The 51,383-nt window shown below is 38.3% G+C and carries 41 protein-coding genes, 4 tRNA genes and 3 pseudogenes; 21 read left to right on the forward strand and 27 right to left on the reverse strand.

Features of this window, described 5'->3' with window-relative positions; genetic code table 11:
• Window positions 1-502, reverse strand: a pseudogene (locus tag BZK24_RS09855) (CAAX protease); the annotation flags it as partial.
• 220 nt (window positions 503-722) lie between these two features.
• Here BZK24_RS09855 and BZK24_RS02570 point away from each other — a divergent pair.
• Window positions 723-1,736, forward strand: a complete 1,014-nt coding sequence (locus BZK24_RS02570; RefSeq protein ID WP_077656471.1) for a hypothetical protein — start codon at window positions 723-725, stop codon at window positions 1,734-1,736.
• A 4-nt stretch (window positions 1,737-1,740) separates the two neighbouring features.
• Here the strand turns inward: BZK24_RS02570 and BZK24_RS02575 are convergent, their stop codons facing one another.
• From BZK24_RS02575 to metG, 8 genes and pseudogenes are all read right to left on the reverse strand, one after another.
• Window positions 1,741-2,373 carry a hypothetical protein gene (locus tag BZK24_RS02575; RefSeq protein ID WP_077656472.1) on the reverse strand — a complete coding sequence of 211 codons (633 nt, stop codon included), beginning with the start codon at window positions 2,371-2,373 and terminating at the stop codon, window positions 1,741-1,743.
• Window positions 2,327-4,204 (reverse strand): annotated as a pseudogene (locus BZK24_RS02580) (relaxase/mobilization nuclease domain-containing protein); the annotation flags it as partial. The pseudogene BZK24_RS02580 and the gene BZK24_RS02575, both read right to left, overlap by 47 nt.
• Before the next feature lie 990 nt (window positions 4,205-5,194).
• Window positions 5,195-7,042, reverse strand: a complete 1,848-nt coding sequence (gene speA / locus BZK24_RS02590; RefSeq protein ID WP_077656473.1) for an arginine decarboxylase — start codon at window positions 7,040-7,042, stop codon at window positions 5,195-5,197.
• 14 nt (window positions 7,043-7,056) lie between these two features.
• On the reverse strand, window positions 7,057-8,226 hold the full coding sequence (locus BZK24_RS02595) for a glycosyltransferase family 4 protein (RefSeq protein ID WP_077656474.1): 1,170 nt from the start codon (window positions 8,224-8,226) through the stop codon (window positions 7,057-7,059).
• Between the two features lie 4 nt (window positions 8,227-8,230).
• Window positions 8,231-8,659: a hotdog domain-containing protein gene (locus tag BZK24_RS02600; protein ID WP_001158316.1), complete on the reverse strand. Its 429-nt coding sequence runs from the start codon at window positions 8,657-8,659 to the stop codon at window positions 8,231-8,233.
• Window positions 8,660-8,673: 14 nt separating this feature from the next.
• A complete protein-coding gene (cmoB, locus tag BZK24_RS02605; protein ID WP_077656475.1) occupies window positions 8,674-9,459 on the reverse strand; it encodes a tRNA 5-methoxyuridine(34)/uridine 5-oxyacetic acid(34) synthase CmoB in 786 nt (261 codons plus the stop codon).
• A gap of 3 nt (window positions 9,460-9,462) precedes the next feature.
• Complete coding sequence (locus tag BZK24_RS02610; RefSeq protein ID WP_077656476.1) at window positions 9,463-10,470, reverse strand: ferrochelatase; 1,008 nt, start codon at window positions 10,468-10,470, stop codon at window positions 9,463-9,465.
• Window positions 10,471-12,414, reverse strand: coding sequence for a methionine--tRNA ligase (gene metG / locus BZK24_RS02615; protein ID WP_077656477.1), 1,944 nt, complete (start codon window positions 12,412-12,414; stop codon window positions 10,471-10,473).
• 169 nt (window positions 12,415-12,583) lie between these two features.
• Here metG and cfaS point away from each other — a divergent pair, with 169 nt between their 5' ends.
• Window positions 12,584-13,753 (forward strand): cyclopropane fatty acid synthase, encoded by a 1,170-nt coding sequence (cfaS, locus tag BZK24_RS02620; RefSeq protein WP_077656478.1) that lies wholly within the window; start codon window positions 12,584-12,586, stop codon window positions 13,751-13,753.
• Window positions 13,754-13,762: 9 nt separating this feature from the next.
• Here the strand turns inward: cfaS and BZK24_RS02625 are convergent, their stop codons facing one another.
• The 12 genes from BZK24_RS02625 to BZK24_RS02685 form a co-directional block, all read right to left on the reverse strand.
• Window positions 13,763-15,634: a mechanosensitive ion channel family protein gene (locus BZK24_RS02625; protein ID WP_077652246.1), complete on the reverse strand. Its 1,872-nt coding sequence runs from the start codon at window positions 15,632-15,634 to the stop codon at window positions 13,763-13,765.
• Window positions 15,635-16,222: 588 nt separating this feature from the next.
• Window positions 16,223-16,299: transfer RNA gene (locus BZK24_RS02630), tRNA-Arg, on the reverse strand.
• 22 nt (window positions 16,300-16,321) lie between these two features.
• Window positions 16,322-16,398, reverse strand: a tRNA-Arg gene (locus tag BZK24_RS02635).
• Window positions 16,399-16,457: 59 nt separating this feature from the next.
• Window positions 16,458-16,534: transfer RNA gene (locus tag BZK24_RS02640), tRNA-His, on the reverse strand.
• Window positions 16,535-16,601: 67 nt separating this feature from the next.
• A tRNA-Pro gene (locus tag BZK24_RS02645) sits at window positions 16,602-16,679 on the reverse strand.
• 183 nt (window positions 16,680-16,862) lie between these two features.
• Window positions 16,863-17,612: an HpaA2 protein gene (gene hpaA2 / locus BZK24_RS02650; protein ID WP_077656479.1), complete on the reverse strand. Its 750-nt coding sequence runs from the start codon at window positions 17,610-17,612 to the stop codon at window positions 16,863-16,865.
• An 85-nt stretch (window positions 17,613-17,697) separates the two neighbouring features.
• Window positions 17,698-19,224 (reverse strand): glutamine-hydrolyzing GMP synthase, encoded by a 1,527-nt coding sequence (gene guaA / locus BZK24_RS02660; RefSeq protein WP_077656480.1) that lies wholly within the window; start codon window positions 19,222-19,224, stop codon window positions 17,698-17,700.
• A 10-nt stretch (window positions 19,225-19,234) separates the two neighbouring features.
• Window positions 19,235-19,723: a hypothetical protein gene (locus BZK24_RS02665; RefSeq protein ID WP_077656481.1), complete on the reverse strand. Its 489-nt coding sequence runs from the start codon at window positions 19,721-19,723 to the stop codon at window positions 19,235-19,237.
• A gap of 144 nt (window positions 19,724-19,867) precedes the next feature.
• On the reverse strand, window positions 19,868-22,258 hold the full coding sequence (locus BZK24_RS02670; protein ID WP_077656482.1) for a molybdopterin guanine dinucleotide-containing S/N-oxide reductase: 2,391 nt from the start codon (window positions 22,256-22,258) through the stop codon (window positions 19,868-19,870).
• A gap of 105 nt (window positions 22,259-22,363) precedes the next feature.
• Complete coding sequence (locus tag BZK24_RS02675) at window positions 22,364-22,954, reverse strand: DUF3972 domain-containing protein (protein WP_077656483.1); 591 nt, start codon at window positions 22,952-22,954, stop codon at window positions 22,364-22,366.
• A gap of 25 nt (window positions 22,955-22,979) precedes the next feature.
• The gene (locus BZK24_RS02680) at window positions 22,980-24,302 is read right to left on the reverse strand and encodes an aminotransferase class V-fold PLP-dependent enzyme (protein ID WP_077656484.1); all 1,323 of its coding nucleotides are present in this window, start codon (window positions 24,300-24,302) and stop codon (window positions 22,980-22,982) included.
• 18 nt (window positions 24,303-24,320) lie between these two features.
• A complete protein-coding gene (locus BZK24_RS02685; RefSeq protein ID WP_001100349.1) occupies window positions 24,321-24,635 on the reverse strand; it encodes a histidine triad nucleotide-binding protein in 315 nt (104 codons plus the stop codon).
• A gap of 80 nt (window positions 24,636-24,715) precedes the next feature.
• On the opposite strand from BZK24_RS02685, the gene pheS reads away from it, so the two are divergent.
• From pheS to cheW, 13 genes are all read left to right on the forward strand, one after another.
• Window positions 24,716-25,702 carry a phenylalanine--tRNA ligase subunit alpha gene (pheS, locus tag BZK24_RS02690; RefSeq protein WP_077656485.1) on the forward strand — a complete coding sequence of 329 codons (987 nt, stop codon included), beginning with the start codon at window positions 24,716-24,718 and terminating at the stop codon, window positions 25,700-25,702.
• Window positions 25,702-27,996, forward strand: a complete 2,295-nt coding sequence (gene pheT / locus BZK24_RS02695) for a phenylalanine--tRNA ligase subunit beta (protein ID WP_077656486.1) — start codon at window positions 25,702-25,704, stop codon at window positions 27,994-27,996. The genes pheS and pheT overlap by 1 nt, the downstream gene beginning before the upstream one ends.
• A gap of 15 nt (window positions 27,997-28,011) precedes the next feature.
• The gene (gene aroA, locus BZK24_RS02700) at window positions 28,012-29,301 is read left to right on the forward strand and encodes a 3-phosphoshikimate 1-carboxyvinyltransferase (protein WP_077656487.1); all 1,290 of its coding nucleotides are present in this window, start codon (window positions 28,012-28,014) and stop codon (window positions 29,299-29,301) included.
• The gene (locus tag BZK24_RS02705) at window positions 29,291-30,115 is read left to right on the forward strand and encodes a 4-hydroxy-3-methylbut-2-enyl diphosphate reductase (RefSeq protein ID WP_000403562.1); all 825 of its coding nucleotides are present in this window, start codon (window positions 29,291-29,293) and stop codon (window positions 30,113-30,115) included. The genes aroA and BZK24_RS02705 overlap by 11 nt, the downstream gene beginning before the upstream one ends.
• 120 nt (window positions 30,116-30,235) lie before the next feature.
• The gene (locus BZK24_RS02710; RefSeq protein ID WP_077656488.1) at window positions 30,236-31,906 is read left to right on the forward strand and encodes a 30S ribosomal protein S1; all 1,671 of its coding nucleotides are present in this window, start codon (window positions 30,236-30,238) and stop codon (window positions 31,904-31,906) included.
• A gap of 28 nt (window positions 31,907-31,934) precedes the next feature.
• Window positions 31,935-32,465 carry a hypothetical protein gene (locus tag BZK24_RS02715; RefSeq protein WP_077656489.1) on the forward strand — a complete coding sequence of 177 codons (531 nt, stop codon included), beginning with the start codon at window positions 31,935-31,937 and terminating at the stop codon, window positions 32,463-32,465.
• Between the two features lie 15 nt (window positions 32,466-32,480).
• Window positions 32,481-34,055 (forward strand): phosphoglycerate dehydrogenase, encoded by a 1,575-nt coding sequence (gene serA / locus BZK24_RS02720; protein ID WP_077656490.1) that lies wholly within the window; start codon window positions 32,481-32,483, stop codon window positions 34,053-34,055.
• Between the two features lie 9 nt (window positions 34,056-34,064).
• Complete coding sequence (locus BZK24_RS02725; protein ID WP_001204303.1) at window positions 34,065-35,915, forward strand: menaquinone biosynthesis decarboxylase; 1,851 nt, start codon at window positions 34,065-34,067, stop codon at window positions 35,913-35,915.
• Window positions 35,916-35,937: 22 nt separating this feature from the next.
• Window positions 35,938-36,606 (forward strand): YggS family pyridoxal phosphate-dependent enzyme, encoded by a 669-nt coding sequence (locus tag BZK24_RS02730; protein WP_077656491.1) that lies wholly within the window; start codon window positions 35,938-35,940, stop codon window positions 36,604-36,606.
• Between the two features lies 1 nt (window position 36,607).
• The gene (locus BZK24_RS02735; protein ID WP_077656492.1) at window positions 36,608-37,366 is read left to right on the forward strand and encodes a UDP-2,3-diacylglucosamine diphosphatase; all 759 of its coding nucleotides are present in this window, start codon (window positions 36,608-36,610) and stop codon (window positions 37,364-37,366) included.
• Window positions 37,367-37,369: 3 nt separating this feature from the next.
• Window positions 37,370-38,305: a chemotaxis protein CheV3 gene (cheV3, locus tag BZK24_RS02740; protein WP_000818689.1), complete on the forward strand. Its 936-nt coding sequence runs from the start codon at window positions 37,370-37,372 to the stop codon at window positions 38,303-38,305.
• Between the two features lie 55 nt (window positions 38,306-38,360).
• The gene (cheAY2, locus tag BZK24_RS02745) at window positions 38,361-40,805 is read left to right on the forward strand and encodes a chemotaxis histidine kinase/response regulator CheAY2 (protein WP_077656493.1); all 2,445 of its coding nucleotides are present in this window, start codon (window positions 38,361-38,363) and stop codon (window positions 40,803-40,805) included.
• Window positions 40,802-41,299 (forward strand): chemotaxis protein CheW, encoded by a 498-nt coding sequence (gene cheW / locus BZK24_RS02750; RefSeq protein ID WP_000070759.1) that lies wholly within the window; start codon window positions 40,802-40,804, stop codon window positions 41,297-41,299. The genes cheAY2 and cheW overlap by 4 nt, the downstream gene beginning before the upstream one ends.
• Before the next feature lie 255 nt (window positions 41,300-41,554).
• Here cheW and tpx read toward each other — a convergent pair whose 3' ends face one another.
• Window positions 41,555-42,055 carry a thiol peroxidase gene (gene tpx, locus BZK24_RS02755; protein WP_001174691.1) on the reverse strand — a complete coding sequence of 167 codons (501 nt, stop codon included), beginning with the start codon at window positions 42,053-42,055 and terminating at the stop codon, window positions 41,555-41,557.
• 224 nt (window positions 42,056-42,279) lie between these two features.
• Here tpx and sodB point away from each other — a divergent pair, with 224 nt between their 5' ends.
• Both sodB and cmoA read left to right on the forward strand, forming a co-directional pair.
• The gene (gene sodB, locus BZK24_RS02760; protein ID WP_000457804.1) at window positions 42,280-42,921 is read left to right on the forward strand and encodes a superoxide dismutase [Fe]; all 642 of its coding nucleotides are present in this window, start codon (window positions 42,280-42,282) and stop codon (window positions 42,919-42,921) included.
• Window positions 42,922-42,974: 53 nt separating this feature from the next.
• The gene (gene cmoA, locus BZK24_RS02765; RefSeq protein ID WP_000655591.1) at window positions 42,975-43,718 is read left to right on the forward strand and encodes a carboxy-S-adenosyl-L-methionine synthase CmoA; all 744 of its coding nucleotides are present in this window, start codon (window positions 42,975-42,977) and stop codon (window positions 43,716-43,718) included.
• A gap of 27 nt (window positions 43,719-43,745) precedes the next feature.
• On the opposite strand, the gene BZK24_RS02770 is transcribed toward cmoA, so the two are convergent.
• Genes BZK24_RS02770 through zapB form a run of 3 tightly spaced genes read right to left on the reverse strand, consistent with a single transcriptional unit; the run spans window position 43,746 to window position 46,066 of the window.
• Window positions 43,746-45,605, reverse strand: a complete 1,860-nt coding sequence (locus tag BZK24_RS02770; protein WP_077656494.1) for a primosomal protein N' — start codon at window positions 45,603-45,605, stop codon at window positions 43,746-43,748.
• Complete coding sequence (locus BZK24_RS02775; protein ID WP_000051172.1) at window positions 45,590-45,826, reverse strand: hypothetical protein; 237 nt, start codon at window positions 45,824-45,826, stop codon at window positions 45,590-45,592. Before BZK24_RS02775 ends, BZK24_RS02770 begins: the two co-directional genes overlap by 16 nt.
• A gap of 12 nt (window positions 45,827-45,838) precedes the next feature.
• The gene (gene zapB, locus BZK24_RS02780; protein ID WP_001191194.1) at window positions 45,839-46,066 is read right to left on the reverse strand and encodes a cell division protein ZapB; all 228 of its coding nucleotides are present in this window, start codon (window positions 46,064-46,066) and stop codon (window positions 45,839-45,841) included.
• A gap of 200 nt (window positions 46,067-46,266) precedes the next feature.
• Between zapB and BZK24_RS02785 the strand changes: the two genes are divergently transcribed.
• Entirely contained in the window at window positions 46,267-47,013 is a 747-nt protein-coding gene (locus tag BZK24_RS02785; protein ID WP_001172405.1) for an SPOR domain-containing protein, read from the forward strand.
• Between the two features lie 39 nt (window positions 47,014-47,052).
• On the opposite strand, the gene BZK24_RS02790 is transcribed toward BZK24_RS02785, so the two are convergent.
• Complete coding sequence (locus BZK24_RS02790) at window positions 47,053-47,577, reverse strand: hypothetical protein (protein WP_077656495.1); 525 nt, start codon at window positions 47,575-47,577, stop codon at window positions 47,053-47,055.
• Window positions 47,578-47,755: 178 nt separating this feature from the next.
• Between BZK24_RS02790 and BZK24_RS02795 the strand changes: the two genes are divergently transcribed.
• The 3 genes from BZK24_RS02795 to gdhA all read left to right on the forward strand — a co-directional run bounded on the left by BZK24_RS02795 (window position 47,756) and on the right by gdhA (window position 51,218).
• Window positions 47,756-48,979 carry a M48 family metallopeptidase gene (locus BZK24_RS02795; protein WP_077656496.1) on the forward strand — a complete coding sequence of 408 codons (1,224 nt, stop codon included), beginning with the start codon at window positions 47,756-47,758 and terminating at the stop codon, window positions 48,977-48,979.
• On the forward strand, window positions 48,976-49,806 hold the full coding sequence (locus BZK24_RS02800) for a peptide chain release factor N(5)-glutamine methyltransferase (RefSeq protein ID WP_077656497.1): 831 nt from the start codon (window positions 48,976-48,978) through the stop codon (window positions 49,804-49,806). The genes BZK24_RS02795 and BZK24_RS02800 overlap by 4 nt, the downstream gene beginning before the upstream one ends.
• 65 nt (window positions 49,807-49,871) lie before the next feature.
• Window positions 49,872-51,218 (forward strand): NADP-specific glutamate dehydrogenase, encoded by a 1,347-nt coding sequence (gene gdhA, locus BZK24_RS02805; RefSeq protein ID WP_077656498.1) that lies wholly within the window; start codon window positions 49,872-49,874, stop codon window positions 51,216-51,218.
• A 12-nt stretch (window positions 51,219-51,230) separates the two neighbouring features.
• Here gdhA and BZK24_RS09550 read toward each other — a convergent pair.
• Window positions 51,231-51,383 (reverse strand): annotated as a pseudogene (locus tag BZK24_RS09550) (glycosyltransferase family 10 domain-containing protein); the annotation flags it as partial.

Below are 51,383 nucleotides of genomic sequence, written 5' to 3' on the forward strand. Positions count from 1 at the left end.
ATTTTCCCAATGATACGCACGATTTCTAATTGTCCATAGTAAGTTTAAAGCAATATAGGCTTTAGCATAATTAGAAAGATGTTGTTTTCTACCCTTAATAAGCAAAGTATCCTTATTATCTTTGTAATAAGCCTTAAGACTATAGGCTCTCAAATCTAATGCTACCCCCTCTAATTTGTAAAAAAAGATAAGCTTAATCACCGCTTCTAAAGACATTTTAGATAAAATCAAAGAATGCGTGATTTCTTTTTTCTTTTCTTTTAATTCTTCTATGTAAGGGGATTAAAGAAACTTCATCAAACACCCACTCATTCCCTTTAATTTGAGTTAGGCAATAATCTAGTGCGTTGCGTAAATAAATCTCTAAATTAGAGATTTTAGGTGTGATTAGACTAATGAGCTTTAAATTTTCTTTGTATTGCTCTAGGCTGTCATAAGCATCTAATCTTTCTTTGGATAGAATGAGCGTAATATCATTTTTAAAATCTTGTAAATCTTGCATAGTGTCTCTTAAAATAATTGTTAAACCAAATTATAACACAAACAAAATTAGTTATAAAAGATTGTTATTACTTGTTAAGATAATATATAGTGAGTAATTAAAATAACCAAATTCTACTAAATACATACAAAATAACTTAATATTTAATTGTTATTAGTATTTCTTTAAATTTCTATGCTATAATGATTACAATTCAAGTTAAGTTAAAAGGAATAGAAAAATGATTAAATTAAATGGTTTGAATAAAACTTTAAAAACAAGCTTATTAGCTGGGGTTTTACTAGGTGCTACTGCTCCCTTAATGGCAAAGCCTTTATTAAGCGATGAAGACTTATTGAAACGAGTAAAACTACACAATATCAAAGAAGATACGCTGACTAGCTGTAATGCTAAGGTGGACGGCTCTCAATACTTGAATAGTGGTTGGAATTTATCTAAAGAATTTCCGCAAGAATATAGAGAAAAGATTTTTGAATGCGTAGAAGAAGAAAAACATAAACAAGCCCTTAATTTAATCAATAAAGAAGACACTAAAGATAAAGAAGAACTTGCAAAAAAAATCAAAGAAATTAAAGAAAAAGCTAAAGTTTTAAGGCAAAAATTTATGGCTTTTGAAATGAAAGAACACTCTAAAGAATTCCCAAATAAAAAGCAACTTCAAACCATGCTTGAGAACGCTTTTGATAATGGAGCTGAAAGTTTTATTGATGATTGGCACGAACGCTTTGGGGGTATAAGTAGAGAGAATACTTATAAAGCACTTGGCATTAAAGAATATAGTGATGAAGGAAAGATATTAGCCTTTGGCGAAAGAAGTTATATCAGACAATATAAAAAAGATTTTGAAGAAAGCACTTATGATACTAGACAAACCTTATTTGCTATGGCTAATATGAGTGGCGAAAACGATTATAAAATTACTTGGTTAAAACCCAAATATCAGCTCCATAGTTCAAATAATATTAAACCCTTAATGTCAAACACAGAGTTGTTAAATATGATAGAGCTAACCAATATCAAAAAAGAATATGTTATGGGCTGTAATATGGAAATAGATGGTTCTAAATATCCCATTCATAAAGATTGGGGATTTTTTGGTAAGGCAAAAGTCCCAGAAACTTGGAAAAATAAGATTTGGGAATGTATTAAGAATAAAGTAAAGTCCTATGACAACACTACCGCTGAAATAGCAATAGTTTGGAAAAAAAATACTTATTCTATCTCTCATCACTAAACCCTTAATCCCATATACTAAAAATGGGAAAACCAAATTGGTCAAATTTAACATTAGGGTTTTGAAAGTATCTTCCAACTCTTCCTCTTTCGTTTATTCTTTTTTGCGTTAATTGTTTGTCTATATGGTTTTCTTCTTTCCCAAAGCCATCATTATTTTGCCTAAAATAACCATCTGTCATAATCTCGCTTTGCATTGCCATTGTTTGATTTAAAAAGAGCATTTGATTGGTAATTTCTTTTAAATATTTTAGAGTAAGTAATTTAATCCTTTGGTTGAAATTTGCGTAGGCTTGGCTTTGAGCGTCTTTATTAGGGGCTTTGGTTAAATCAAGTGTGAGCGTTTGGATTTCTTGTTCTAATTCGTTATCTAAGCGAGTTGTCCTAAATACATTTTTAATAGGGTCGCATTTACCTGTCTCTTTATTTTCTGTGCAATAATGTATCCCTTGCTTATTATGGTTAGCTGTAGGGTCAGTTACACCAAACTCAGTTTGTAGGACATCAAGTCTTTTTAGAAATGGGTCAAGTTTATCTTTTAACTGCCTATTATCATTAACCTTTTTCTTTACTCTAAGCAAAAATCTTTGTTTTTGCTCTAGCTTGTTCTTTTTTACCAAACTCAATCCAAGGCTCATCGTTATTAGGCTCTTTTGTGATAGCTTGAATTTCTTTTTGCTCTAGCTTAGTATCTTTAGCGTGTTCTAGGACTTTTTCAAGGTTTAAGTTGTCATAGTGGGTTAAAAACCTATTAGCTCCTATGATCTCATTACAAGTATAGAGAATATCCTTAGAAATTTTAGAAAATTGTTTAATTTGTTTGAGAAAGCCTTGTTTTTCTTTTGGAGACAATGAAGTTTCTCTATAATGTTTTGAAGATTTCACATAATGTTCTTTGGCTCTTTCAAACTCTTCTTCTTTTTGTTTTAAATCTTGTTCTAAAAAAAGTAATCTCTCTTTGGCTAATAAAAGCATGGTGTTTTGATAGTCTTGTAGTTGCTTACTCACTAGCTCATAAGTGTTATCATTAAGCTTGTAAGTGGGGTCATTTTGCTTAGTTTTAAAGCTCTCTAGCATGAATTGATATTTTCTAGCACTAAAATAAGCGTTTTTAAAAGTTTTGAGAGTGGGGCGTTTATCTTTAGAAAGTTCTAAGGCTTTGGCTAAAAGAATAGGATTAGTTAGAGTGTTGTATTGGGTGTTTTGCTTGGTTTTAACTTCATTTCTTAGCTGGGCTAATAGTAAGTGTGAGTTTTTATCTAAAAGGCGTTTGTCTAGGCGTTCAAGCTTATTTAAAAGCATTTCTTTTTTCTTTAAAACAGAATAGCCCTTAGTCTCTCTTTCAAAGTTTTTGTCTAAACCATTGAGAATAGCAAAATTCTTAAAGGCTGAATGGTTTTGTTTTTTATCTAATTCTTTTTGATAAAAGCCTAAGAGTTCGTATAGCTCGTGTTTGTTAGTGTTTTTTAAGTGCTCGCTTACTGGTTTTCTCTTATCTATCCTGTCAATATCTAGCTGTTCTTTTTCATCATCGCTTGTGTCTTTGTGATTAAACAGAGCGATTTTAAATTCAGAAATCTTTTGTTTTAAAGGGGTGCTGTGGTTATTTTGAATGTCTAGGGCTTTTGCTTTGTTTTTATATTTGAGTTCTTGTAAATACTCGCTTTGTAAAGCCTTGTTTAAGTCCCACTCATCTTGTGGGGATTTGATTTGTTCTAAGGCTTTTTCTTCTTTTTCCAAGTCTTGTAATTGTTGTTTGATATTGTCTAGCTCTTTAAGTTTTGGCTCATTGACATACAAGTATTCTTCGCTCAATAAGTGGTCATTCAACCTATAAACAAACTCACTTCTTAATTCATTAAAAAATTCTTTACAATCTTCATGCCCCTTAAAACGCAGTCTTCTTCGTGTGAGCTGATTAGTCTTATTGATAAAACAATGGATATGGGCATGGTCTTGATGAGCGTGTGGCACAAGGGCAAACTTGTATTCAGGCAATCTTATTTTTAAGCTCTCCCAAGTAGAATGTAAAAGCCCTTGCATTGTCTCTTCATCTGGCTTATCTTTGATAGAAAAAACTAAGTGCATAGTCTCGTTATAATCTTTAGTCAAATCAAAGTCATTGAGCCAACTCTCTAAGATGAATTGCTTATCGCATTCTAAAAACATTTCATTGTAAGCTGTTTCGCTATTTTCTAAAGCATAATTTAGGGCATTTTCTAAGTGGGAGCGTTTCATTTGCCCTATGTTTTTAATAAGCACAGGACTAGCTGTTTTTGTGCCAACTAGATTAGATTTAATAAACTTTGAGTTAGGGTTAAATTGATTGAACTTAATGAGCAATCTTTTATCTACTTTATCGCTATCACTAAATCTAGGCTTTTGCATATGCTTTAAAATATCATCTAAGAAAGATAAGTCCATAGGGCGACTATCTAGCTTAGTATCTAATATAGCCCTATCTAGCATACAAACCCTTTAAGACTTAACAACATTGCTAAATTTTTATCTAATTCGCACACTTTCAAGCTAAACTTCTTTCCCTTACTAACAAGACATTTAAAACGCCCAAATTTTATTCAAGCTAACGCTAATTTAAGAGCTAGACTTTTGATTTTAAATCTAGCGATTTTTCAATTCTTTGTAGCATAGCACAAAGAATTGAAATTAGAACTAAATCAAAAAGGTGCAGGATAACACCATGTGTGCGTACACATATGGTTAAAACTTCATATTCAAGGGACTTGAGCTAGATTTTTAAAAAATAAGGGTTTTTGCTAACTTTTTGCCTAAAAAGTTTTTAAAAAGTGCTTTGATAGATGAATTAAATTTTTAATCTAGTAAGAGAGAAAAATTTCATTCAAAAGCTTTAACCCCATTACTCAATTTTTTAGGCAAGGGCTTGTTAGAAATGCTATAAAAACTTAGAGATTTTCACTGAAAGAACTTGTAGTCAAAACATTAAGAACTAGATAGCCATATGGTAAGAACTTAGTAGCCTATAGAATGAAAACTTTATAGCACAAGCAAAAGAACTTACAGCCTACCAATAAGAACTTGTAAGCAACAATTAGGGAACTAAGGGCTACACGATAAAAACTAAAAGCCACAAGTTAGAACCTAATAGCTCACATTAAGCAAAGAACTAAGGGGAAAATAGATTAAGAACTTATCTGCTCTAATGATATGAACTAGGTTGCTTGTATGATTAAGAACTAGGAGCAAAACACCATTAAAACTCTAGCAACTCATATAAGAATTACCAGCCCATTTCATAAGAACTCACAATCAATATTAAAGGAATGAAATTATTCTTTAAGCTTTTGTTTAAAAAATTTATGCTACATTTTCAATGATTTTTTAATTGACTTAGATTGAAACTTAGAGAACACTTAAAACTTACATTCTTCTATTGATTTATAGCGATTAAAGCCATTTAAATCAATTTATAGCGTTCTTTTAAGAAATCGTGCGCAAATACCCGTTTTCGCTCAGCATGACATACAAGCGTCCCATGATTTCTTTCTTTTCTTCCATGTCCAGTTGGTTGTTGTCTTCAATTTTTTGCTTTAAAAGGCGCTCGATCTCTTTAGTGTCGTAGTCTAAATCGTCTAGCACGTCTAAAATCGTTTGGGCTTCGCAAATATCTTCCACCTCGTAATCGCCTTTTTCATCAAAAACCACGCTAAATTCCGTAGGGTGCGTGAATAAATTGTGCTTCATGCCTAAAACTTCTTGATACGCTCCCACTAAAAAGAACGCTAAAAAGTATTCTTCTTCATCTATGTCTATATCATGCAAAAACAAGGGCTTCGTGGAATCAAAAGCGATTTCCCCATCGCTATCGCAAGTAATATCCCACAAGCTCGCGCTCCTGGTGGGCTTTTCATCTAGTTTATTCAAGGGCATGACCGGGAAATTCTGCCTCAAGCCCCAATAATCCGGCAAGCTTTGGAAAAACGAACAATTCAATAAATAGCGCTCTTGGACCTGCTCTTGAATGCGTAAGATATCGTTATGATCCTTAACATAAAGCAATTGCACCGCTTTTTTGACGATCAAATGGGCTAAAACTTCAGTGTTGCTCCTGTCAATCAAATCAATATAGCCCAGATCAAAAAGCGTGAATAACGACTCGGTGTGATCAAAACTATCATGCAAGTATTCAATGGCGTTTTTTTCATTGATATTAGCGAGCAAGTCTAGCATTTCATCAATCAAGGGGGGGTTATTATTTTCTTTAATTTTTAGGGATTTTTCATTGTATTCATGCGAAAACAATTCTAACACCGGGGCCACTAAAACGGCATGGTTAGCGGAAATATAACGGCCTGATTCAATGAAAATATCCGGCTCTATTTCTTGCTTATTTTTCACAATTTCCCTCAATAAAAACACCACATCAGCGCTGAATTCCTCTAAAGTGTAGTTTTTATCTTGGTGGTGTTTGTGTTGGGTGTATTCTACGGCTAACCCCCCTCCAATATTCACGCTATTAAGATTTTTAGCGCCCATTTTACGCAATTCTGCATACAAGTTACCCGCTTCTCTTAAAGCCTTTTTTAAGGGCGAAATATCGCTGATTTGAGAGCCTATGTGGAAATGTATCATGTGGAAATGCTCTAACAAGTCGTTTTCTTCTAAAAGGCGCATCGCTTCTAAAACTTCAGTGCTGCTAAGGCCAAATTTAGAATTGATCCCCCCGCTCTTTGCCCAAACGCCAGTGCCAGCGCTGTGCAAACGGATACGAATGCCAATTTTAGGGCATGCTACAAAATCGTTTTGTTTAGCCACAGCGATAATGGTTTTTAGCTCATTCAAACCCTCAATCGTTAAAGTGATCTCATGCTGCATGCTTTTAGCGATAAAGCCAAGCTCAATCATTTCCTTGTCTTTAAAGCCATTCACGGTGATAGGGGCTGTGGGGTTCGTGTAGCTCATCGCAATGATGAGCTCGGATTTGCTCCCGGCTTCTAACCCGTAATCCAAGCCCTTAGCCCCCTGCACTAAAGGCAAAACAAACGAGGGCATTTGATTGACCTTTAAAGGGAAAACCGCCTTAAAAGCCCCGCTGTATTGATACTCTTTAATCGCTGAAGAAAACGCATCAAACAGGCTTTTGATTTGTTTTTGCACCAAATGGGGGAATCGCACCAACAAAGGCCCTCTATAGCCCTTATCGCGCACGCTTTGAACGATTTCTAAAAGCGAGGGGTTTTTGCCATGACAAACTTTAACCAAGCCTTTTTCTATCTTAAATTCGTTATTGCTCCAAAAATTAATCCCATAATCATGGACTTCTTGCATTTTTTATCCTTTTATCACGATAAGGTTTTAAAGAGGTTGGGGTTGTTTTTAAAATCTTTGATCGCTTCTTCATAAACCTTTTCAATTTGAATGACTGAATTTTCTAAAGTGTAATTTAAAGTGCTTTTAGCGTATTCGTTTTGCATCCTTTCTCTTTCAAGCTTGTTTTCTAACCACCAATCTATTTTAGCGCTCAAATCTTTAGCGTTATCAGGCTCAAATAATGATCGCTCATCTAGCGCGAATTGCCTGGTCGCGCTTAAAGGGCTATTAGCGATAACAGGCACAATCCCCACGCTAATAGCCTCTAAACACGCAATCGCTTCGCTTTCCACATTGGCTGTGTGCACATAAAGGGTGCAAGTTTTTAAAATCTCTAACAATTCATTGGAATTGACGAACCCAAACTCCGTTTTTACGCCTAGTTTTTGGGCTAGAAGTTTGATTTTTTTCTCATCAGGCCCTTTGCCTTTGAGTAATAACACAATGTCTTGTTTGTATCGGCTTAAAGCAACCGCTTTGATTAAAACGCTTTGATTTTTTTCATTAGAATAGCGCCCTACCATAGCGATTTTAAAGGGTGTGGTGTCAAAAAGGCTTTTTTGCGGGTGTTCAAATCTAAACATGGGATCAAAGCCGTTAGAAATAGCGTATTTTTTCCCTCCATAGTTGTATTTTTCTAATTCTTCTACAATGAATTTTGACGGGCAATGGATATGGTGGATATAGCGGTAATGCGAAGATTTAAACCACGAAAAAAGCGTCATGTTAAACCAAGAAAACCACCCCAATTTCATGTTATAAGAAATATGCTCTGGCTGTAAATGGAAAGAGCCAATATAAGGCACTTGCATTTCTCGTGCGATTTTTACGGCTGTTTTTTCTAGCAAAAAAGGCAAATAAGTATGGATCATATCCGCTCCCTTAAAAGCCTTTCGTAGAATTTTTTCATCCGGTTTAGCAAAAAGAATGTGTTGTTTGTGTGAAATTTCTGTAACTAGGGGGATGTAGCGCTCTTTAAGGTTGTAATACCCCTCTTCTTCACTCCCTAAATTATCCACATAAGGGGCGACCACTCTCATCACATGCCCTCTTTTTTTCAGCGCTTCAAAAAAACGAAACGCTGTCATAGAAGTGCCATTACTGGTGTCTTTAAAGCTATCCACGACTAAAACAATAACCATTTAACTACTCTTCTTTAAAATTGAATTTAAAAGGCTTTTTATCAAACACCACAATTTCTATCATTCCCTCTAAAACCTGAATGTCTAACACAAACGCCTCTATTTTTATTTCAGCTTTTTTCACGCCATCTTGAATGACTTGCGCTTTAATGAGCGCTTCTTGATTCAATTCTAGGGGGGCGTAAAAATTGATGTTATTAGAAACCACCACGCTGTGCCTTTTATTCAACGCACACAAGGCCGCATAATTGCACGCAATAAGCACAAACCCGGCATGCACAAAATTTTCTTCATACACCATGCTTTCATTGCCCTTGAAACGCGCATGGGCTATATCTTTTTCTAAAACGACTAGTTCAGTGCCAACGCTTGGTTTGAAATTCTTACAAGTCTCTAAAGAGTCATAATCCACACGAACGACTGATTCTTGCACTATTTAATCCTTTATTAAAGCTTGCTTGGTTTAAGCATCTTAAAATACCCCCTTAAAGGAGCGTCATACCCCTCTAAAGTTTTAGAATAATCCGTTTTATCCAAAAAATCTTCCAAACTCTGCCCCAAAATAAAATCCGTTTTACGCTGTTCTTTAGGCGTGGTCTTTGAAACGCTAAGAATCTCAAAATTTTCAAACCCCACCCTTTCGCACCACCCTTTTAGCGCGCTAACGCTAGGGATAAAATAAACGTTTTTCATTTTAGCGTAAGTTTTTTTAGGGCAAAGGGCGATGTCTAGGGGCGAATTAATAATGAGCGTATCCAACACCAGCTCCCCTTTTATTTTTAAAGCATGATATAAGGCTTTTAAAGCCTCTAGCGGGCTTTTTCTGTGGTATAGCACTCCTAAGCAAAAAATGACATCAAAAGCGTTAGAGTATTTTTCATGCAAATCCTCTACCCCTAAAGACTCATAAATGATTTTTTTTTCTTTATCAAAAAAGGGGGCTAAAAATTCAAATTGTTTTTTGACTAAAACGCCCGGATCAAACCCCACCAAACTTTTAGGCCCATGTTCTAGCATCTTAAACAAGTAATAGCCGTTATTGCAACCCACATCAGCCACAACCTTATCTTTTAAAGGAGTGGCGTTTTTGACTAGATCCCATTTAATAGAGCTATCCCATTCGCTATCAATCTTGATTTGAGAAATTTCAAAAGGGCCTTTACGCCATGGCCTTAACGCCATGATTTCTTCTAAAAGGGTTTTTGGATTGAATTTATCGTTACAAATCAGCATGACTTACCATAGCGTGGGGGTTTTTTTAAAAAGGGGGGGGTTTAAAAGGGATTCTAAATGATGAGAGCTAATCCCATAAATAAAAGCGAAATTAAACGCTAAATTTTTTAATTGCTCTTTTAAGTTGTTTTGGGTGGTGTAAAAATAAGGGTTGGTTTTTTTAAAGAAAGCCGCGCTGTTTTTATGACAAAACACGACAATTTTCCCCCACGATAAAGTCTCAAGGGCTTTTTGAAGCATCATTTCAAACAATTCTTTTGAAGTCTCAGCAACAACCACCCTTGCCGTTGCGCCATAAGGGGCTATCTCTAGATTCTTATTCACAAAAAAGGGTTTGCAATGATCTAAAGGGTATTCTTTTTTGCCCAAAAGATTCAAATCAAACGCAATTTGTAATTTCTCGCACAATTGAATCACCCTTTTTAAAGGCTCTAAAAAGATGCATGGCATTTTTAATTCGTATTCTTGTTTTTCATAGACTAAAGCGCTGCAAAAAAACGATTGGTTGAGAACAATCAAACGGCTTTCTTTCAAATCTTCTCTCAAGCGCTCCTGCTTGTAAAACAAATGAAGCCACTCCAATTTATCAAAAAAGGCTATTTTACACCTCTCTATAATAAATAAATCTTCAAGACTCTCTTTCAAGCACCACACAAAATCGCTCACGATGATTTTAGAAGCGATCTCTAATTCTATGGGGCTTAGTAACGCCCCGACCACTCGTTCATTCAACAAGCAAAATTTAAACAAATGATTCAAAGAATGCTCTATATCTTTAAGCTTGATCCATGCCACATCCTTATCGCTTAAAGGATATTCTCCTGTGTATAAAATCCCATAAGCCCCTAACTCTAAAGCTTTAGGAATGAGCGCATGATCTTTAGCGGCAAATAAAGAGCCTTTTTGGACTTTATTTAAGGACAAAACAATAGAATTAAAATAGCTGATTGAGGGTGTGTTTTGCAATTCACCCAAACTCAATTCTACGGCTTCATTCACCCCTAATCGCATTTAACTGATCAAACTTCCTGCGATTTTTTCTTTGGTAGGGCTGATTAAGGCTAGATTATCGCTATCTCGCACCGCTAAAATCATGCCCTCACTCATTTCGCCCATGAGCTTTGCGGGTTTTAAATTAGCCACCACGCACACCATTTGCCCCACCAAACTTTCAGGCTCATAATCCAAAGCGATCCCTGAGATGATCTGCCTCAAACGATTTTCGCCTAAATCCACTTTTAAGCGCAGTAATTTATTGGATTTTTCAATCCTTTGAGCTTCTTTGATAAGCCCCACTTTAATCTCTACTTTTTTGAAATCCTCAATACTAATATAGTTTTCTTGTGTTGGTGGGGCTTTTTCTTTTTCTTTTTTTTCTGCTTTTTCTGCTAGGGCTTCCTCCCCTTTTTCAATCTTTTCAATTTTCTCAATTTTGGAAAATAAAGGCTCGGTGTCTTGTAAAATCATATCTTGTAAATTTTTGGTTTTAAAAAAGCGTTCGTAATTATTGGGCGTGATTTCTGTGTTGAAAGCACTCGCTAATTTAGTCGCGCTCTTTGGCATGAACGCATAAAGCAAAAAGCTTGATTGCAACAGCGCGTTTGCGATCAAACTCAATAAGGCTTCTAGTTTTTCTGATTCGTTGTTTTTGTGCAAAACCCATGGCTCTTCTTTAGCGATGAGTTTGTTTAAAAAATCATAAACATTAAACAATTCCTCTAAAGCTTTATGCAATTGCATTTTAGGCACGAAAGAATTAGCGTTATCTAAGATTTGATGCACTTTTTCTAGCTCTTTAGAATAATAAGCGGTGATTTTGTCGCTTTTTAGAGAATAATTGAAATATTTTTTAGCCATGCCTAGCAAACGATTCAGCAAATTCCCCAAATCGTTATTCAAATTCGCGTTGATCCTTTCTACTAACGCTTTTTTAGAAAAATCCCCATCTTGCCCAAAAGGCACCTCACGCAATAAAAAATAGCGTAATTCTTCAATCCCATACTCCATAGCGATCTTTTGAGCGTCTAAAACATTGCCCAAGCTCTTACTCATTTTCACGCCCTCTATCGTCCACCACCCATGCACGCAAAGCTGTTTGAATAGGGGCAAATTCAAACTCATCAAAAAGGCTGGCCAATAAATGGCATGGAAGCGTAAAATATCCTTACCCACAATATGCCTAGCGCATTCAAAATGCACCATTTTATTATCTAAATCATTCAAATACCCTAACGCGCTCGCATAATTCAATAAAGCGTCCAGCCAAACATACACCACATGTTTAGGATCGTTCATCTTTTTAGGCAAAGGAATGCCCCACTCAAAGCTCGTACGCGTGATAGACAGATCCAATAAACCCTGCTCAATAAAAGAAGTTACCTCGTTTTTACGATAAATGGGCAAAATCGCTTCAGGGTTTTTAGCGTAAAACTCCAATAAAGGCTTTTCATACGCGCTCAATTTGAAAAAATAGCTCTCTTCTTCTAAAAGCGTGGTCTCTCTCAAGCAATCAGGGCATAGGACTTTATCGTTCGTGTTGTCCGTTTTAGAGACCGCGCAATAACTCTCACAGCTCACGCAATAATACCCGCTATAAGTGCCTTTATAAATATCCCCTTTTTCAAACATGATTTCAAAGGCGTTTTGCACGCATTTTTGATGCTCGCTGTCTGTGGTGCGGATAAAACCATCATAATCCAAATTGAAAAAATCCCACTGGTTTTTAAAAATCGCGCTAATGCTATCGGCGTAAGCTTTGGGGCTTTGATTCCTTAGTCTCGCGCTTTGTTCGATCTTTTGCCCATGCTCGTCGGTGCCGGTTAAAAAAAAGACTTCTTCGCCTTGGAGCGTGTAATACTTCTTTAAAGTGTCCGCAATCAAAGTCGTATAAGCATGGCCAATATGAGGGATGTCATTCACATAATAAATGGGGGTTGTAATCAGTGATTTTTGCATCTTTATAATCGTGTTACCTTAAATTTGTTTAGATCTCTTAATTTTAACATGCTTTTAAAAATTTAGAGAATAGAGGTTGGATTTATGCTTACTCATGGGGTGTTTTTAGCTTAAAATTCATTATAATTAACGCTCAAAAAATTGAAAAATGAGTTCAAGGAATAGACAGATGATTTCAAAATTTTTGCTCAAAAGCATGTTCAAGCAGTGGAAAAACGGCGATTATCAGGTTGTTTTTTGGGACAATAGCGTTTATAGGAATGGCGAACATTCGCCTAAATTCACCCTTAAAATCCATCGCCCCCTGAAATTTAGCGATATTAAAAAAGACATGTCTTTGACGATTGCTGAGGCTTATATGGATGGCGTGATTGATATTGAAGGCTCTATGGATGAAGTGATGCACTCTTTGTATTTGCAAACCAATTATGAGCATTTGCACAAACATGATAGCGCTAAAGCCGTTCAAAAACCCCTTAAAGAAAGCTCCAATATTTCTAAACATTACGATTTAGGGAATGACTTTTATTCTATCTGGCTGGATGAAACCTTAAGCTATTCATGCGCTTATTTCAAAAAGGACGATGACACCCTCCATGCCGCCCAACTCCAAAAATTGGATCACACTTTAAAAAAGCTCCATTTAAAACAAGGCGAAAAACTGCTGGATATAGGCTGTGGCTGGGGCTATCTCTCCATAAAAGCCGCGCAAGAATACGGGGCGCAAGTGATGGGGATCACCATTTCTAGCGAGCAATACAAACAGGCTAACAAACGAGTCCAAGAGCTAGGGTTAGAGGATAAAGTAACGATCAAATTATTGAATTACCAGGATTTAGACGGGCGTTTGTACCGCTTTGATAAAGTGGTGAGCGTGGGCATGTTTGAGCATGTGGGTAAGGATAATTTGCCCTTCTATTTCAAAAAAGTTAAAGAAGTGTTAAAGAGAGGCGGGATGTTTTTGCTCCACTCCATTTTATGCTGTTTTGAAGGCAAGACTAACGCATGGGTGGATAAATACATCTTCCCGGGCGGTTATTTGCCTTCTTTAAGAGAAGTGATGAGCGTGATGAGCGAATGCGACTTCCACCTGCTCATGGCTGAAAGCTTACGCATCCATTACGCCAAGACTTTAGACATTTGGCGAGACAACTTCAACCACAATCTAGACCAAGTGAAAAGACTCGGCTATGACGAACGCTTTATCCGCATGTGGGATCTGTATTTAAGGACTTGCGCTTCCGCTTTCAGGGTGGGGAGCGCGGATTTATTCCAATTGCTTTTAACCAACAGCGTGGATAACACTTTCCCCTTAACCAAAGAATACATCTACCAATAATTGCAAGTTTTAGATTTTAGCCCCTTCTTTCAGGCTAACTTCTGGCAAACTCTCCACATACAAACTCTGTGATGGGAAAGCAAAACTCAAATGGTGCTTTTCTACGATCCCCATGATTTTTAGCATCACGTCTTCTTTAACTTCTAGCCACTCTTCCCAAACCACTGTTTTAGAAAAGCAATACACTAAAATATTAATAGAGCTGTCCGCAAACTGATCTAAAAAGACAAACAGATTGTTTTTATACCCTAAAAAATCGTCAATAGAAACAATATCCTTTTTAAACATGTAGCGGTAATCGCTCGCATTTTGCAAAGCGCTATCGGCTCCATTAGCGATTTTAGGGTGGTTTTCTAACATTTCTTTAATGTCTTTCACGCAAAGCTGTAAAGCACTTTGACTGGAGCTATAAGTTAAACCTATTTCCATTTTAATACGCCTTCCCACTTTACGACGACTCCAATTCCTGATGGGTTTTCCGGCTAACTCTGAATTAGGCACGGACAAAAGAGCGTTATCAAAGGCTCTGATCGTGGTGCGCCTTAACCCCATTTCCACCACCGTGCCCTCCACTTCACCGCACACGATCCAATCCCCTTGAGAAAACGAATTGTCTAACAATAAAATAACAGAAGCAAAAAAATTCGCCAACACATCTTTAACCGCCAAAGCCACCGCTAACCCCCCAATCCCTAAAGAAGCGATGATGGCTGAAACGTTAAACCCTAGTTGTTTCAAAACCCCTAAAAGCGCGACAATAAAAATCAAAAAATACACGACTTTTAAAATCAAGTTGATCACTTCTTTTCTAAAATTGTGCGTGCTTTTGGTAGCCATGTTGGTAACCAACGCTTCCCCATAGCCTTTAAAAAGCGCTATCACTAACCATGCTAAAAGCATGATATACACCGTGCCCACCCACATAGAAACTTTAGGAGGCGATGCGTTAGGGTAGTAGAAAATGTCTAAAGCCACATCGCAACTGAATAGGGCTAAAAAGACAGAAACCGGCGAAACAATGCTGCTTTGCACATTGACATGCATTTTTTTATTGCGCTGCATGATTTCAAAAATACGATCTAATAATAAGGCTAAAAGCCAAGTGATCAATTTCCTTAAACCCAGCAATAAGGCTAAAATCATCAAAGCCAGCGCAATCTTACTCACTTGCAAGCTATGGGCTGTGAAAGGCAAAACCTTGCTGATCTTGTTTAACACAAAATCCATATTCACTTCCATGATCAAGTTTTTAGGAAGCACTTCTTTAGGGTGGTTTTTAATGTAACGCAAGACTTCAGTGTAAGTGTTCAAACGCAATTCATAATCGCTAAACATCTGCTCTAATTCATGCATTTTGACATTGCCTAAATTTTTAGGGAAAGTGTAGAGTTTGAATTGCCCTAAACGCAAAAGAAAAGCATCGCTGATACTTTCTACGTCTTTTTGTTCGCTAAAAATATCAATACTGCTCCTGATTTTATCTATAAAACGATACAAAATTTCATCTATCAATAAAATATCTAAAGACAATCTATCTTTCATGAAAGTGTAGAAATCATCGCCCTTAATGCTTTTAGACAAATGTTTTTTGATTTTTTCTTGCTCTTTTAAATTTTGGTTTATGTCAATGCCAATTTTATCCCTTTCATTCAACACTTTAGAAGTCAAACTTTTAATCAAATCATTCTTTTGGGTGTTATACAGAGAGACTTCAGCGCTTCTTTCAGGGTTTTTCTTGTAAGTTTCAATGACTTGATTGAGCTGGTTGATTTGATTGAAAATCAAAAACAAATCCACCGCATCTGTTTCATGCTCTTCAACCGCTCTCAAAGGATTTAAAAAGAGCGATAATACCAATACCCACCACAATAATAAACGCATGCGAAACCCCACTCAAACAAGATAAAATTTTTCTCACAATTTCTAGCGATTATACCAAAAATCAGAAACGCTTCGCCCCATAAAGTTACCCATGCAATTTGAAAACGCTTTTTATTTATCCCTAAAAAGCGGGCTTTAGCTCAATTGTGAGCCTCTTTTCAGATCGCTATATTGCTTGATGCGATGCTTTGAGTATTTTTACATTTTACAATTAAAACAAAGCCTTAATTTCTAACAAATCTTGCTTTATTTGATATTTTTATAGTAGGATTTCGCATAGGCCGTAGTCAAAAAGCTTTCCATGTTCGGTGCAATAAAGTCACGGATAATGTGCATGTCTTTTATTCTTATTACATGTTTCACTTTTTATGTTTTTATAACCGCTTTTATTGAATGTTTTCATATAAGATCTATGTTTTAGAGATTTCCAACTCTATCTCTTGTCATTGGGCTATTTTGATGATCAATCTTTAGAAGAAAGAACCATAAAAATGTAGTATCCTATGCCTATAAGAAAAACAAGAATTAAGAAAATGAGTAATCCCCACTCTAAAGAATCCATAACTCCTCTTTAAAGAATGTCAAAAGTGGTGCGCTTGGCAGGACTCGAACCTGCGACCTACGGCTTAGAAGGCTGTTGCTCTATCCAGCTGAGCTACAAGCGCATTGAATGGTATTAATGTTAGGTGGTACGCCCGAAGGGAGTCGAACCCCTAACCCCCAGATCCGAAGTCTGGTGCTCTATCCAATTGAGCTACGAACGCTTACAATTCAAATAAAGGAATAACTAACATAAAACTTGGTAAAACGCTTATTTATAAGATGGGGTGGAAGATGGGAATTGAACCCACGACCCTCAGGACCACAATCTGATGCTCTAACCGACTGAGCTACTCCCACCATTCAACGAAAGGAAGCGATATTCTACCAAAGAATTTTAAACAGAACAATAAACTACGCAAAAAAGTGGTCGGGGCGAAAGGATTCGAACCTTCGACCCCTTGGTCCCAAACCAAGTGCGCTAACCAGACTGCGCTACGCCCCGAAATTTTCACATGAAGCGTTATTATAACTGAATTTTCTAATTTTTGAGCGTAATTTTTCAAAAATACCGCTAAAAATCAAAAGCGGCACTCAAAAATGATATCAATCCAACTCCCCCACCCTTTTAAAAAGCTACTTTTTAAAAACAGCTCTCAATGACTTTAAGCTTTTCGTTTCTTAAAAACTACTTTCGTTTTTTCATTTCACTAGAAACTTTTTCATAATGTTCCATGTGTTTTTTGCTTAACTCTTTGGTAATATGCACCATCACTTTATGATAGGCTTGATTCATGATTTTTCTAATGGCTTGGTCACGGTCGGTTTCCTTAATCTTATGCACAAAAGTTTTGGGGACAAAACCTCCAGAATTGGTGCGTCGCAATTCCACTCTTTCAATCACAGCCTTAATCTTTGAAACATCAATACCAAAACTATGGATAATATCTTCACTTTTTGGCTCAACAAAATTCAAATTCAAATACCCCGAAGACATGTCTATCACCTTTTCTTCATTCGCCGCATCGTTTTCTTCCACAATATCTTCTAAGATAGCCACATTCCCATCCATGCGTAAAACGAGCAACGCTTTTTCTTTGATGTCTTGAGAGATTTCGCTAACATCTTTAAATTGCGAAACGCTATAGCCTTTTCTCTCTAAAAAACTACTCAATTGGAGAAACAAAGATTTCTCAAACTCTTTTTGATAATTTTCAGGGATAACTTTATTGGCCTCTATCTTAGGATCAATTAAAACAACTAAATGGTTATTTTTAGGCTGTTGCTTGCCTTTAATAGGATAGTGGAAATGCAACTCCACGGACTCGCCCATGTTATTGTGCTGCTGCTTCATAGGCATTCCATCAGCTAGAGCCGTATAAAACGCCCCACTCACTAATAACGATCCTAGAACTACCGCTAAACTACCTTTTTTCATTAAATTCCTTTCTTTCTTTTTCTTTAAAATCAGTTTCTAATCTTACCCAAAAAATCCCACTTTTTATCTCTATTTTTACGGATAATCATTCCCATTCAATCGTTCCTGGTGGTTTAGAGGTAATATCATACACCACCCTATTGATACCGCTCACTTCATTAGTGATACGATTAGAAACCTTTTCTAAAAAAGAATGCTCTAAGAATGAAAAGCTCGCCGTCATGCCATCGCTCGCATTCACCGCCCTTAAACAAATAGCGTTTTCATAAGTGCGATTATCCCCCATAACCCCCACAGAATTGACATTCAACAGCACGCAAAAAGCTTGCCAAACCTTGTCATACAAATTGGCTTTTTTAAGTTCCTCTATAAAAATAAAATCCGCTTCTTGCAAGCGTTTGATCTTACTCTCACTGACTTCGCCTAAAATCCTTACAGCAAGCCCAGGCCCTGGAAAGGGGTGGCGCATTAAAAAATCCTGGCTAACGCCCAATTCCTTACCCAACAAACGGACCTCATCTTTAAACAATTCCCTTAAAGGCTCTATGAGTTTAAAATCCATCCATTCAGGCAGTCCGCCCACATTATGGTGGGTTTTGATCACCTTTGAAGGCCCTTTAACGCTCACAGATTCAATCACATCAGGGTATAAAGTGCCTTGGGCTAAAAACTCAATTTTGCCTTTTAAATGGTGCTTCTTGGCTTCTTTTTCAAACACTTCAATAAAGGTTTCGCCGATGATTTTTCGCTTCAATTCAGGCTCGCTCACGCCCTTTAATTTAGATAAAAAGATTCCTTTAGCGTCTATCGTGTTTAAAGGGATTTGCAAGTCTTTAAACATCGCTTGCACCCTTTCTTTTTCATTTTTACGCAACAAGCCATGATCCACAAAAACAGCGATCAAATTATCCTTAATGGCTCTGTGTAATAGCGTAGCGACCACCGTAGAATCCACGCCCCCACTCACCGCGCACAAAACCTTAGCGTTAGCAATTTTTTCTTTCAACCTTGCAACTTCTCTTTGAGCGAAATGCTGCATCCCCCAAGTTTTTTCACAGCCACAAACTAAAAGGGCAAAATTTTCTAAAATCTTACCCCCCTCTTCGCTTTGAACGACTTCTGGGTGGAATTGCAAGCCAAAAATCTTGCCGTTTTCAATCGCGCAATGGGGGGAATTAGGGCTTTTTGCAAGGGTAGTGAAGCCTTTAGGCAATTCTATGACTTTATCCATATGGCTCATCCACACAAGGCTTTTAATTTTCACGCCTTCAAAAATCACAGAATCTTGAGTGATTTCTAAGATAGCCTTACCAAATTCTTGCTCGTTCGTGCAAGCCACTACCCCCCCAAAAAAATCCACCAAATACTGCATGCCGTAGCAAATCCCTAAAATCGGCAAATCCAAATCAAAGATTTTCTCGCTAGGCTTGTAAGCGTCTTTAGCATACACGCTCGCTGGCCCCCCACTCAAAATCAAACCTTTAGGGGCTTTTTTTTGAATGTTTTCTACGCTTTCAAAAAAAGGGACTATTTCTGCATAAATCCCACTCTCTCTCAATCTTCTAGCAATCAGCTGTGTGTATTGGCTCCCAAAATCTAATACTAAAATCATCGCTCATTCTTTATTTTTGTGGGATCTGTGTTTTATTGTATTGATTTTTGTAATTCACCCTATAGCTTTCAGCCAACTCAGGCGCTTTTTGCACAAACCAGCGTTCTAATTTTTCTAGTTCGTATCTGTAATTTCCACCTTTTGAGCAATATTGAGAATCAATCAGCGAAAACGCATAGAGCGTTTTATTTTCTTTAGACTGGAATAAAAACTCCTTATGGAATAGCGCTTTTTTAGGCATGCCACTCATCAGAGACTCAGGCAATAAAAAAGCGTCAAAATCACAAAGCACTTTTTTACTCAACTTGTTGCTTTTGGTGAAAACAAAAATGATCTCTTTTTTCATGTCTTGTTTAAAAGCTAATGAAAGCACATTCAAAAAGGGCGGAGCTAAACTTTTATCCACCCTAACCTTAAAAGCTTTAGAATCCCCTAATAAGACCCCCATAAATAAAACCAACCCCACGCAACATTTCAAACTCGTTTGAAAAATATTCATCTTTTATCCTTTAAGTGTCAATATTGAAAACAGAAATTAAACGCATTGATTGGGTATTATAACATAAAAATTGAGAATTACGCTTTAGCTTGGCTAGCGCTTAAGTCTTTCTAAAACGCTCTCATGCTAGTATTTTCACTCCTTTTAAGCCCCAATAATGCTTGGTGTTGAAATGGAATGATAGGGTTTGACTAATTCATACCTTCTGAGTCTTCTGATATTAACTAAGGCGGTATTGGCTGAAATGGCTTGTGTCATGCTGCTTGTGGGGCGCAAAGAAGTGAGCGTATTCACATGCCCTGCATTGCATCGTGGGTTTCTAACCCTCTCATCTTCTGGGTCATACCACGCCCCTTTTTGGATACTCAAAACCCCTTGACGGATATTTTTAGTTACAAACGCCCCTGCTAACAACCTCCCCCTAGCGTTAAACACTTCTACAATTTCACCATGCCTAATGCCTAATTTATTAGCGTCTAGTTCGTTGATCATTACAGGCTCTCTGCCTTGAATTTTATACACATTCCTAACCCAAGTGTTATCAAGCTGTGAATTGACACGGTATTTTGGGTGCGGAGAGATTAAATGGAACGGGTAAATCTCAGCCATTTTAGAGCCTAGCCACTCAGCTGGCTCAAACCAAGTAGGATGCCCTTTAAAATCGGCCCGTTTAAAATCCGCGCATTTTTGAGAAAAAATTTGAATTTTCCCGCTCTCTGTATCCAGTTTATTATTAATAGGGTCTTGCCTGAATTTCGCATGACGCACAAACTTTCTCGCATTTTCAGGGATTTCAAACTCCACAAAGCCATCCCTCCAAAACTGATCAAACGATTTCAAAGTAGGGCCATCGCTTTTTTCATAAAGACCCTTAATCCATTCCATGTAACTCTTAGATTCAGTGAATTTCTGCTCTGTTTCATTGCCCCCAATGCGTAAAGCAAGCTGTCTGAAAATCTCATAATCGTCTTTAGATTCATAAACAGGCTCTACCACCTTACGCATGGCATAAACCACATTCTTAGAACAACTCCCTCCAAAAGTAATATCATCTCTTTCCATAGTGCTAGTGGAAGCAAAGACAATATCAGCGAATTTCGCCGTAGGCGTCCACCAAGGCTCATGCACGATCACGCAATCTAAGGTCCTTAAAGCGCGAATCAGCTCGTTTGTATCAGCTTCATGCCCTAACAAATCCGCCCCACAATTATAAATCATTTTGATTTTAGGTAATTTGAGTTTTTTACCCATAAAATCAATTTCTTTATCCGGATTCAAAATCGCTTCAGAAATTCTAGATGCTGGAATAACGCTTTTTACAGAATTATGCCCTTGCGAAATCATAGGAACAATTCTTGCCCCTGAGCTCGCTTGAGCGTTTCCTCCATAATGCATAGAAAAGCCAAAGCCCCCACCCGATAAGCCCACTTGACCAATCATGCTGGCTAAAACAATTAACGCCCAATCCGGTTGCTCGCCATGCTGAGCTCTTTGCATGGCCCAATTACCCGCTAAAAAAGTGCGCTTAGAGACAAATAAATCCGCTAATTCTTTGATTTTTTCTGCACTCACTCCAGTGATTTGAGACGCCCATTCTAAAGTTTTAGGCGCATTATCGCTCTCTCCTAGCAAATAGGGTAAGAATTTATCAAAGCCATCAGTGTATTTAGCGATAAACGCTTTATCATATTGATTGCTCGTATAAAGATAATGCATCATGCCTAGCATTAACGCTACATCAGTATTAGGGCGAATGGGTATCCATTCAGCACTGAAGGCTTGAGCGGTTTCGGTATAAATGGGATCGATACTGATGAATTTAATACCAGCTCTTTTATACTTGGGGTAGTAGCTGTCATTGACATGGTTTGGCACAAAATAATCAATGCGGTTGCACTTGAATAAATCCGCCCCCCACATGACATACACCTTACAATTTTTAATCATCTCTTCATGCGTGGTTTGTTGCGAATAAACTTCCATATCCCCTACAATCATAGGGTTTATTCTTGCAGCCGCGCCATTACTATATTCCCCATCAGTGCCAATAGCCCCCCCTAAAGTCGTGTTAAAAAAACGCCATGCTAAATGATGGCAACGATGCAAGCTACCCGCATGCCCCCAACCACCATAACTGGCATTATAGATGTTTTCTTTAGGGATTTCTTTAAGCTTTTTAGCCGCTAAATCCAACGCCACATCCCAACTCACGCGCACAAACTCTTCTCTCCCGCGCAATTCTTTGTGGTTTTTTTTGTTTTCTAAAAAGCTCTTGCGCACGCAAGGATACTTCACCCTACTATCTGAATACACCCTATCTGCCATCGCTTTTAACATCATGGTAGGGTTATAATCGCTCTTTTGGGGGATAATATCTTTAATTACTCCATTTTGAACCTTTGCGATAAAGGGGCCAAAATGCGTTGCATGCGGAATGGATTCTACTTTTTCAAAAACACCAACAGCTTTCAAAACATTAGTGCTAGCGAGCGCGATGGGGACTTTTGTTAGGATACTTCTGCGTGAAATGGACATGGTTCTCCTTCAAGCTTGCATTCTGTTAAAACACCCCAAATTCTAACATATATTCACCTAAAATTACCGCTAATAAGCCCTCAAAGCATGGGCGTTAATTTAAAACTACTTTTTATTCACGCTGCTCATGTCAGCGACTTTCCCCCACATCAAGCGGTATTTTCTCTTCATGAATTCAATTTCTTCTCTCGCTTGGTTGAGTTCATCGCGCAAAAGATCGATGGTTTTTTTATCTTCTTCATAGACTTCTTGCATAGAGATTAAAGCGTCTTTTAAAAACATGTTTTCATTTTTAAAGGCTGAAATCGTTTCATCTTTAGCGCCAATGACTTTATCATGCAAGTTTAAAATCGTGTTAATGGTCTTTTCCACAAACACAGGCTCTAAAGAACGCCCGTTCATATCCATAGAAATCAAATTATTTTCTACCTTTTTGATTAAAGCGTTTGTCCCGCTGCTCGCATCAATTAAAAGCTTGTTGTTACTTATTTTGCTTTTAATTTTACCGATATTCACTAATTCTAAGATTCTTTCTTTAGGAAGCCCTGAAAGGTGGCTAAACTCTTCTAATTCAATCCATGCTAAAGCGCTCAAATCTTCTAAAACCACCGGCTCTTTAGACTCTTTTTCTTTATCCTCTACTTCTTGCTCATTTTGTTGCACCGCTTGCGCTTTGTTCAAATCTAAAATATCCAAATTTTTCCTTAAAAATAGTTTTAGCTTAACGCAATTTTTTAACCGCTTTTTTCAAGCTGTCTAGCAAATAATCAATATCGTTTATGGAATGCGTGAAATGCAAGCTCACTCTAAGCCATCCGGGTTTGGTGTTAAAATCGCTTGACTTTTGAGCGTTAAGATTCAACAAATCATGCCCATAAGGCCCCGCGCAAGAGCAACCTGCCCGGGTTTCAATAGCGTATTCATAGCTTAAAACCCTCGCTAAATCATAGGGCGAAATCCCTCCAATATTAAAAGCCACTACCCCCACACGATTCGCTGTTAAATTCCCGTAGATATTGATAGCGGGCAAGTCTTTTAAGCCATGCATGAGCACTCTTAAAAGGTTGTTTTCTTTCTTGTGGATAAAATCCAAACCGCATTCATCTCTTAATTGATACGCTAGAGCGCTCCTGTAAAATTGCAACAATCCTGGCGTGCCAAACTCTTCTCTTAAAGGCAATTCATCAATAAATTCATGCCGTGTGCAATTAGCGTATTTAATCACGCCCCCTGCGCTAAAACTCGGGGCGATTTGCATGTCAATCAAATCTTTAGAAATGCCTAAAAGACCGCACCCTCCAATGCCCCCTAAAAGCTTGTGAGGCGCATAAAAACCGGTTTGGTATTTGCAATCTTTAGGGTTAGCATGCGCGCTAAAATTCGCCAAATCCAAAGCCAAAGCGGCCTTATATTTCTCACACAATGATGAAACTTCTTTTAAGGGCGTAAGCAGTCCGGTTACGTTAGAAGCCGCACTCATAGAAACCAAGCTGTTAGGGGATTTTTTTAAAGTTTGCTCTAAAATTCCTAAATCCAATAAGCCATGTTCGTTTAAAGGGATACGCACCACTTCACACAAGCCTTCACGCCAACTAATTTCATTAGAATGATGCTCATAAGGCCCTACAATCACACGCTTTAAAGCCATATCTTTCAAATACGGCTCTAAATTTTTCTTCGTTTTTGAAGGGATACACACCCCTAAAATTTCTTGAAATCTCTTAATCGCTGAGCTCGCCCCATACCCCGCGCTCAAGACGCAATGATCATCGCTCAAATTTAAAGAACGCTTTAACTTTTCTTGGCACTCTTTTAAAAGCATGCCCATTAAAATCGCATGTTTAGAAGCCACAGAATGAGCGTTCGCATAATAAGGCAGTAAAGATTTCACGCGCTTTTCCACTAAAGCGCTCGCTAAACCTGAAGCCCCCCAGTCAAAATAAGACACCCCTTTTTTTAAAACAATACTAGATTTAACCTGTTCTAAAGGACTCTCATTAGGATTGAGCAAGGGAGCAAAACTCCTGTTTAAAAACGCTTGCACGAAATACCACCAACGCTTTTAATGCTTATCCCCGCTCAAAATATGAAAATGCAAATGCATCACCTCTTGGCCGGCGTTTTTACCCACATTCGTTAAAAGCTTGTAGCCCTTTTCTTTGATGCCTAATTTTTCCACCACTTCAAAAATAAAACTTGTCATTTGCGCCATAAGCTCTGGGGTGATGCCATTAAAATCCTGAATGCTTTGTTTGGGGATCACTAACGCATGCACTTTAGCTTTAGGGTTAATGTCATAAAAGGATAAAAAACGCTCGTTTTCTAAAATCTTAGAACAAGGGATTTCGCCTTGGATTATTTTTTCAAACACATTCATGCTTTTTTGCTCCCTTTTAAGGTTTTTCTTTTATTAAAGTTGTATTATAGCTTTTTAAAAATAAAATATAAGGATCGTTATTGCACACTTTAATAGAGCGATTAGAAAAGGTTACTAATAGCAAAGAGTTAGAAGAAGCGCGCTTGAGTGCTTTGGGTAAAAAAGGGGTTTTTGCGGATAAATTCAACCAGCTCAAAAATCTAAACGGCGAAGAAAAAAACGCTTTTGCTAAAGAAATCCACCATTATAAACAAGCGTTTGAAAAGGCCTTTGAGATGAAAAAAAAGGCGATTTCAGAGCTTGAATTAGAAGAACGCTTGAAAAAAGAAAAAATTGATGTGAGTTTGTTTAACGCTATTAAAACAAGCTCTTCTCACCCTTTAAATCACACTAAAAATAAAATCATTGAATTTTTTACCCCATTAGGATACAAGCTTGAAATCGGCTCTTTGGTGGAAGATGATTTCCATAACTTCAGCGCTTTAAACTTGCCCCCTTACCATCCTGCAAGAGACATGCAAGACACTTTCTATTTTAAAGATCACAAGCTTTTAAGGACCCACACTTCGCCCGTTCAAATCCACACCATGCAAGAACAAACCCCGCCCATTAAGATGATTTGTTTAGGCGAAACCTTTAGGCGCGATTATGATTTGACCCACACGCCCATGTTCCATCAAATTGAAGGGCTTGTCGTGGATCAAAAAGGGAATATCCGTTTCACGCACTTAAAAGGCGTGATTGAAGACTTTTTGCATTATTTCTTTGGTGGCGTGAAATTAAGGTGGCGCTCTAGCTTTTTCCCTTTCACAGAGCCAAGCGCTGAAGTGGATATTAGTTGCGTGTTTTGCAAGCAAGAAGGTTGTAGGGTTTGCTCGCACACAGGCTGGCTAGAAGTGTTAGGCTGTGGCATGGTCAATAATGCGGTGTTTGAAGCCGTAGGGTATGAGAATGTGAGCGGGTTTGCTTTTGGCATGGGGATTGAAAGATTGGCCATGCTGACTTGCCAGATCAATGATTTGCGCAGTTTTTTTGAAACTGATTTGAGGGTGTTGGAGAGCTTTTAATGAAACTGAGTGTCAATGATTTGAGCGTTTTTGTAGATGCGTCTAAAGATATAACCAAACTCTGTGAGGATTTGAGTTGCTTAGGTTTAGAAGTGGAGAGCTGTATCCCTTGTATCGCTCCTAAAAATGTGGTTGTGGGTAAAGTTTTAGAAAAGGCCCCCCATAAAAACGCTGAAAAACTCAGCGTGTGTCAAGTGGATGTGGGCAAGGAAGTGTTGCAAATCGTGTGTGGGGCTAAAAATGTCGCGCCAAACCAATTTGCGCCAGTCGCCCTCAAAGGAGCGATCATAGGCTCAACCCCAATCGCTAAAACGGAGCTTAGAGGGGTTGAAAGCCATGGGATGATTTGCTCTAGCATTGAATTAGGCTTCCCTAAAATCAATGATGGCATCTTGGAATTAGATGAGAGCGTTGGGGAGTTGGTTTTGGGGAAGGAATTACATGAATACGCCCCTTTCAACACGCATGTTTTAGAAATTTCATTGACCCCCAATCGTGGGGATTGCTTGAGCGTTTTAGGTATTGCTAGAGAGGTTAGCACATTTTATCACACGCCCCTAAAACCTATTAAGGCTTTAAATTTTACGCCAAAAAGCGGTTTGATCACGCTTAGTGCGGACAAAAATATTGAATCGCATCTGGCTTATTATTTGGTTTGCAACCATTCTTTAAAAACCCCTTTAAACATCAAGCTTTCGCTCGCTCATAATAACGCCTTAAGTGAGAACGATCTGAACAATTTCATAGAATTCAGCACGCATTTTAGTGGGGTAATAATGAACGCTTATAGCCTGAATACAACCCCTATGGATTTGAGCGTGAAAAACGATGAAAACAACCTTGAAAGCGTTTATATCAACCATCAAAAACGCTCCACTATCGCTATCAAGCATCAAGATCAAAAAGATTTGAGCGAGCATTTGCTTTTAGAAGCGAGCTATATTGATCCGATAAGCCTGTCTTTAAAATTACACGCCCTAAAAGATAAAGCGCTTCAAAAAGACAACGCCCTTATTCATAGGAGCGCTAGGGGGAGCAACCCTAATTTATCAGACGGCTTGAATTTTTTAAGCGCTCATTTAAAAGCCACGATTTTAGAAAGCAAACAAACCGAGTGTTCTTTAAAAGATTACGCCCTTAAATTCCAACTTGAAGACATCACCGAAATTTTAGGGCTTGTTATAGAAGCAGAAAAAATTCAAGGCATTTTAAAAAATTTAGGCTTTAAAGTCAGCGTAAAAGAGCCAAACTCAAAACCCCAAATTTTAGAGGTTATTGCGCCAAATTTCAGGCATGACATTAAAACGATCCAAGATATTGCTGAAGAAATTTTGCGCTTTGTAGGGATTGATAATCTAGTCTCAAAGTCTCTTAATTGTGTCAGTAGCAAAAATTCAAACCCCCATTATGACACGCACCGCTTTTTTGAAAACCTTAAACACAAGGCTCTCGCTTGCGGTTTTAAAGAAGTAGTCCATTATGTATTTTATTCTAAAGAAAAACAGCAAAAACTGGGCTTTGAAGTTTTAGAAGATCCCCTAGAATTGCAAAACCCTATCACAACGGATCTCAACACCCTAAGAACGAGCCTTGTTTGTGGGCTTTTAGACGCCAGTTTAAGGAATAAAAATTTAGGGTTTAAAAGCATCGCCCTTTATGAAAAGGGGAGCGTGTATAACTCTAAAAGAGAAGAAATCCAAAAACTAGGCTTTTTAGCGAGCGGCTTACAAAAAAAAGAAAGCTACCCTGACGCTAAAGGCAAGGCTTGGGATTTTTACTCTTTCGCTGAATGCGTTTCAAGAATTATAGGGGATTTTAGCTTGGAAAAACTAACCACTCAAACCCCCATTAACCACCCCTACCAGAGCGCTAAAATCATTCAAAACAATGAAATCATAGGCGTGATCGCTAAAATCCACCCTAAAGTGATCCAAGAATTAGATTTGTTTGAAAGCTATTACGCTGAGATAGACGCTTCCAAACTCAAACGCCATGCCATGCTGTTAAAACCCTTTAGCATTTACCCTAGCAGTGTGAGGGATTTGACTCTCATCATTGATGAAAATACCGCTTTTAGCAAGATTAAAAAAGCCTTAAAGGACGCTCAAATCCCTAATTTAAGCGAGATTCTACCCCTTGATGTTTTTAAAGAAAGCGATAACACCATAGCCTTAAGCGTGCGTTGCGTGATCTATTCTTTAGAAAAAACCTTGAATGATGAAGAGGTCAATTCAGTTGTTCAAAAAGCGCTTGAAATTTTAGAAAAAGAATTTAACGCCCGCCTTAAAGGATAACATAAAGGATAATATGTGATAGAGCTTGACATTAACGCTAGCGATAAATCGCTCTCACACAGAGCCGTTATTTTTAGCCTACTCGCTCAAAAGCCTTGTTTCGTGCGGAATTTTTTAATGGGAGAAGATTGTTTAAGCTCTTTGGAAATCGCTCAAAATTTAGGGGCTAAAGTGGAAAATACCGCCAAAAATTCTTTTAAAATCACGCCCCCAACGGCTATAAAAGAGCCTAACAAGATTTTAAATTGCAACAATTCTGGCACCAGTATGCGTTTATACAGCGGGCTTTTAAGCGCTCAAAAAGGGCTTTTTGTTTTAAGCGGGGACAATTCCTTAAACGCACGCCCCATGAAAAGAATCATTGAGCCTTTGAAAGCTTTTGGGGCAAAAATTTTAGGGAGAGAGGATAACCATTTCGCCCCTTTAGTGATCTTAGGGAGTCCCTTAAAAGCTTGCCATTATGAAAGCCCTATCGCTTCAGCTCAAGTCAAAAGCGCTTTTATTTTAAGCGCTTTGCAAGCTCAAGGCGTAAGCGTTTATAAAGAAAGCGAGCTTAGCCGTAACCACACAGAAATCATGCTTAAAAGTTTGGGAGCTAACATTCACAATCAAGACGGCGTTTTAAAAATTTCACCCCTAGAAAAACCCCTGGAAGCCTTTGATTTTACTATAGCTAATGATCCGTCTAGCGCGTTTTTTTTCGCTCTCGCTTGCGCGATTACGCCAAAAAGTCGCCTTCTTTTAAAAAGTGTCTTGCTCAACCCCACTCGCATAGAAGCTTTTGAAGCGTTAAAAAAAATGGGCACTTCCATAGAGTATGCGATTCAATCCAAAGATTTAGAAATCATTGGCGATATTTACATAGAGCATGCCCCTTTAAAAGCGATCAGTATTGATCAAAATATCGCCAGTCTTATTGATGAAATCCCCGCTTTGAGTATCGCTATGCTTTTTGCAAAAGGCAAAAGCATGGTGAGAAACGCTAAAGATTTACGGGCTAAAGAAAGCGATAGGATTAAAGCGGTTGTTTCTAATTTCAAAGCTTTAGGGATTGAGTGCGAAGAGTTTGAAGACGGGTTTTATGTAGAGGGATTAGAAGATATAAGCCCATTAAAACAGCGCTTTTCTAGAATTAAACCCCCTATTATCAAAAGCTTCAATGATCACAGGATTGCGATGAGTTTTGCTGTTTTAACTTTAGCGTTGCCTTTAGAAATTGATAATTTAGAATGCGCAAACATTTCTTTCCCGCAATTCAAACGCTTACTCAATCAATTCAAAAAAGGGAGTCTTAATGGAAATTAAAATGGCTAAGGATTATGGTTTTTGCTTTGGCGTCAAAAGAGCGATACAAATCGCTGAAAAAAATCAAAACAGCTTGATTTTTGGCTCGCTCATTCATAACGCCAAAGAAATCAATCGTTTGGAAAAAAACTTCAATGTGAAAATTGAAGAAGATCCTAAAAAAATCCCTAAAAATAAGAGCGTGATCATAAGAACCCATGGCATTCCTAAGCAGGATTTAGAATACTTGAAAAATAAGGGGGTTAAAATCACTGATGCGACTTGCCCGTATGTGATCAAACCTCAACAGATTGTGGAATCCATGAGCAAAGAAGGGTATCAAATCGTACTTTTTGGGGACATTAACCACCCTGAAGTCAAGGGCGTGATAAGCTATGCCACTAACCAGGCTTTAGTCATCAATTCGTTAGAAGAATTGCAAGAAAAAAAGCTCCAACGAAAAGTGGCTTTAGTCTCTCAAACCACCAAACAAACCCCAAAACTCTTGCAAATCGCTTCTTATTTGGTGGAAAGATGCACTGAAGTGCGTATTTTTAACACGATTTGCAACGCCACTTCTTACAACCAAAAAGCCGCTTTGGATTTGAGTAAGGAAGTGGATATTATGATAGTCGTGGGCGGTAAAACTTCTTCAAACACCAAACAGCTCTTAAGCATCGCCAAACAGCATTGCAAAGACAGCTACTTGGTAGAAGATGAAAACGAATTAGAGTTAGCGTGGTTTAAGGATAAAAAATTGTGCGGGATTACCGCTGGGGCTTCCACGCCAGATTGGATTATAGAAAATGTCAAGCAGAAAATCAGCACGATTTAACACATTTTGAAAATTTTCTTTAAAAAAACCGCTAATTGTTAGTTTTTAAACGATTTTGTAAGCCAAAAAAGGATACAATACCCTTAAGGATTTTATATTTATTTTATAGTAAGGCAGTCAATGAGCAAGATAGCAGATGATCAGAACTTTAATGACGAGGAGGAAAACTTCGCAAAACTCTTTAAAAAAGAATTAGAAAAAGAAGAAACCCTAGAAAAGGGCACTATCAAAGAAGGGCTAATCGTTTCCATCAATGAAAATGATGGTTATGCCATGGTGAGCGTGGGCGGTAAGACAGAAGGTCGTTTGGCTTTGAGTGAGATCACCGATGAAAAGGGGCAGTTGCTGTATCAAAAAAATGACCCCATTGTCGTGCATGTGTCCGAGAAAGGTGAACACCCTAGCGTTTCCTACAAAAAGGCCATTTCCCAACAAAAGATTCAGGCTAAAATTGAAGAATTAGGCGAAAACTATGAAAACGCTATTATTGAAGGCAAGATTATAGGCAAGAATAAAGGGGGTTATATCGTGGAGTCTCAAGGCGTGGAGTATTTCCTCTCCCGCTCGCACTCTTCTTTAAAAAATGACGCAAACCATATCGGCAAACGCATTAAAGCGTGTATCATTCGTGTGGATAAGGAAAACCACTCTATCAATATTTCTCGCAAACGATTCTTTGAAGTCAATGACAAACGACAGCTTGAGGTTTCTAAAGAATTGTTAGAAGCCACAGAACCGGTGTTAGGGGTTGTGCGCCAGATCACCCCTTTTGGTATTTTTGTAGAAGCTAAGGGGATTGAGGGCTTGGTCCATTATTCTGAAATCAGCCATAAAGGGCCAGTAAACCCTGAGAAATACTACAAAGAGGGCGATGAAGTCTATGTCAAAGCTATCGCTTATGATGCAGAAAAAAGACGCCTTTCACTCTCCATAAAAGCGACCATAGAAGACCCATGGGAAGAGATCCAAGACAAGCTAAAACCCGGATACGCCATTAAGGTGGTGGTGAGCAACATTGAACATTACGGGGTGTTTGTGGATATTGGTAATGATATTGAAGGCTTTTTGCATGTTTCTGAAATCTCTTGGGATAAAAATGTCAGCCACCCTAGCCATTACTTGAGCGTGGGGCAAGAGATTGATGTGAAGATCATTGACATTGATCCTAAAAACCGCCGCTTAAGGGTTTCTTTAAAGCAACTCACTAACAGGCCTTTTGATGTTTTTGAATCTAAACACCAAGTAGGAGACATTATAGAGGGCAAAGTGGCGACTTTAACGGATTTTGGGGCGTTTTTGAATCTGGGTGGGGTGGATGGTTTGCTCCACAATCACGACGCTTTTTGGGATAAAGATAAAAAATGCAAAGACCACTATAAAATTGGCGATGTGATCAAAGTGAAAATCCTTAAAATCAACAAAAAAGATAAAAAGATTTCTTTGAGCGCGAAGCACTTGGTGACTTCCCCTACAGAAGAATTCGCTCAAAAGCATAAAACAGATAGCGTGATTCAAGGCAAAGTGGTGAGTATTAAGGATTTTGGCGTTTTCATTAATGCTGATGGCATTGATGTGCTGATCAAAAATGAAGATTTGAACCCCTTGAAAAAAGATGAAATCAAAATAGGGCAAGAAATCACATGCGTAGTGGTTGCGATTGAAAAATCTAACAACAAGGTGCGCGCTTCTGTGCACAGGTTAGAGCGCAAAAAAGAAAAAGAAGAATTGCAAGCTTTTAACACGAGCGATGATAAAATGACTTTAGGGGATATTCTTAAAGAAAAACTCTAAAGAGTGATTTTAAAAGCATGAGAATGGCATGAGATTTAAGGGTGTTGTTGCTTTTATTTCCCTAGCTGTCGCTCTTGGCGTTTTAGCCTATTTGTTTTTAAGCGTTAAAAAAGAAACGCCCGCTACTTCTCATGCGATCTCTCAAACAAATGAAGGTCTCTCTCAAACAGATGCAAAAAACCATGACATCAATCTAGAAGAAAATAGCCCTGATGAAACCTCTCACAATGAAAAAGCCCCCCATAACGAAGAAAATCGCAATAACGCCCTTTCTCAAAACCTTGATGTGCAAGAATCTATCAATTACCCCGTTATAGAGCATCATTTTGAAATCCCTTTTGAAGAAAAAAAAAGGGAGTATTCAAAGCTTATCATTAAGGATTTAAAGGACTATCAATGGTGGTGTTTAAAAGAAATCCTCAAAAAAGAACAAATTGATTACGCTTACGATAGCACCAAAAACCAACCTAACCTCATCATCTATTTAGATGAAAACAAAAAAGAACGCTTTTTAGCTGATTTAGACTATTATAAAATACGCTATCATGCTGTTTTTTAAATTCAAAGGATAAAAATGTATCAAGTAGCCATTTGCGACCCCATCCATGCTAAAGGCATTCAAATTTTAGAAGCTCAAAAAGACATTGTTTTGCATGATTATTCCAAATGCCCCAAAAAGGAGCTTTTAGAGAAACTCATCCCCATGGATGCGCTCATCACTCGTAGCATGACCCCTATCACAAGCGATTTTTTAAAGCCCTTAACCCACTTAAAATCCATTGTGAGAGCGGGCGTGGGAGTGGATAATATTGATTTAGAAAGCTGCTCTCAAAAAGGCATTGTGGTGATGAATATCCCTACCGCTAACACGATTGCCGCTGTGGAATTAACGATGGCGCATTTGATCAATGCAGTGCGTTCGTTCCCTTGCGCGAACGATCAAATCAAACACCAAAGGTTATGGAAAAGAGAAGATTGGTATGGCACGGAATTAAAAAATAAAAAACTAGGAATCATTGGTTTTGGGAATATTGGCTCTAGGGTGGGCATTAGGGCAAAAGCTTTTGAAATGGAAGTCCTAGCCTATGATCCTTATATCCCTTCTTCAAAAGCCACTGATTTAGGGGTCATTTACACGAAAAATTTTGAAGACATTTTGCAATGCGATATGATCACTATCCACACCCCTAAAAATAAAGAAACCATTAACATGATAGGCGCTAAAGAGATTGAACGCATGAAAAAAGGGGTTATTTTAATTAATTGCGCTAGAGGGGGGCTTTATAATGAAGACGCTCTTTATGAAGCTTTAGAAACCAAAAAAGTGCGTTGGCTTGGCATTGATGTCTTTTCTAAAGAGCCTGGCATTCACAACAAGCTTTTAGATTTGCCTAATGTTTATGCGACCCCCCATATTGGTGCAAACACTTTAGAGTCCCAAGAAGAAATTTCCAAACAAGCCGCTCAAGGGGTTATGGAATCTTTAAGGGGTTCAAGCCACCCGCATGCTCTGAATTTACCCATGCAAGCTTTTGATGCAAGCATGAAAGCTTACTTGAATTTAGCGCAAAAATTGGGTTATTTTTCCAGTCAAATCCATAAGGGCGTGTGCCAAAAAATTGAGCTCAGTCTTTGTGGGGAGATCAACCAATTCAAAGACGCCCTTGTCGCTTTCATGTTAGTGGGGGTGTTAAAACCCGTTGTAGGGGATAAAATCAATTACATTAACGCCCCCTTTGTGGCCAAAGAAAGAGGCATTGAGATTAAGGTTAGCCTTAAAGAAAGCGCTTCGCCCTATAAAAACATGCTCTCTTTAACTTTAAATGCGGCTAATGGCGCGATCAGCGTGAGCGGCACGGTGTTTGAAGAAGATATTTTAAAACTCACTGAGATCGATGGGTTTCATATTGATATAGAGCCAAAGGGTAAAATGCTTCTATTTAGGAATACGGATATTCCAGGCGTTATTGGGAGCGTGGGGAATGCGTTCGCTAGGCATGGCATTAATATCGCTGATTTTCGTTTGGGGCGCAACACGCAAAAGGAAGCCTTAGCGCTCATCATTGTAGATGAAGAAGTTTCTTTGGAAGTTTTAGAAGAGCTTAAAAACATTCCTGCATGCTTAAGCGTTCATTATGTGGTTATTTAAGGTAGTTGGATGCGAGATTTTTTAAAGCTTTTAAAAAAACATGATGAATTAGAAATCATTGACACCCCCCTTGAAGTGGATTTAGAAATCGCTCATCTGGCCTATATAGAAGCGAAAAAACCTAATGGGGGCAAAGCCCTTTTATTCACGCAACCCATAAGAAAAGAGCATGACCAGATCAAAACCTTTGGCATGCCTGTTTTAATGAACGCTTTTGGCTCTTTCAAACGCTTAGATCTTTTATTAAAAACCCCTATAGAGGATTTACAACAACGCATGCAAGCCTTCTTGCACTTTAGTGCTCCTAAAAATTTTACTGAGGGTTTGAAAGTCTTAAAAGATTTATGGGATTTAAGACACATTTTCCCTAAAAAAACCACTCGCCCTAAAGATCTCATCATCAAGCAAGACAAAGAAGTTAATTTGTGGGATCTACCCGTTTTAAAAACTTGGGAAAAAGATGGCGGGGCTTTTATCACTATGGGGCAAGTCTATACCCAAAGCCTGGATCATAAAAAAAAGAATTTGGGCATGTATCGTTTGCAAGTTTATGATAAAAACCATTTAGGCTTGCATTGGCAAATCCATAAAGACTCCCAACTCTTTTTCCACGAATACGCTAAGGCTAAAGTCAAAATGCCCGTCAGCATCGCTATTGGCGGGGATTTGCTCTACACATGGTGCGCGACAGCCCCCTTACCTTATGGGATTTATGAACTCATGCTCTATGGGTTTATAAGAGGAAAAAAAGTGCAAGTGATGCCATGCTTGAGCAATCCTTTGAGCGTGCCAAGCGATTGCGATATTGTGATAGAAGGGTTTGTGGATTGCGAAAAATTAGAGCTTGAAGGGCCTTTTGGGGATCACACTGGCTATTACACCCCTATTGAGCCTTACCCTGTTTTAGAAGTCAAAACCATTAGCTATAAAAAAGATTCCATTTACTTAGCCACTGTGGTGGGTAAGCCCCCTTTAGAAGACAAATACATGGGGTATTTGACTGAACGCTTGTTCTTGCCCTTGCTTCAAATGAACGCTCCCAATCTCATAGATTATTACATGCCAGAAAATGGGGTGTTTCATAATTTGATTTTAGCTAAAATACACACGCGCTATAACGCTCATGCCAAGCAAGTCATGCATGCTTTTTGGGGCGTTGGGCAGATGAGCTTTGTCAAACATGCGATTTTTGTCAATGAAGACGCTCCTAATCTAAGAGACACCAACGCTATCATTGAGTATATACTGGAAAATTTTTCTAAAGAAAACGCGCTCATCTCTCAAGGCGTATGCGACGCCTTAGATCATGCAAGCCCTGAATACGCTATGGGGGGGAAACTCGGTATTGATGCGACCTCTAAAAGCAATACCCCCTACCCCACGCTTTTAAACGATAACGCCTTATTAGCGCTTTTACAAGATAAAATGCCAAATATCGTTCTTTTGAAGCAATATTACCCGCACACCCGTAACCCCATTTGCGTCATTAGCGTGGAAAAGAAAGACAAAAGCGTCATTGAATTGGCTAAAAACTTGCTCGGTTTTGAAGAGCATTTACGCATTGTCATCTTTGTAGAGCATACCAGCAACGATTTAAACAACCCTTACATGCTGTTATGGCGCATCGTTAATAATATTGATGCCAAGCGTGATATCCTCACCTCTAAACATTGTTTTTTTATAGACGCTACCAATAAGGGCGTTATGGATAAACATTTTAGAGAATGGCCTACAGAAACCAATTGCTCCATGGAAGTCATAGAAAATTTGAAAAAGAAAGGGCTTTTAAAAGATTTTGAAACTTTAAATCAAAAATTCCATCTCACGCATTCTTTCAGCACGCACAAAGAAGATCTATAAAGAATAGCCATAAAGAAGGATTATGTTAGATTACCGCCAAAAAATTGATACCCTCATCACCAAAATAGAAAAGGCTCGCACCGCCTATTCAAGGCACCACATTGTCAAAATCGTGGCTGTTTCAAAAAACGCTTCCCCAGAAGCTATCCAACATTACTACAACTGCTCTCAAAGGGCTTTTGGAGAAAATAAAGTTCAAGATTTAAAAACTAAAATGCATTCTTTAGAGCATTTGCCCCTTGAATGGCACATGATAGGCTCTTTACAAGAAAATAAAATCAATGCGCTTTTGAGTTTAAAGCCCGCCCTTTTGCATTCTTTAGACTCTTTAAAACTCGCTTTGAAAATAGAAAAGCGTTGCGAAATATTGGGCGTCAATTTAAACGCTCTTTTACAGGTTAATAGCGCGTATGAGGAAAGTAAAAGCGGGGTGGTGCCTGAAGAAGCGCTAGAAACTTATTCTCAAATCAGTGAAACTTGCAAGCGTCTCAAGCTTAAGGGGCTGATGTGTATAGGGGCGCACACCGATGATGAAAAGAAGATTGAAAAATCCTTCACCACCACCAAAAAACTTTTTGACCAAATAAAGAACGCGAGCGTTCTTTCAATGGGCATGAGTGATGATTTTGAATTAGCGATTGCTTGCGGGGCGAATCTTTTAAGGATTGGCTCTTTTTTGTTCAAAGAGTGAGATGTTAGAAACTTATGCACTTAAAAATGGGGCTGTTTTTATCTCTGATGCGCATTTTTTGCCCAAAAGCCCTCATTTAATCCATACGCTTCAAGAACTTTTAAGCGCCAAACCCCCACAAGTCTTTTTCATGGGCGATATTTTCCATGTTCTTGTGGGCTATTTACCCCTAGACAAAGAGCAGCAAAAAATCATTGATCTAATCCATGCGTTAAGCGAAATTTCACAAGTCTTTTATTTTGAAGGCAATCATGATTTTTCCATGCGTTTTGTATTCAATTCTAAAGTGGTGGTTTTTGAGCGCCAACACCAGCCCGTATTATTCCAACATGATAACAAACGCTTTTTACTAGCCCATGGGGATTTATTCATCACTAAAGCGTATGAATTTTACATCACGCAACTCACTTCCACTTGGGCCAGATTTTTTTTAACTTTTTTAAATTTATTAAGCTTTAAAACCTTATACCCCCTTTTTAAAAAACTCATTTACCAAAAACCCGTCCGCCTTTGGGAATTAGAGCCAAAAGAATTGCAATCTTTTATTGAAAAGCGCCTAAAAGCTTATCAAAACTACATTAAAGATCTTAACATTGACAGCATTGACGGCATTATAGAGGGGCATTTTCATCTCAAAAGCGGCGCAAAAATCCATTCAAGCGTGCCTATTTACTGCCCACTGCCTTCCTTTTATTACGAACAAAGCCTTTTTAAGGTATCATCAAGAGTTTTAGAACCATCTCAAGATAAGGACGCCTAAATCATGGCAGAAAAAACAGCTAACGATTTAAAATTGAGCGAGATAGAACTCGTGGATTTCCGTATTTATGGCATGCAAGAGGGCGTCCCTTATGAGGGGATTTATGGCATTAATGTGGCTAAAGTCCAAGAAATCATCCCCATGCCCACCCTTTTTGAATACCCCACGAATTTGGATTACATTATCGGCGTGTTTGATTTGCGCTCCACGATCATCCCGCTTATAGACTTGGCCAAATGGATAGGGATTGTCCCGGATAAAAGCAAGGAAAACGAAAAAATCGTCATTATCACTGAATTTAACAATGTTAAAATGGGCTTTTTAGTCCATTCCGCTAGGCGTATCAGGCGCATTAGCTGGAAAGATGTGGAGCCTGCATCCTTTAGCGCATCTAATAGCATCAATAAAGAAAATATCACCGGCACGACCCGCATTGAAAACGATAAAACCCTGCTCATTTTGGATTTGGAAAGCATTTTAGACGATTTAAAGCTTAATGAAGACGCTAAAAACGCTAAAGATACCCCTAAAGAGCGCTTTGAAGGCGAAGTATTGTTTTTAGACGATAGCAAGACCGCAAGAAAAACCTTAAAGAACCATTTGAGTAAATTGGGTTTTAGCATCACGGAAGCTGTGGATGGGGAAGATGGGTTGGATAAATTAGAAATGTTATTCAAAAAATACGGGGATAATTTGAGGAAACATTTGAAATTCATTATTTCGGATGTTGAAATGCCTAAAATGGATGGCTATCATTTCTTATTCAAGCTCCAAAAAGACCCTAGGTTTGCTTATATTCCTGTGATTTTTAATTCTTCTATTTGCGATAATTATAGCGCTGAAAGGGCTAAAGAAATGGGGGCTGTAGCGTATTTAGTCAAGTTTGATGCAGAAAAATTCACCGAAGAAATTTCTAAGATTTTAGACAAGAATGCGTAATTCTTTTCATAAAATTGTAAAATACTCTTATCTCAAACGCTAAAAAGGGGTTTAAATGGATGATTTGCAAGAAATAATGGAAGACTTCTTGATTGAAGCCTTTGAAATGAACGAGCAGTTGGATCAGGATCTGGTGGAATTAGAGCATAACCCTGAAGATTTGGACTTGCTCAATCGCATTTTTAGAGTGGCCCACACCATTAAAGGCTCTAGCTCGTTTTTGAATCTTAACATTCTCACGCATCTCACGCACAACATGGAAGATGTCTTGAATCGCGCCAGAAAGGGCGAAATCAAAATCACGCCGGATATTATGGATGTCGTGTTGCGCTCCATTGATTTGATGAAAACCTTGCTCGTAACGATTAGAGATACCGGATCAGATACCAATAACGGCAAGGAAAACGAGATTGAAGAAGCGGTCAAACAGCTTCAAGCCATTACGAGCCAAAATTTAGAGAGCGCTAAAGAAACTTCAGGGACTAAAGAAGCCCCCAAAAAAGAAAATCAAGAAGAAGTGAAAAAAGAAGCGAAAGAAGAAAATAAAGAAGAAAATCAAGAAAACAAGGCAAAAGCCCCTACTACAGAAAATTTTGCAAGCGATAACCCGCTAGCCGATGAGCCGGATTTGGATTACTCTAACATGAGCACTGAAGAAGTGGAAGCGGAGATTGAGCGGCTATTGAACAAACGCCAAGAGGCCGATAAAGAACGAAGAGCTCAAAAAAAGCAAGAAGCCAAACCTAAACAAGAAGTTACCCCAACAAAAGAAACCCCCAAAACAGAAACCCCCAAAGCCCCTAAAACCGAAACTAAAGCTAAAGCTAAAGCAGATACTGAAGAAAATAAAGCCCCCTCTATTGGCGTGGAGCAAACCGTTAGGGTGGATGTGCGCCGCTTGGATCACTTGATGAATTTAATCGGTGAACTTGTGTTAGGGAAGAATCGCTTGATCAGGATTTATAGCGATGTGGAAGAACGCTATGATGGGGAAAAGTTTTTAGAGGAATTAAACCAGGTGGTCTCTTCTATTTCAGCGGTAACGACAGACTTGCAACTTGCGGTGATGAAAACCCGGATGCAACCAGTGGGCAAGGTGTTCAATAAATTCCCTCGCATGGTAAGGGATTTGAGCCGGGAATTAGGCAAGAGCATTGAATTAATCATTGAGGGCGAAGAAACCGAATTAGACAAATCCATTGTAGAAGAGATTGGCGATCCGCTCATTCACATTATCCGCAACTCATGCGATCATGGGATTGAGCCTTTAGAAGAAAGACGAAGGCTTAACAAGCCTGAAACCGGTAAAGTGCAATTGAGTGCGTATAATGAGGGTAACCACATTGTGATTAAAATCTCTGATGATGGCAAGGGATTAGATCCTGTGATGCTTAAAGAAAAAGCGATTGAAAAAGGGGTGATTAGCGAAAGAGACGCTGAAGGCATGAGCGATAGGGAAGCGTTTAACCTCATTTTCAAGCCAGGCTTTTCTACCGCAAAAGTCGTTTCCAATGTTTCAGGCAGAGGCGTGGGCATGGATGTGGTGAAAACCAATATTGAAAAGCTCAATGGGATCATTGAAATTGATTCAGAAGTGGGGGTAGGCACGACTCAAAAGCTTAAAATCCCTCTCACTCTGGCTATCATTCAAGCTTTACTCGTGGGCGTTCAAGAAGAATATTACGCTATCCCGCTTTCTTCAGTTTTAGAAACCGTGCGCATCAGCCAGGATGAAATCTACACCGTTGATGGCAAGAGCGTGTTGCGCTTGAGAGATGAGGTGCTTTCTTTGGTGCGCCTTTCTGATATTTTTAAAGTGGATGCTATTTTGGAATCCAACTCAGATGTGTATGTGGTCATCATTGGCTTAGCCGATCAAAAAATTGGCGTGATCGTGGATTATTTGATCGGTCAAGAAGAGGTGGTTATCAAATCTTTAGGTTATTATCTTAAAAACACTAGAGGCATTGCTGGCGCTACGGTGAGGGGCGATGGGAAAATCACTCTTATTGTAGATGTGGGGGCGATGATGGAAATGGCAAAGAGCATTAAAGTCAATATCACTACCTTGATGAATGAATCAGAAAACACGAAAAGTAAAAATTCTCCTAGCGATTATGTTGTCTTGGCGATTGATGACAGCAGCACGGACAGAGCGATTATCCGCAAATGTTTGAAACCATTAGGCATCACGCTCTTAGAGGCGACTAACGGCTTAGAGGGCTTAGAGATGCTTAAAAATGGCGATAAGATTCCGGACGCTATTTTAGTAGATATTGAGATGCCTAAAATGGATGGTTACACTTTCGCTTCCGAAGTGCGTAAATACAATAAATTCAAAAACCTGCCCTTGATCGCAGTAACCAGTCGGGTAACTAAAACCGATAGGATGCGTGGCGTTGAATCCGGCATGACTGAATACATCACCAAACCTTATAGCGGTGAGTATTTAACCACCGTAGTGAAGCGCAGTATTAAATTAGAAGGAGGCGAATCGTGAGCAATCAATTGAAAGATTTATTTGAAAGACAAAAAGAAGCTAATGCGGGTTCTAAACAAGAAGACAATGAAGAAATTTTGCAATTCATTGGCTTTATTATTGGCGATGAAGAATACGCCATTCCCATTTTGAATATTTTAGAAATCGTCAAACCCATTGGTTACACGCGAGTCCCTGAAACCCCAAACTATGTGCTTGGCGTGTTCAATTTAAGGGGCAATGTCTTCCCTTTGATTAGCTTGCGTTTAAAATTTGGCTTGAAAGCTGAAAAGCAAAACAAAGACACTCGTTATTTGGTGGTGCGCCATAACGATCAGATCGCTGGGTTTTTCATAGATCGCTTAACTGAAGCCATTCGCATCAAGCAAACGGATATTGACCCGGTGCCAGAAACTTTGAGCGATAACAACAATCTAACTTATGGCATTGGGAAACAAAACGACAGACTCGTAACCATTTTAAGAGTGGAAGAAATCTTAAAAAAAGACTTCTAAAAACCTTTTTCTATCAAACCCTTATGGGTTTTGTGAAAGATTTATTCCATTAAAAGCTTGATTTTAATCAAGCGATAATGTTTGATTGAAAATAGAGTCTTTTTTAATCTTTTCTCTTAAAAACAGCGTGAAACTTTTTTAAACGGATTAAAAAGAACTTTTTATTTTTTAGTCTTTATCACCAACGCTTTTTAACAAGTGGGGCTTTTTGCGTTGAGATTCACTAAATTGTAGCCCCCTCCTTTTAAGGATTTCCTATTTCAACACTTTTAAAAGCGCTTCATAATTGGGCTCTTCTAAAATGTTTTGAACGATTTCTTTATAGATAACCACTCCCTTATCATCAAGAACAAACACCGATCGAGCGAGTAAGCCTTGAAAAGAGCCTTTGCCCAACAGCACGCCGTAATTTTCCCCAAAAGCCTTATACCTAAAATCGCTTAAGATTCTTAGGTCCTTAATGCCTTCAGCACCGCAAATTTGCCCTTGAGAAAAAGGCAAGTCCATAGAAATAACGCTAAAACTCACAGAAGGCAGTTTGCCGGCTTGCTCATTGAAGTGTTTGGCTTGAAGCAAACAAACCGATCCGGTTAAACTAGGAAGCGCGCTAACGACTTGAAAACGCACGCCTTGCTTCAACAAATTGACTTCTTGTAAATCGCCATTCACCAACTTCACATCAGGAGCTTTATCGCCCACTTTTAAGGTTTTCCCTTCTAACTGATATGTTTCTTCTTTAAAAGTAACTTTTTGCATGGTTAAATCCTTTCTAATGAATTGCTATATTGCGTTAGAATAATAGTCAATTAAAATTAACTTTTAAAAAAATTTAAAAAAAATTTGTTTAAAAAGTCGTTTTCATTTTAAAAAACCCCTTAAAATCTACAAAATTTGCATAACGATTTAATTTTTAAGAAAAGATTTACCAAAAAGTATTAAAAAATGATTACAATACGGCTATCTAATCACAAGGAGAAAACATGTTTGCATTACGAGAGTTGCCTTTTGCTAAAGACAGCATGGGAGATTTTTTAAGCCCTGTGGCGTTTGATTTCCACCATGGGAAACACCATCAAACTTATGTGAATAATTTGAATAACTTAATCAAAGGCACGGATTTTGAGAAAAGTTCTTTGTTTGCTATTTTGACAAAGTCTAGCGGAGGCGTGTTTAATAACGCCGCTCAAATTTACAACCACGATTTTTATTGGGATTGCCTAAGCCCCAAAGCGACTGCCCTAAGCGATGAGTTAAAAGGGGCTTTAGAAAAAGATTTTGGCTCATTGGAAAAATTTAAAGAAGACTTCATTAAGAGCGCGACCACTCTGTTTGGCTCTGGTTGGAATTGGGCGGCGTATAATTTAGACACTCAAAAAATTGAAATCATTCAAACGAGCAACGCTCAAACCCCGGTTACGGACAAAAAAGTGCCGCTTTTAGTGGTGGATGTGTGGGAGCATGCTTATTATATTGACCATAAAAACGCGCGCCCTGTGTATTTGGAAAAATTCTATGGGCATGTCAATTGGCATTTCGTCTCTCAATGCTATGAATGGGCGAAAAAAGAAGGCTTAGGCTCAGTGGATTACTACATCAATGAGTTGGTGCATAAAAAAGCTTAAGCGTTATTTTGATAGGGTGGTTTAAAGGTTTTTAAACCACGCTTCTTTTTTGAATGAAAGACACTCTGTTTAACAAATCTCTAAACAAACGCTTTTGCTTTGATGAGAAAGTCGCTCATGTTTTTGACGACATGTTGGAGCGCTCTATCCCCTATTATCATGAAATGTTGAATCTGGGGGCGTATTTTATCGCTCAAAATTTAAAAGAAAATCTCTATCCTAAGCCCTTGCCTAAGTCCTTGCCTAAACCCTTGATTTATGATTTGGGCTGTTCTACCGGGAACTTTTTTATCGCGCTTAACCAGCAAATCCAACAAGATATTGAGCTTGTAGGGATTGACAATTCCATGCCCATGCTCAAAAAAGCACAAGAAAAATTAAAAGATTTTAACAATGTCCGTTTTGAATGCATGGATTTTTTAGAGGTTGAGTTTAAAGAAGCGAGCGCGTTTTCATTGCTTTTTGTGTTGCAGTTTGTCCGCCCCATGCAAAGAGAGGTGTTGCTCAAAAAGATTTATAACAGCCTTGCGTTGAATGGGGTTTTATTGGTGGGCGAAAAGATCATGAGCGAAGATCGGATATTAGACAAGCAAATGATAGAACTATACTACCTTTATAAACAAAATCAAGGCTATAGCCACAATGAAATCGCTTTCAAAAGGGAAGCGTTAGAAAATGTGCTTGTGCCTTATAGTTTAAAAGAAAATGTCGCTCTTTTAGAAAGCGTGGGGTTTAAGCATGTGGAAGCGCTGTTTAAATGGGTGAATTTCACGCTACTGGTCGCCAGAAAAACATGAGTTTTTTGAAATAATATATAAAGTTTTTTAAAAAATATCCACAGGATCCATATTCACGCTGCAAGGGATATTGGGGGCGGTTTTTAAAAACGCATGCACGCTTTTGATTAGGCTTAAAGGGTTTTTGGAACGCAACAAAATAAGGTAGCGGTAAGAAGAGGCGATTTTTTCAATGGGGGCTTTAAAGCTAGAGAGCGTTACGCCCTTTTCTAAACACGAAGAAAGGGTTTGAGAGGCTTTTAGGCTCAATTGTTGGGCTTTTTCTTCGTTTTTATGCTTAAACTCTAACAAACACAGCCTTGAAAAAGGCGGGTAGAGTTCGCACCTTTCTTGCAATTCGTATTGTAAAAAATCTTCATAATCTTCTAAGAAATTTTCTAATAGATCCGTTTCGGTGCTTTGAATGAACACTTGGCCAGAAATTTGCCTACCACTCCTCCCAGCGATTTGATAAAGTAACGACACGCCTTCTTCTAAAGCCCTGTAACTATTGGATTTGATGATATTGTCTATGCCTAAAACAACCGCTAAACTCACTTTAGCGTAATCATGCCCCTTGCTTATCATTTGAGTGCCGATTAAGATATTAGTTTTTTGAGCGTTGAAATCGTTTAAAATATTGTGGAGTTTTTTTTGCGTGCTGGTGTGATCTTTATCTAAGATCGCTATTTTGGCCCCCTCTAAAAGGCTCTCTAATTCCTTTAGCACTTGCATGGTGCCTATCCTTTTACCCACTAAAACTTCGCTTTGGCATGCGTTGCAAATTTTAGGGATAGGGCTTGAAAAATGGCAATAATGGCACATGAGTTTGTTGGTCTTTAAATGCAAACTCATATTCACGCTGCAAAAGGGGCATTGAACGCTTTTATAGCAATTTTGGCACAGCAAGGTTTTAAAATTAGCCCTTGTAGGCACAAAAATAATGGCTTGCTCGTTTTTGTCTATCACTTGTTGCAGCGCTTCTAGGAGTTTGGGCGTGATAAAACGCTCGGTTTTTTCAAAAATAATGTTTTTTTGCGTGGGGGTATAGCGCCCCTTTAAGCGCACTAAAGCCTTATCTTTAAAGCGTTGGTAACTACTCAAACTTGGCGTAGCAGAGCCTAAAATCACTTGAATAGGGAATTTATGGGATAAATACAAGCATAAATCCCTAGCGTTATACATAGGGCTTTGATGGGATTTATAAGAAAAGTCATGCTCTTCATCTACAACAATCAAACCCAATTCCTTAAGGGGTAAAAACAACGCGCTTCGTGTGCCTACCACTAATTTGATTTCTTGCGAATAAAGCTTTTCTAAAAATTGTTTTTTTTGATTTTGAGAGAGTTTGCTATGCCACAAGCCTAAATTTTCTTTAAAAACTTTTTTAAGGCGTTGTTGCATTTGAGGGGTGAGGGCGATTTCTGGCACTAACAACAGAGCGCTTTTTTTTTGCTCTAAAGTTTGAGCGATTGCATGCATATAAATTTCGGTTTTCCCGCTACCCGTATCGCCAAAGAGCAAGCTTGCTGAATGCTTTTGCAATTCTTTTAAGGCTTTGGTTTGCGTTTGGCTTAATACATTAAGAACAGGCTCAATTTTTTCTAACCCCACTAAATCGCATTCTTTAAAAGGGGCAAAAAGGCTTAAGACTGAAGAAAGATTAGCCGAGTAATATTGAGCGATAAATGCAGCGAGCTCTATTTGAAAAGGGAGTAAAAAATAAGGGGTTTTTTCTAATTCTAGGCATTCAAAAGAGGGTTTTGAAACTTCTTCAAGAACGACGCCTAAAAGCGTTCTATTCCTTAAAGGGATATTGACTAACGCTCCTTTAAGGTGTCGCTCTTTAGAAAAGTAAGTTAAGGGGGGGGTTTTATTTTTTAAAGGAGCGATTAAGTGATAGAACATGATGAGATTTTTTCTAAAAGCTTTTGGAGTTCATTGTGCAAATACTCGTTTTGACAACTTTCATGCAAATAATCCTTTAAAAGCTCTAAGGCGTTTAATTCTTGGTTATGGAAACGCTCCTTTAGGGTGCGTTTCATCTCATCGCTAAAGGTGTTGTTGAGAGAGATTTTATAGCGTTTGCCCAAATAAGTGATTTCTAAGCTATCGTTTTCTAAAGACATGTTTTTAATGGTTTATGACAATAAATCAGAGATTTTGTCATAAAGACCTTGAATGCCCTTATCTTTAGCGCTCAATTCATCGTATAAAATAGCGATTTGAATGTCTTTTTCTTCATTTTGCGCATTCAGTGTGGTGTTTGCTTGGCGTAAAGCGTTCAACTCTTCTTCTTGTTTTTGGATTTTTTCAATCAATTCATCAATTTTAGCGCCCAACTGGTTCAATAAACTTAAAGATTGCATCATAAGCCTTTCTATGGTTTTTAAAAGTTATTATATCAAAGCTATTAAATTATCGCAAAATACCCCTATCCCCTTAAGGCAATGACTTTTACCATAAAATCAAGCAGCTAAATCCTATTTTTAAGCAATTCTTATGGCGGTATTTGGTATTTTTGATTACCATAAAGCAATAAGATAGAAAGCTTGACAGGGAATGATAAATGCAAAAAAGTATATTCAAAATAACTCTGTTGTTGGTTTTCCTCTTTTTAAGGAATGCTGTTGGTTTAGACGATAAAAAAGCAGCTCCTAAAAGCGTTCAAAATACCCCTAAAAATTTACCCCCTATCCAATTAAGGCTCGATCAAGCCTATGAAGACCTTATCAAAATGTTAGACAATATGGGAAAAAGCACGCAGTATGAGTTCCCCAAAATTAAAGAAATCCTAGAACAAAGCGAAGAGGAATGGCTAGGAGTCGCCCATGAAGAATGCGTGGCGTTAGTCATGCTAATAAGCCCTAAGGCTTCTATTGAAAACAGCCCGATTTATAAGAATTGCTATGAAGCTTATGTGAAACAAAGAATCCATGATTTATATGATTTTTATATAGAGGGCAAAAAGGTGAAGAGAAAAATCAAGAAAGCCCATGAGCATGAAATGGCCCTCAACAAATCCCAACCCTTAAAAAAAGAACCGCCTAAAAGCGAGAACAAAAAGGGCTTAACAAAACCTAGCTTAAAAGACGCAAAGATCCCTAAAGGGTATTACTTGCAAATTGGGGCTTTTTTAAATTCGCCCAGTAAGGATTTTTTGCAAACGCTCAAAAATTTCCCTCACCAAATGGAGAAAAAAGACTCCCTCACGCATTATTTGATTGGCCCTTATAAAACCAAAGAAGAAGCCCTAAAACAGCTTGAAAATGCGGCTAAAAGCTTTAAAAATAAGCCTGCGTTGGTGGAAAAGTAATCGTTTTAATTATCCTTATTTGAAAATAAATCTATAGTTTTATTGGATTTTATAAAGCCACCTAGCTATTAGCGCGACAAACAAACTCGCACCCAAAAACGCATAGCCTATCATTTTATAAAGGGGGATAAAATTTTTTTGAATTTCTTCTTCTGCAATAATGATTTTAGAAACCCCTAAGCGGTTAGTTGGGGCACTGTCTGTGAGGTAAAAGCCCTGTTTTTTAAGCGCGAAATAAGGGGTTTTAATTAAGGCGTCATTTTTAAAAGAGGCCACAAACGCCCCGATATTAGAAAACTTGACTTTGTTGTCTGCATCCAATAAGACAAAGGGGGTGTTTTTGAATCGTTCTTCTAAGATTTTTAAAGGCTCTAAAGAAGAGGTATTATCCAATTCTAAAAGGCTTTTAGCGATCGCATCAGCGGTGTATTGCATGCGTATTTGGGTGTTTTCCAAAAGGTTATTTTTCGCATAAAAGAAAAACAACGCTAACAAAACCCCCACTAAAAGCAAGGTAGAAAGGGTGTAAACGATTAAAAAACGCTTTTTAAAAGAATGGGGCATGACGGACCTTTTTATTGATAGCGGGTTGGATAACACAGCTTTTTATGATTGGATTAAAAACGCTCAAAAACAGCCTCTTTTTTCTACCTTATTTATTTAATTTTATGGTAAATTTTTGAAAAATTGTTATAATTCCTACACTTTTATTGGCAAATTAATTAAGAAAGGAGTTTAGAATATGCTTGACATATGGATAGATATGATAATTTGTATTTTTTATTTGCTCTTTTTTACGACTCCTTACATTGTGGGCGATATTTTGCAATTGAAATTTATCCGTCAAAAGCTCTGCGAAAAACCTGTTTTACTCCCACAAAAGGATTATGAAGAAGCGGGAAATTATGCCATTAGGAAAATGCAATTATCCATTATTTCTCAAATTTTAGACGGGATCATCTTTGCTGGTTGGGTCTTTTTTGGTTTGACGCATTTAGAAGATCTCACGCATTATTTAAACTTTCCTGAAACGCTAGGCTACTTGGTGTTTGCCTTGTTGTTTTTAGCGATTCAAAGCGTTTTAGCTTTACCCATTAGCTACTACACCACCATGCATTTGGATAAAGAATTTGGCTTTTCTAAGGTGAGCTTGTCGTTGTTTTTTAAGGATTTTTTCAAAGGGTTATCGCTCACTTTAAGCGTGGGGTTGTTGTTGATTTACACCCTCATTATGATCATTGAACATGTGGAACATTGGGAGATTAGCTCGTTTTTTGTCGTGTTTGTTTTTATGATCTTGGCTAATCTTTTTTACCCTAAAATCGCCCAGCTTTTCAACCAATTCACCCCCTTGAATAACCGGGATTTGGAAAGTCAAATTGAGAGCATGATGGATAAAGTGGGTTTTAAATCTCAAGGCATCTTTGTGATGGACGCTAGCAAGAGAGACGGGCGTTTGAACGCATATTTTGGGGGCTTGGGTAAAAACAAGCGGGTGGTGTTGTTTGACACTTTGATCTCTAAAGTTGGGACAGAAGGGCTTTTAGCCATTTTAGGGCATGAATTAGGGCATTTTAAAAATAAGGATTTGTTGAAAAGTTTAGGGATTATGGGAGGCTTGCTCGCTCTTGTTTTTGCTCTGATCGCTCATTTGCCACCGATCGTTTTTGAAGGCTTTAATGTCTCACAAACGCCAGCGAGTTTGATTGCGATTTTACTCTTGTTTTTGCCGGTGTTTTCCTTTTACGCCATGCCTTTGATCGGGTTTTTTAGCCGAAAGAACGAATACAATGCGGACAAGTTTGGGGCGAGTTTAAGTTCTAAAGAGACTTTAGCCAAAGCGTTAGTGTCCATTGTGAGCGAGAATAAAGCGTTCCCCTATTCGCACCCTTTTTATGTTTTCTTGCATTTCACGCACCCACCCCTATTAGAGCGCTTGAAAGCTTTGGATTATGAAATTGAATGACCCTTTCACAAGCCCTAAACAAAGCCAAAAAAGAATTATCGCCAAAAGGTTTTAGGGGGGGCTTGGAATCTGAAATTTTATTAGGCTTTGTCTTGCAAAAAGAGAGGGTTTTTTTGCACACGCATGCCTATTTAGAGTTAAACCACGAAGAAGAGACGCATTTTTTTGAATTGGTAGGAAAGCGCTTGAATGATTGCCCCATAGAGTATTTATTAGGAAGCTGTGATTTTTATGGGCGTTCTTTTTTTGTGAATGAGCATGTTTTAATCCCACGGCCTGAAACCGAGATTTTAGTCCAAAAAGCTCTTGATATTATTTTTCAATACCACTTAAAAGAAATAGGCGAAATCGGCATAGGGAGTGGTTGCGTGTCCGTTAGTTTGGCTTTAGAAAACCCTAAACTTTGTATTTATGCGAGCGATATTTCACCCAAAGCTTTAGAAGTGGCGTTAAAAAATATTGAACGCTTTAATTTAAAAGAGCGTGTTTTTTTAAAACAAACGCGCCTTTGGGATCGCATGCCAACGATAGAAATGCTTGTCTCTAACCCGCCTTATATTGCTAGAGGTTATCCTTTGGAAAAATCCGTTCTCAAAGAACCGCACGAAGCCCTTTTTGGGGGGGTTAAAGGCGATGAAATCTTAAAAGAAATCGTTTTTTTAGCCGCTGGATTAAAGATCCCTTTTTTGGTTTGTGAAATGGGGTATGACCAGTTAAAGAGCTTGAAAGAATGCTTGGAATTTTGCGGTTATGATGCAGAGTTTTACAAGGATTTGAGCGGCTTTGATAGAGGGTTTGTGGGCGTTTTAAAAAGTTTTTTAAGATAAATTAAAACTTAATTACCCTTTTAGTGTTACAATAAAAACACTTAAAACAATAAAGGATGCCGCTCATGTATGTTGAAAAAATTCTCCAGTCTTTACAGAAAAAATACCCTTATCAAAAAGAGTTCCATCAAGCCGTTTATGAAGCTATCACTTCCTTAAAACCCCTTTTAGACAGCGATAAAAGCTATGAAAAGCATGCGATTTTAGAGCGTTTGATTGAGCCTGAAAGGGAGATTTTTTTTAGGGTGTGTTGGCTAGATGATAACCATCAAATCCAAGTCAATCGGGGGTGTAGGGTTGAATTCAATTCGGCTATTGGCCCTTATAAGGGGGGCTTGAGATTCCACCCTAGCGTGAATGAAAGCGTGATCAAGTTTTTAGGCTTTGAGCAAGTGTTGAAAAATTCGCTCACCACTTTGGCTATGGGGGGCGCTAAGGGGGGGAGCGATTTTGACCCTAAAGAAAAGAGCGAGCATGAGATCATGCGTTTTTGCCAGGCGTTCATGAACGAATTGTACCGCCACATTGGAGCCACGACTGATGTGCCAGCTGGGGATATTGGAGTGGGTGAAAGAGAGATTGGCTATCTGTTTGGGCAATACAAAAAATTAGTCAATCGTTTTGAGGGCGTATTGACCGGTAAGGGACTCACTTATGGGGGGAGTTTGTGCAGAAAAGAAGCTACCGGCTATGGGTGCGTGTATTTTGCAGAAGAAATGCTGCAAGAAAGGAACAGCTCTTTAGAAGGTAAGGTTTGCAGCGTTTCTGGGAGCGGTAATGTCGCTATTTATACCATTGAAAAATTGCTTCAAATAGGGGCTAAACCGGTAACGGCGAGCGATTCTAATGGCATGATTTACGATAAAGACGGCATTGATTTAGAGCTTTTGAAAGAGATTAAAGAAGCGCGTCGTGGGAGGATCAAAGAATACGCCCTACAAAAGCCAAGTGCGAAATACACCCCCATAGAAAATTACCCCAAAGGGGGGAATGCCATATGGCATGTGCCTTGTTTTGCGGCTTTTCCTAGCGCGACCGAGAATGAATTGAGCGTTTTAGACGCTAAAACCCTCCTTTCTAACGGGTGTAAATGCGTGGCTGAAGGGGCGAACATGCCCTCAAGCAATGAAGCGATTGAATTGTTTTTACAGGCTAAGATTTCTTATGGCATAGGCAAGGCGGCTAATGCTGGGGGGGTGAGCGTGAGCGGCTTGGAAATGGCGCAAAATGCGAGCATGCACCCTTGGAGTTTTGAAGTGGTGGATGCGAAATTACACCACATCATGAAAGAGATTTATAAGAATGTCTCTCAAACCGCTAAAGAGTTTAAAGACCCTACTAATTTTGTTTTAGGGGCTAATATCGCTGGTTTTAGAAAAGTGGCGTCTGCGATGATAGCGCAAGGGGTTTGATTACCCCCAATTTTACAAACCCAATTTTTTAACCCATCTCCTTATGGTGCGTAGTAAAGGCAAGGATTTTTGATAGGCTTTGTAATAGATTTTAAAAGTGGTGTTTTGAGAGAGTTCCAACAAAGGCGAAGCGTTTTCTAACAGGCGATCATAATTAACCCTCAA

This window comes from Helicobacter pylori, from assembly GCF_001998165.1.
GTDB classification, from domain to species: domain Bacteria; phylum Campylobacterota; class Campylobacteria; order Campylobacterales; family Helicobacteraceae; genus Helicobacter; species Helicobacter pylori_DL.

Bases quoted from the DNA above. Each gene is read 5' to 3' on its own strand.
- BZK24_RS02570 (WP_077656471.1), top strand. From the start codon at position 723: ATGATTAAATTAAATGGTTTGAATAAAACTTTAAAAACAAGCTTATTA.
- BZK24_RS02575 (WP_077656472.1), bottom strand. From the start codon at position 2,373: ATGAGCCTTGGATTGAGTTTGGTAAAAAAGAACAAGCTAGAGCAAAAA.
- speA (WP_077656473.1), bottom strand. From the start codon at position 7,042: ATGCAAGAAGTCCATGATTATGGGATTAATTTTTGGAGCAATAACGAA.
- BZK24_RS02595 (WP_077656474.1), bottom strand. From the start codon at position 8,226: ATGGTTATTGTTTTAGTCGTGGATAGCTTTAAAGACACCAGTAATGGC.
- cmoB (WP_077656475.1), bottom strand. From the start codon at position 9,459: ATGCTGATTTGTAACGATAAATTCAATCCAAAAACCCTTTTAGAAGAA.
- BZK24_RS02610 (WP_077656476.1), bottom strand. From the start codon at position 10,470: ATGCGATTAGGGGTGAATGAAGCCGTAGAATTGAGTTTGGGTGAATTG.
- metG (WP_077656477.1), bottom strand. From the start codon at position 12,414: ATGCAAAAATCACTGATTACAACCCCCATTTATTATGTGAATGACATC.
- cfaS (WP_077656478.1), top strand. From the start codon at position 12,584: ATGATTTCAAAATTTTTGCTCAAAAGCATGTTCAAGCAGTGGAAAAAC.
- BZK24_RS02625 (WP_077652246.1), bottom strand. From the start codon at position 15,634: ATGCGTTTATTATTGTGGTGGGTATTGGTATTATCGCTCTTTTTAAAT.
- hpaA2 (WP_077656479.1), bottom strand. From the start codon at position 17,612: ATGAAAAAAGGTAGTTTAGCGGTAGTTCTAGGATCGTTATTAGTGAGT.
- guaA (WP_077656480.1), bottom strand. From the start codon at position 19,224: ATGATTTTAGTATTAGATTTTGGGAGCCAATACACACAGCTGATTGCT.
- BZK24_RS02665 (WP_077656481.1), bottom strand. From the start codon at position 19,723: ATGAATATTTTTCAAACGAGTTTGAAATGTTGCGTGGGGTTGGTTTTA.
- BZK24_RS02670 (WP_077656482.1), bottom strand. From the start codon at position 22,258: ATGTCCATTTCACGCAGAAGTATCCTAACAAAAGTCCCCATCGCGCTC.
- BZK24_RS02685 (WP_001100349.1), bottom strand. From the start codon at position 24,635: ATGAATGTGTTTGAAAAAATAATCCAAGGCGAAATCCCTTGTTCTAAG.
- pheT (WP_077656486.1), top strand. From the start codon at position 25,702: ATGAAACTGAGTGTCAATGATTTGAGCGTTTTTGTAGATGCGTCTAAA.
- BZK24_RS02705 (WP_000403562.1), top strand. From the start codon at position 29,291: ATGGAAATTAAAATGGCTAAGGATTATGGTTTTTGCTTTGGCGTCAAA.
- BZK24_RS02710 (WP_077656488.1), top strand. From the start codon at position 30,236: ATGAGCAAGATAGCAGATGATCAGAACTTTAATGACGAGGAGGAAAAC.
- BZK24_RS02715 (WP_077656489.1), top strand. From the start codon at position 31,935: ATGAGATTTAAGGGTGTTGTTGCTTTTATTTCCCTAGCTGTCGCTCTT.
- serA (WP_077656490.1), top strand. From the start codon at position 32,481: ATGTATCAAGTAGCCATTTGCGACCCCATCCATGCTAAAGGCATTCAA.
- BZK24_RS02725 (WP_001204303.1), top strand. From the start codon at position 34,065: ATGCGAGATTTTTTAAAGCTTTTAAAAAAACATGATGAATTAGAAATC.
- BZK24_RS02730 (WP_077656491.1), top strand. From the start codon at position 35,938: ATGTTAGATTACCGCCAAAAAATTGATACCCTCATCACCAAAATAGAA.
- BZK24_RS02735 (WP_077656492.1), top strand. From the start codon at position 36,608: ATGTTAGAAACTTATGCACTTAAAAATGGGGCTGTTTTTATCTCTGAT.
- cheV3 (WP_000818689.1), top strand. From the start codon at position 37,370: ATGGCAGAAAAAACAGCTAACGATTTAAAATTGAGCGAGATAGAACTC.
- cheAY2 (WP_077656493.1), top strand. From the start codon at position 38,361: ATGGATGATTTGCAAGAAATAATGGAAGACTTCTTGATTGAAGCCTTT.
- tpx (WP_001174691.1), bottom strand. From the start codon at position 42,055: ATGCAAAAAGTTACTTTTAAAGAAGAAACATATCAGTTAGAAGGGAAA.
- sodB (WP_000457804.1), top strand. From the start codon at position 42,280: ATGTTTGCATTACGAGAGTTGCCTTTTGCTAAAGACAGCATGGGAGAT.
- cmoA (WP_000655591.1), top strand. From the start codon at position 42,975: ATGAAAGACACTCTGTTTAACAAATCTCTAAACAAACGCTTTTGCTTT.
- BZK24_RS02770 (WP_077656494.1), bottom strand. From the start codon at position 45,605: ATGTTCTATCACTTAATCGCTCCTTTAAAAAATAAAACCCCCCCCTTA.
- BZK24_RS02775 (WP_000051172.1), bottom strand. From the start codon at position 45,826: ATGTCTTTAGAAAACGATAGCTTAGAAATCACTTATTTGGGCAAACGC.
- zapB (WP_001191194.1), bottom strand. From the start codon at position 46,066: ATGCAATCTTTAAGTTTATTGAACCAGTTGGGCGCTAAAATTGATGAA.
- BZK24_RS02785 (WP_001172405.1), top strand. From the start codon at position 46,267: ATGCAAAAAAGTATATTCAAAATAACTCTGTTGTTGGTTTTCCTCTTT.
- BZK24_RS02790 (WP_077656495.1), bottom strand. From the start codon at position 47,577: ATGCCCCATTCTTTTAAAAAGCGTTTTTTAATCGTTTACACCCTTTCT.
- BZK24_RS02795 (WP_077656496.1), top strand. From the start codon at position 47,756: ATGCTTGACATATGGATAGATATGATAATTTGTATTTTTTATTTGCTC.
- BZK24_RS02800 (WP_077656497.1), top strand. From the start codon at position 48,976: ATGACCCTTTCACAAGCCCTAAACAAAGCCAAAAAAGAATTATCGCCA.
- gdhA (WP_077656498.1), top strand. From the start codon at position 49,872: ATGTATGTTGAAAAAATTCTCCAGTCTTTACAGAAAAAATACCCTTAT.